The organism is Flavobacterium sp. CSZ, assembly GCF_015350725.1.
GTDB lineage: Bacteria > Bacteroidota > Bacteroidia > Flavobacteriales > Flavobacteriaceae > Flavobacterium.
In genome coordinates this window covers 346,030-403,700 of record NZ_JADKPQ010000002.1, presented here as the reverse complement: position 1 = coordinate 403,700, position 57,671 = coordinate 346,030, and the positions used below count along the sequence as shown (strand labels likewise).

At 33.8% G+C, this 57,671-nt stretch carries 52 protein-coding genes (1 of these 52 running past the window's edge); 32 read left to right on the top strand and 20 right to left on the bottom strand.

Translation table 11 applies throughout. The annotated features are described in order from the left end of the window. The first annotated feature begins 39 nt into the window (after nt 1-39). From IRZ78_RS03920 to IRZ78_RS03905, 4 genes are all read left to right on the top strand, one after another. Nucleotides 40-1,422, top strand: a complete 1,383-nt coding sequence (locus IRZ78_RS03920) for an ammonium transporter (protein WP_194615268.1) — start codon at nt 40-42, stop codon at nt 1,420-1,422. A 144-nt stretch (nt 1,423-1,566) separates the two neighbouring features. Continuing rightward, nucleotides 1,567-2,244 (top strand): tRNA (guanosine(46)-N7)-methyltransferase TrmB, encoded by a 678-nt coding sequence (trmB, locus tag IRZ78_RS03915; protein ID WP_026982683.1) that lies wholly within the window; start codon nt 1,567-1,569, stop codon nt 2,242-2,244. 42 nt (nt 2,245-2,286) lie between these two features. After that, nucleotides 2,287-2,922: a LysE family transporter gene (locus IRZ78_RS03910; RefSeq protein ID WP_194615267.1), complete on the top strand. Its 636-nt coding sequence runs from the start codon at nt 2,287-2,289 to the stop codon at nt 2,920-2,922. A gap of 167 nt (nt 2,923-3,089) precedes the next feature. Continuing rightward, a complete protein-coding gene (locus tag IRZ78_RS03905; RefSeq protein WP_194615266.1) occupies nt 3,090-3,419 on the top strand; it encodes an MGMT family protein in 330 nt (109 codons plus the stop codon). A 209-nt stretch (nt 3,420-3,628) separates the two neighbouring features. On the opposite strand, the gene IRZ78_RS03900 is transcribed toward IRZ78_RS03905, so the two are convergent. Both IRZ78_RS03900 and IRZ78_RS03895 read right to left on the bottom strand, forming a co-directional pair. Further along, the gene (locus IRZ78_RS03900) at nt 3,629-4,954 is read right to left on the bottom strand and encodes a HAMP domain-containing sensor histidine kinase (RefSeq protein ID WP_194615265.1); all 1,326 of its coding nucleotides are present in this window, start codon (nt 4,952-4,954) and stop codon (nt 3,629-3,631) included. Nucleotides 4,955-5,104: 150 nt separating this feature from the next. Next, nucleotides 5,105-6,448, bottom strand: a complete 1,344-nt coding sequence (locus tag IRZ78_RS03895) for a sigma-54 dependent transcriptional regulator (protein ID WP_194615264.1) — start codon at nt 6,446-6,448, stop codon at nt 5,105-5,107. 157 nt (nt 6,449-6,605) lie between these two features. On the opposite strand from IRZ78_RS03895, the gene IRZ78_RS03890 reads away from it, so the two are divergent. The 3 genes from IRZ78_RS03890 (at nt 6,606) to IRZ78_RS03880 (ending at nt 11,266) form a co-directional block, all read left to right on the top strand. Then, complete coding sequence (locus IRZ78_RS03890; protein ID WP_194615289.1) at nt 6,606-7,850, top strand: HlyD family efflux transporter periplasmic adaptor subunit; 1,245 nt, start codon at nt 6,606-6,608, stop codon at nt 7,848-7,850. 129 nt (nt 7,851-7,979) lie between these two features. Further along, nucleotides 7,980-8,687, top strand: coding sequence for an ABC transporter ATP-binding protein (locus IRZ78_RS03885; RefSeq protein ID WP_194615263.1), 708 nt, complete (start codon nt 7,980-7,982; stop codon nt 8,685-8,687). Nucleotides 8,688-8,836: 149 nt separating this feature from the next. Then, nucleotides 8,837-11,266, top strand: coding sequence for an ABC transporter permease (locus tag IRZ78_RS03880; RefSeq protein ID WP_194615262.1), 2,430 nt, complete (start codon nt 8,837-8,839; stop codon nt 11,264-11,266). Nucleotides 11,267-11,360: 94 nt separating this feature from the next. Here the strand turns inward: IRZ78_RS03880 and IRZ78_RS03875 are convergent, their stop codons facing one another. Then, a complete protein-coding gene (locus IRZ78_RS03875; RefSeq protein ID WP_194615261.1) occupies nt 11,361-12,980 on the bottom strand; it encodes a L,D-transpeptidase family protein in 1,620 nt (539 codons plus the stop codon). A gap of 410 nt (nt 12,981-13,390) precedes the next feature. On the opposite strand from IRZ78_RS03875, the gene IRZ78_RS03870 reads away from it, so the two are divergent. The 4 genes from IRZ78_RS03870 (at nt 13,391) to IRZ78_RS03855 (ending at nt 15,946) form a co-directional block, all read left to right on the top strand. Continuing rightward, entirely contained in the window at nt 13,391-14,521 is a 1,131-nt protein-coding gene (locus tag IRZ78_RS03870; protein ID WP_194615260.1) for an Mrp/NBP35 family ATP-binding protein, read from the top strand. Nucleotides 14,522-14,628: 107 nt separating this feature from the next. Then, on the top strand, nt 14,629-14,868 hold the full coding sequence (locus IRZ78_RS03865) for a NifU family protein (protein ID WP_055097397.1): 240 nt from the start codon (nt 14,629-14,631) through the stop codon (nt 14,866-14,868). Nucleotides 14,869-15,085: 217 nt separating this feature from the next. Further along, complete coding sequence (locus tag IRZ78_RS03860; protein WP_194615259.1) at nt 15,086-15,568, top strand: hypothetical protein; 483 nt, start codon at nt 15,086-15,088, stop codon at nt 15,566-15,568. Nucleotides 15,569-15,628: 60 nt separating this feature from the next. Then, nucleotides 15,629-15,946, top strand: coding sequence for a 2Fe-2S iron-sulfur cluster-binding protein (locus IRZ78_RS03855; RefSeq protein WP_026982672.1), 318 nt, complete (start codon nt 15,629-15,631; stop codon nt 15,944-15,946). A gap of 81 nt (nt 15,947-16,027) precedes the next feature. Here IRZ78_RS03855 and IRZ78_RS03850 read toward each other — a convergent pair whose 3' ends face one another. The 5 genes from IRZ78_RS03850 to IRZ78_RS03830 form a co-directional block, all read right to left on the bottom strand. Then, a complete protein-coding gene (locus tag IRZ78_RS03850; RefSeq protein ID WP_194615258.1) occupies nt 16,028-16,528 on the bottom strand; it encodes an SMI1/KNR4 family protein in 501 nt (166 codons plus the stop codon). A gap of 150 nt (nt 16,529-16,678) precedes the next feature. Further along, nucleotides 16,679-17,080 (bottom strand): immunity 22 family protein, encoded by a 402-nt coding sequence (locus tag IRZ78_RS03845; RefSeq protein WP_194615257.1) that lies wholly within the window; start codon nt 17,078-17,080, stop codon nt 16,679-16,681. 137 nt (nt 17,081-17,217) lie between these two features. Beyond that, nucleotides 17,218-18,207: an aspartate-semialdehyde dehydrogenase gene (locus IRZ78_RS03840; RefSeq protein ID WP_055097402.1), complete on the bottom strand. Its 990-nt coding sequence runs from the start codon at nt 18,205-18,207 to the stop codon at nt 17,218-17,220. A gap of 172 nt (nt 18,208-18,379) precedes the next feature. After that, the gene (gene mscL, locus IRZ78_RS03835) at nt 18,380-18,763 is read right to left on the bottom strand and encodes a large conductance mechanosensitive channel protein MscL (protein ID WP_065451524.1); all 384 of its coding nucleotides are present in this window, start codon (nt 18,761-18,763) and stop codon (nt 18,380-18,382) included. A 67-nt stretch (nt 18,764-18,830) separates the two neighbouring features. Beyond that, nucleotides 18,831-21,302 (bottom strand): bifunctional UDP-N-acetylmuramoyl-tripeptide:D-alanyl-D-alanine ligase/alanine racemase, encoded by a 2,472-nt coding sequence (locus IRZ78_RS03830; protein ID WP_194615256.1) that lies wholly within the window; start codon nt 21,300-21,302, stop codon nt 18,831-18,833. Nucleotides 21,303-21,666: 364 nt separating this feature from the next. Between IRZ78_RS03830 and IRZ78_RS03825 the strand changes: the two genes are divergently transcribed. Then, a complete protein-coding gene (locus tag IRZ78_RS03825; protein WP_228520354.1) occupies nt 21,667-22,272 on the top strand; it encodes a hypothetical protein in 606 nt (201 codons plus the stop codon). Here the strand turns inward: IRZ78_RS03825 and IRZ78_RS03820 are convergent. After that, nucleotides 22,267-23,004: a porin family protein gene (locus IRZ78_RS03820; RefSeq protein WP_347349811.1), complete on the bottom strand. Its 738-nt coding sequence runs from the start codon at nt 23,002-23,004 to the stop codon at nt 22,267-22,269. The two genes, IRZ78_RS03825 and IRZ78_RS03820, sit on opposite strands and share 6 nt — an antisense overlap. A 191-nt stretch (nt 23,005-23,195) precedes the next feature. Here IRZ78_RS03820 and IRZ78_RS03815 point away from each other — a divergent pair, with 191 nt between their 5' ends. The 4 genes from IRZ78_RS03815 to IRZ78_RS03800 all read left to right on the top strand — a co-directional run bounded on the left by IRZ78_RS03815 (nt 23,196) and on the right by IRZ78_RS03800 (nt 29,790). Beyond that, on the top strand, nt 23,196-23,549 hold the full coding sequence (locus IRZ78_RS03815; protein WP_194615255.1) for a hypothetical protein: 354 nt from the start codon (nt 23,196-23,198) through the stop codon (nt 23,547-23,549). Between the two features lie 163 nt (nt 23,550-23,712). Beyond that, nucleotides 23,713-25,920, top strand: coding sequence for a TonB-dependent receptor (locus tag IRZ78_RS03810; protein WP_194615254.1), 2,208 nt, complete (start codon nt 23,713-23,715; stop codon nt 25,918-25,920). 417 nt (nt 25,921-26,337) lie between these two features. Continuing rightward, nucleotides 26,338-28,446, top strand: a complete 2,109-nt coding sequence (locus tag IRZ78_RS03805; RefSeq protein WP_194615253.1) for a prolyl oligopeptidase family serine peptidase — start codon at nt 26,338-26,340, stop codon at nt 28,444-28,446. 348 nt (nt 28,447-28,794) lie between these two features. Then, nucleotides 28,795-29,790: a Gfo/Idh/MocA family oxidoreductase gene (locus IRZ78_RS03800; protein WP_194615252.1), complete on the top strand. Its 996-nt coding sequence runs from the start codon at nt 28,795-28,797 to the stop codon at nt 29,788-29,790. 375 nt (nt 29,791-30,165) lie between these two features. Here the strand turns inward: IRZ78_RS03800 and IRZ78_RS03795 are convergent, their stop codons facing one another. Both IRZ78_RS03795 and dnaE read right to left on the bottom strand, forming a co-directional pair. Then, nucleotides 30,166-31,095: an outer membrane beta-barrel protein gene (locus IRZ78_RS03795; protein WP_065451530.1), complete on the bottom strand. Its 930-nt coding sequence runs from the start codon at nt 31,093-31,095 to the stop codon at nt 30,166-30,168. Nucleotides 31,096-31,273: 178 nt separating this feature from the next. Continuing rightward, on the bottom strand, nt 31,274-35,815 hold the full coding sequence (gene dnaE / locus IRZ78_RS03790) for a DNA polymerase III subunit alpha (protein ID WP_194615251.1): 4,542 nt from the start codon (nt 35,813-35,815) through the stop codon (nt 31,274-31,276). A 235-nt stretch (nt 35,816-36,050) separates the two neighbouring features. On the opposite strand from dnaE, the gene IRZ78_RS03785 reads away from it, so the two are divergent. From IRZ78_RS03785 to leuB, 6 genes are all read left to right on the top strand, one after another. After that, complete coding sequence (locus tag IRZ78_RS03785; protein WP_194615250.1) at nt 36,051-37,424, top strand: PKD domain-containing protein; 1,374 nt, start codon at nt 36,051-36,053, stop codon at nt 37,422-37,424. A gap of 594 nt (nt 37,425-38,018) precedes the next feature. Then, a complete protein-coding gene (gene leuC / locus IRZ78_RS03780) occupies nt 38,019-39,413 on the top strand; it encodes a 3-isopropylmalate dehydratase large subunit (RefSeq protein ID WP_194615249.1) in 1,395 nt (464 codons plus the stop codon). A gap of 102 nt (nt 39,414-39,515) precedes the next feature. Continuing rightward, a complete protein-coding gene (leuD, locus tag IRZ78_RS03775) occupies nt 39,516-40,112 on the top strand; it encodes a 3-isopropylmalate dehydratase small subunit (protein WP_194615248.1) in 597 nt (198 codons plus the stop codon). A 135-nt stretch (nt 40,113-40,247) separates the two neighbouring features. Beyond that, the gene (locus tag IRZ78_RS03770) at nt 40,248-41,039 is read left to right on the top strand and encodes a methyltransferase domain-containing protein (protein ID WP_194615247.1); all 792 of its coding nucleotides are present in this window, start codon (nt 40,248-40,250) and stop codon (nt 41,037-41,039) included. A gap of 42 nt (nt 41,040-41,081) precedes the next feature. Next, the gene (locus IRZ78_RS03765; protein WP_194615246.1) at nt 41,082-42,605 is read left to right on the top strand and encodes an alpha-isopropylmalate synthase regulatory domain-containing protein; all 1,524 of its coding nucleotides are present in this window, start codon (nt 41,082-41,084) and stop codon (nt 42,603-42,605) included. Between the two features lie 116 nt (nt 42,606-42,721). Beyond that, nucleotides 42,722-43,783 (top strand): 3-isopropylmalate dehydrogenase, encoded by a 1,062-nt coding sequence (gene leuB / locus IRZ78_RS03760; RefSeq protein ID WP_194615245.1) that lies wholly within the window; start codon nt 42,722-42,724, stop codon nt 43,781-43,783. A gap of 113 nt (nt 43,784-43,896) precedes the next feature. Here the strand turns inward: leuB and IRZ78_RS03755 are convergent, their stop codons facing one another. After that, the gene (locus IRZ78_RS03755) at nt 43,897-44,256 is read right to left on the bottom strand and encodes an RNA-binding protein (RefSeq protein ID WP_026982652.1); all 360 of its coding nucleotides are present in this window, start codon (nt 44,254-44,256) and stop codon (nt 43,897-43,899) included. Between the two features lie 141 nt (nt 44,257-44,397). Then, a complete protein-coding gene (locus IRZ78_RS03750) occupies nt 44,398-44,880 on the bottom strand; it encodes a DUF6252 family protein (protein ID WP_194615244.1) in 483 nt (160 codons plus the stop codon). 199 nt (nt 44,881-45,079) lie between these two features. On the opposite strand from IRZ78_RS03750, the gene IRZ78_RS03745 reads away from it, so the two are divergent. The 3 genes from IRZ78_RS03745 to IRZ78_RS03735 all read left to right on the top strand — a co-directional run bounded on the left by IRZ78_RS03745 (nt 45,080) and on the right by IRZ78_RS03735 (nt 46,961). After that, nucleotides 45,080-45,646, top strand: a complete 567-nt coding sequence (locus IRZ78_RS03745; RefSeq protein WP_194615243.1) for a 30S ribosomal protein S16 — start codon at nt 45,080-45,082, stop codon at nt 45,644-45,646. Nucleotides 45,647-45,661: 15 nt separating this feature from the next. After that, nucleotides 45,662-46,186 carry a ribosome maturation factor RimM gene (gene rimM, locus IRZ78_RS03740; protein WP_194615242.1) on the top strand — a complete coding sequence of 175 codons (525 nt, stop codon included), beginning with the start codon at nt 45,662-45,664 and terminating at the stop codon, nt 46,184-46,186. 61 nt (nt 46,187-46,247) lie between these two features. Continuing rightward, complete coding sequence (locus tag IRZ78_RS03735) at nt 46,248-46,961, top strand: methyltransferase (RefSeq protein ID WP_194615241.1); 714 nt, start codon at nt 46,248-46,250, stop codon at nt 46,959-46,961. Here IRZ78_RS03735 and IRZ78_RS03730 read toward each other — a convergent pair. The 6 genes from IRZ78_RS03730 to IRZ78_RS03705 all read right to left on the bottom strand — a co-directional run bounded on the left by IRZ78_RS03730 (nt 46,958) and on the right by IRZ78_RS03705 (nt 53,623). Next, a complete protein-coding gene (locus tag IRZ78_RS03730; protein WP_194615240.1) occupies nt 46,958-48,250 on the bottom strand; it encodes an HlyD family efflux transporter periplasmic adaptor subunit in 1,293 nt (430 codons plus the stop codon). The two genes, IRZ78_RS03735 and IRZ78_RS03730, sit on opposite strands and share 4 nt — an antisense overlap. A gap of 2 nt (nt 48,251-48,252) precedes the next feature. Then, on the bottom strand, nt 48,253-50,445 hold the full coding sequence (locus tag IRZ78_RS03725; RefSeq protein ID WP_194615239.1) for a peptidase domain-containing ABC transporter: 2,193 nt from the start codon (nt 50,443-50,445) through the stop codon (nt 48,253-48,255). A gap of 276 nt (nt 50,446-50,721) precedes the next feature. Then, nucleotides 50,722-50,910 (bottom strand): hypothetical protein, encoded by a 189-nt coding sequence (locus tag IRZ78_RS03720; protein WP_194615238.1) that lies wholly within the window; start codon nt 50,908-50,910, stop codon nt 50,722-50,724. A gap of 621 nt (nt 50,911-51,531) precedes the next feature. Further along, nucleotides 51,532-51,744 (bottom strand): hypothetical protein, encoded by a 213-nt coding sequence (locus IRZ78_RS03715; protein ID WP_194615237.1) that lies wholly within the window; start codon nt 51,742-51,744, stop codon nt 51,532-51,534. Nucleotides 51,745-51,788: 44 nt separating this feature from the next. Next, nucleotides 51,789-51,968 (bottom strand): hypothetical protein, encoded by a 180-nt coding sequence (locus tag IRZ78_RS03710; RefSeq protein ID WP_194615236.1) that lies wholly within the window; start codon nt 51,966-51,968, stop codon nt 51,789-51,791. A 92-nt stretch (nt 51,969-52,060) separates the two neighbouring features. Beyond that, nucleotides 52,061-53,623 carry a vitamin K epoxide reductase family protein gene (locus IRZ78_RS03705; RefSeq protein ID WP_194615235.1) on the bottom strand — a complete coding sequence of 521 codons (1,563 nt, stop codon included), beginning with the start codon at nt 53,621-53,623 and terminating at the stop codon, nt 52,061-52,063. A 260-nt stretch (nt 53,624-53,883) separates the two neighbouring features. Between IRZ78_RS03705 and IRZ78_RS03700 the strand changes: the two genes are divergently transcribed. From IRZ78_RS03700 to IRZ78_RS03675, 6 genes are all read left to right on the top strand, one after another. After that, nucleotides 53,884-54,018, top strand: coding sequence for an rSAM-modified peptide (locus IRZ78_RS03700; protein WP_194615234.1), 135 nt, complete (start codon nt 53,884-53,886; stop codon nt 54,016-54,018). Nucleotides 54,019-54,184: 166 nt separating this feature from the next. After that, entirely contained in the window at nt 54,185-54,328 is a 144-nt protein-coding gene (locus IRZ78_RS03695) for an rSAM-modified peptide (RefSeq protein WP_194615233.1), read from the top strand. Between the two features lie 102 nt (nt 54,329-54,430). Beyond that, complete coding sequence (locus IRZ78_RS03690; protein WP_194615232.1) at nt 54,431-54,577, top strand: rSAM-modified peptide; 147 nt, start codon at nt 54,431-54,433, stop codon at nt 54,575-54,577. Nucleotides 54,578-54,668: 91 nt separating this feature from the next. Beyond that, complete coding sequence (locus IRZ78_RS03685; protein ID WP_194615231.1) at nt 54,669-54,815, top strand: rSAM-modified peptide; 147 nt, start codon at nt 54,669-54,671, stop codon at nt 54,813-54,815. A gap of 91 nt (nt 54,816-54,906) precedes the next feature. Then, a complete protein-coding gene (locus IRZ78_RS03680) occupies nt 54,907-55,035 on the top strand; it encodes an rSAM-modified peptide (protein WP_194615230.1) in 129 nt (42 codons plus the stop codon). Between the two features lie 125 nt (nt 55,036-55,160). After that, nucleotides 55,161-55,343: an rSAM-modified peptide gene (locus IRZ78_RS03675; protein ID WP_194615229.1), complete on the top strand. Its 183-nt coding sequence runs from the start codon at nt 55,161-55,163 to the stop codon at nt 55,341-55,343. A gap of 167 nt (nt 55,344-55,510) precedes the next feature. On the opposite strand, the gene IRZ78_RS03670 is transcribed toward IRZ78_RS03675, so the two are convergent. Then, nucleotides 55,511-57,262, bottom strand: a complete 1,752-nt coding sequence (locus IRZ78_RS03670) for a helix-turn-helix domain-containing protein (RefSeq protein WP_194615228.1) — start codon at nt 57,260-57,262, stop codon at nt 55,511-55,513. Nucleotides 57,263-57,430: 168 nt separating this feature from the next. Between IRZ78_RS03670 and IRZ78_RS03665 the strand changes: the two genes are divergently transcribed. Continuing rightward, a protein-coding gene (locus IRZ78_RS03665) for an acyl-CoA dehydrogenase family protein (RefSeq protein ID WP_194615227.1) crosses the window boundary here: on the top strand, nt 57,431-57,671 show its beginning. It continues 938 nt past the right edge of the window; 241 of the gene's 1,179 nt are visible here — the first part of the coding sequence; it begins with the start codon at nt 57,431-57,433; its stop codon lies beyond the right edge, outside the window.

Below are 57,671 nucleotides of genomic sequence, written 5' to 3'. Positions count from 1 at the left end.
GACCCCAAAAAAAATAGGGCTCAATAAAGTATTTGAAAAATGAAAATAGAAAAACGCTGGATCATTTCCTTTATTATTATAAGTATAGTTTGTATTACTGGCGCATTTTGGCCAACTGTTACTGAAAATAGTTACGTATTATCTGAATTTGGCACCACGGACAATATTGTTCCTGCCGATGTTGCCTGGATGTTGACCTCTTGTTGTCTGGTTTTGATCATGACGCCGGGATTATCTTTTTTCTACGGAGGAATGGTAGGCAGAAAAAATGTGATTTCGACCATGTTGCAAAGTTTTATTTGTTTGGGCGTTGTAACGCTTTTATGGGTTGTAGTGGGCTTTAGTCTTGCTTTTGGCGATCCTATAGGTTTTGGTTCGGGAGAACATTTTTATAGTTTCTTTGGTAATCCAACGACTTTTGCTTTTATGGATTATGTGGGCGTTTTGCCTCATAAACAATTGGCCAATACGATTCCGTTTATGTTGTTTGCTTTGTTTCAAATGAAATTTGCGATTATTGCTCCGGCCATTATTACGGGTTCGTTTGCAGAACGCGTTCGTTTTATATCGTATTTACTATTCATCAGTTTGTTTACCATTTTTATTTATGCGCCTTTGTGCCATTCGGTTTGGTATCCTACGGGTGTTTTAGGAAGTTATTTTGGTGTGAAAGATTTCGCCGGAGGAACAGTAGTGCATATGAGTTCAGGATTTGCTGCTTTGGCAGGGGTTCTGGTTTTAGGTAAAAGAAAAAATAGTGATCATATACCAACCAATATTCCGTTTGTATTATTAGGAACGGGAATGTTATGGTTTGGATGGTTTGGGTTCAACGCGGGTTCTGCTCTTGCTGCTAATGGAACTGCTGCAATGGCTTTTGCCACAACCACAACTTCATCTGCCGCTGCGATGTTAACCTGGGTTTTCTTTGACCGCATGAACGGAAGAAAAGTTTCGGCTCTTGGCGCTTGTATTGGGGCTGTTGTCGGTTTAGTTGCCATAACTCCTGCTGCAGGATTTGTTTCGGTTCCTGAAAGTATGTTTTTTGGCTTCATCACGGCTTTGGTTTCTAACTCGGTTGTAAATTGTCGTTTCTCAAAAAGGTTTGATGATACGCTTGACGTTTTTGCCTGTCATGGTGTTGGCGGAATTATGGGAATGATTCTAACCGCCATTTTTGCTCACGGCGAAGATGCAAGTTTACTTCACGGAGGCTGGAATGTTTTTGGTCACCATATGATGGCGTTGGTTTTGGTTTCGATCTTTACTTTCTTCGGTGCTTATTTCTTGTTTAAAGTAACCAACTTTATAATTCCATTACGTGTTTCTGAAGAAAACGAACATATTGGATTGGATTTATCGCAACACGACGAAACACTTGATCCTAAATTAAAACCTATTACTGAGGCGCATTACGGGTAATTTTTTTGCCTCTCCCGATAGCTATCGGGAGAGGCAAAAAAATTAGTGCCAATTCGTCCAATTCGTGGCTAAAAAACTTTAATACATATTTGCGCTATTTTCATTCGTTTATATTCCTTAATTTTGCTGAAAATTTTTGTAAAAGTGGGAAGTAAAAATAAACTAAAAAGATTCAGAGAAAACGAAACGTTTCAAAACGTTTTTCAACCAACCAGAGAAGAAGTTGTAGGCGATTTAATGCCTCTGAAAGGGAAATGGAACTCTGATTTCTTTAAAAATGATAATCCATTAGTTTTAGAATTAGGATGTGGAAAAGGAGAATATTCTGTTGGATTAGCAGAAAGATATCCTGACAAAAATTTTATCGGAATCGATATCAAAGGAGCGCGTTTCTGGAGAGGTGCAAAAACTGCTGTAGAAACCGGACTTCATAATGTTGCTTTTATTCGTACTCAAATCGAATTGATCGACCATATTTTTAACGAAAATGAAGTGGATGAAATCTGGATTACTTTTCCGGATCCGCAAATCAAGTACAAAAGAACAAAACACAGAATGACCAACTCTGAGTTTTTGAAATTGTATAAAAAAATCCTTAAAAAAGACGGTGTTGTCAACCTTAAAACCGATAGTGAATTCATGCACGGTTATACTCTTGGATTGCTTCACGGTGAGGGACATGAGGTTTTATACGCGAACCATAATGTTTATACAAACGAAGGAAGTCCTGAGGAAGTTACTGCTTTTCAGACTTTTTACGAGAAACAATATTTAGAAATTAACAAGGCAATTACGTATATTCGCTTTAAAATTAAAGACTAATTTAATTTTAAGAACGTTTTTACCAACCCATTAAATAACTGAATGGCATTACTTACCCCATTACTTTCAGGTTTTATTGCCGCTTTCATTGGGATTATTCCGCCAGGATTAATCAATATGACGGCCGCGAAAGTGAACATGAAAGAGGGAAAAAAGAACGCTTTATGGTTTGTTGCCGGCGCAGTTTTAGTGATCTTTTTTCAGGTTTCTTTAGCCGTTTTATTTGCGCAGGTAATCGACAATCGTCCTGATGTAGTAACATTATTGCGTGAGGTTGGATTTGCTATTTTTTCTATTCTTACGATTTACTTTTTGTTTATTGCAAAAGAGCCAAAAGCCAAGAAATCGAAGATTAAAAAGAGCAGCAAAAAAAGCCGTTTCTTTCTGGGAATGCTATTGTCTGGTTTGAACTTCTTCCCTATTCCATATTATGTTGTGGTGAGTGTTACGCTGGCTTCTTATCAACTTTTTGCATTCGAAAACAACATTATTTTTACTTTTGTATTCGGATCTGTTTTGGGTTCGTTTGCGGCTTTGTACAGCTACATTGGTTTCTTTGGAAGAATCGAAAAGAAAACCGATTACCTGATGCGAAACATGAATACGATTATAGGAAGCATCACAGGTCTAATTGCCCTTGCAACACTTTTTAATATTCTGAATTACTATTTCGGGTAAAAGTATTCTCAAAGATTAAAATTTAGGTTTTATAAAATTGAACCATTAAGAGATTAAGAAAATTAAGCACTACTTGTAAAACTTCACTTTCTTAATTATTTTTCAATAAAAGTTAAGCTTTGACTTTATGAACCTTAATATCTTAATGGTAAAAATAATTTAAACGTATGGCTGAAGATAATTTTTTTGAAAGGGTCTATGCGATCGCCAGACAAATTCCGTACGGGAAAGTAACTTCTTATGGCGCTATTGCGAAAGCATTGGGAACCGCTCGTTCTGCACGAATGGTAGGCTGGGCAATGAATGCCTGCCATAACATGGAAGACATTCCGGCTCACCGAGTTGTAAACCGAAAAGGTCTCTTAACCGGAAAACATCATTTTGATGGAACTAATTTAATGCAGCAACTACTGGAAAGCGAAGGAATTGAAGTCGTAAATAATCAAATTATAGATTTCGAGAAACACTTTTGGACGCCTGAGATTTCCAACATATAAGTGATATAAGTTCATTTAAAAGTATTGTCTTGATTTACTTTGTCATTTAATCGCGCTAAGTCGTAAAGCCGCTAAGTTCTATTTTTTAAGTTTTTCTTTGCAACTCTGCGACTTTGCGAGATTAATACAAACAGCTTCGCGAACTTTCCGAGATCTTTATGCATAATTGCTTAATATGAACTTATATCACTTATATGGTTCAAAAAAATCTAAATCAAACAAATCACAAAACTTGTTTTATCCTCATCGGTTTGGTAACTTAAGTAACCGCCGTGCGCTTCGATGATGTTTTTAGAAAGTGTTAAACCAATTCCGGCGCCATCTTTTCTGGTGGTGAAAAACGGTAGAAATACTTTTTCCCGAATCTCTTGGTCGATTCCTTTTCCGTTGTCTGAAATGGTGATAAAAAAGCGATTATTCTCCGTATAACTGGACAAGAACATTTTCTTTTCTGTCTTTTCTTTTAGGGCATAAACACTATTCGTAATGAGATTAATAATCACTTGTTCAATCTGACTTTTATCGATCAAAATAGATCTTGGGCTGCTAATTTCGTTGACCAATTCGATATTCTCCGCTTTCAAAATTGGCCCCATGATGCGCATGCAATCCTCTAAAAGTAAATTTATTGGGGTCATTTGTTTTGTTGGAGTCGGAAGCATGGCGAGTTTTCGGTAATTTTCGACAAATACCTGCAAATGGTCACTTCGATTGATAATCGTCGAAATACTGCTTTTGATATCGTCAAAATCATCTTCTTCGAGTTTTTCCTGATCGACAATCTGAAGTAAATTCTGCGAAAGCGCCCGAATTGGAGTTAAGGAATTCATCAATTCATGCGAGATGATTTTCATCAGATTAATCCAGGCTTCTTTTTCCTTTTTCTCAATAACGCGTTGAATACTATCCAATAAAATAATGAAATATTCTTTTTCGTACGTTTTTGTATAGGACGTTTGCAGCATAAAAGTCTGCAAATCCTGTTCTTCTATCTTAATCGAAATTGCCGATTTTAATTCTGAAAATTCTGTTTGCTCAATTTCATTGCAAAGTGATGGCAAATAATTTTTAAGGTATTTCCAATGACTTACTTTTGGCACTTTAAATAAACCGGAAAAACAATCGTTCATTAAAAAAACATTCCAGTCATCGTTTTCTTTTTCAAGAATTAAAGTCGCTGTATCTATATTATTCAAAATCGACTGATAAACCAATTCTTTTGAAGTCTGCTCTTGCTGCTGGTATTTTAAAGTATTATATAAAAGATATAAGTTATTAAATTTCTGCTCCTTATACTCTTCCGGAAAATTGGTCGAAAAATCTTTCTGCAAAATCGAAAGCAATATTTTATCATAAAACAAAGAATGTTTTTTGATATAAAAATACATCTCAAACAACAGTAAGATTATAAAAAACCCAATCAAAATTGCATTGTAATAAAGCGTTTTATTAATCAGGAAAACGCAAAAGAAAAAGGGAATCATAATAAAGAGAACCCTTATAAACAAAGCATTATAGAACTTCCAGTTTTTCATTATTTTAATTTTTTATTGGTATATGTAGCTGAAGATTTAACCGCAAGGTTCGCAAAGGTTTACGCAAAGTTCGCTAGAAACAGCTTTGTGAACTTAATAAAACCAATTACAAATAAACCCAAAAAATACCTTGCGTGCTTTGCGGTAAAATTAATTTTTCAAGTCATATTTCTCGATTCTTCTATACAACGCGGCTCTTGACAAACCCAGTTCTTCAGCTGTTTTACTGATGTTTCCGTTGTATTTGAAAAGCGCTTTTTCGATGGCACTTTTTTCCATTTCGGATAACGGATTCTCATCGTTTTCCTGAATTTCTTCGAAATCTAAAATATCGAGATTCATTACAGAAATGGTATTGTTATCGGCCAAAATCAAAGCGCGTTCTATTTTGTTTTCCAGTTCACGAATGTTTCCTTTCCACGGATATTTTTCTAAATAGGGTGCTACATTCTCTTCAAAATGCCAGTTTTCCTGATTGTATTTTTCGGCAATCTTATCCAGGATAAAATGCGCCATTGGTACAATATCATCTTTTCGTTCGCGTAACGAAGGCAAATGAATTTCCATTGTATTGATGCGATACAGCAAATCTTCGCGGAACGTTTTGTTTTTAACCTCAGCTTTTATATCACTGTTTGTGGCCGCAATTACTCGAACATTCAAAGGCCTTGCCTTACTTTCTCCTAAACGGGTAACGGTTTTGGTTTGCAAAACGTGTAATAGTTTCGATTGTAAATGCAACGGAATATTACCTATTTCATCCAGAAAAATAGTTCCGCCGGAAGCTATTTCAAATCTTCCTGCCGTATCGGTTTTAGCATCTGTAAAAGCGCCTTTTGCATAACCAAAAAGTTCACTTTCGAATAAATTATCACTCAAAGATCCTAAATCAACATGTACAAATGGCTGTGGTTTTCGTTCTGAATTCAGGTGAATAAACTCTGCAAAAACATATTTCCCGGTTCCGTTTTCGCCCAGAATCAAAACATTAGCATCTGTTCTGGCAACTCTTTCGGCAATAGAATAGGCCTGTTTTATTTTAAGCGAACTTCCAACAAAATAGTTTTTCGCGGGCTTTTCTTCTACCACTTTTTTGCTGTTCTGTCGGCTTTCGGCAACAGCCTTATCAATTATTTCCAGCAGTTTTTCGTTATTCCACGGTTTTAGAACATAATCAAAAGCACCAATTTTTATTCCTTCAACTGCAGTATCAATTTTACCAAAAGCGGTCATCAAAATCACGACAGTTTGTGGCGAAAGTGTTTTAATTTCTTTGAGCCAATGAATCCCTTCCCGCCCATCTTCGAAACCAATTCTATAATTCATGTCTAATAAAACCACATTTATTTCATTTTCACTTAAAATAGAGATGATTTTTTTTGGACTATTTTCTGTAAAAATGGTTTCAAAATGTTTTTTGAGAATCATTTTTGCCGAAAAAAGAATTTCTTCCTGATCGTCGACGATTAATATTTGGGCTTGTTTTTTTCGCATGATGTCTTTTTTTGTTCGATAACGAACGGTCAACTGTTCATTATCGAACACTTCTTTTTTAAATGGTTTTTAAAGCTTCTTTAAAATCAATACTTTACAAATAATAATTTTTATGGCACAGTATTTACCTATTGGTAATCAGCAAATTATTAAAGAAATGGACAAAGTAATTCCTCGTAAAAATAGAAAATTTAGATATCTGACAATAGCAATTGGAGTTTTTTTAGTTTTGGCAGCAATCGTCTTTTTTTCGTTTAACACTAAAAGAAGTTTAAATGTAAAAGCAGAAGAATTAAGTATCCAGAAAGTTGAAAAAGCTTTTTTTGAAGATTTTGTTGTTTTTCAGGCCAAGGTAGAACCTTTGAATGTGATGCTTGTAAATGTTACAGAAGGAGGATCTGTAAAAGAGATTTTTGTCGAAAATGGTGCTATGGTTACCAAAGGGCAATCGTTGGCACGTTTGTACAACCCAAATACCGAATTGAATTACCTGACTCAGGAAACAGCAATTATTGAACAAATCAACAATTTGAATACCGGAAAGCTAAACATTAGAAATCAGGAATTAAACCTAAATAAAGATTTGGTTTTAATCGAACACGATTATAATGATGCCAAACGATTATATGACATGAATGCCCGATTATATGAAAAAGAGGTAATCTCTAAAAATGACTGGAATACTTTTAAGGAAAGTTTACGTTTTCAGGAAGAACGAAAAAGAACGATTCAGCAAAGTATTCAAAAAGAAAAACAAACGAATCAAATTCAGATTTCGCAAATCAATCATTCAATTCAAACCATGGAAAAAAGTTTGGATATTTTAAGAAACAATAAAAAGAATTTCCTGATTATCGCTCCTGAGTCCGGTCGATTGACTTCGTTTCAACCCGTTTTAGGAAAAACATTTCAGGCTGGCGAAAGCATCGGAAAAATAGATTCTAAACAAGGTTATAAATTGACTGCCGATGTAGATGAATTTTATCTTGAAAAAATACGCGAAGGTTTGAAAGGTCAGGTAGAATTTAAAGGAAAAAACCTTGAAGTTTTAGTAACTAAAGTAATACCGGAAGTAAAAGGCGGACATTTTATAGTAGAACTGGCTTTCACCTCTAAAGATGTTATTGCATTACAAGACGGACTTAGTTTTGGCGTGAAGCTAATTTTATCAGAGAAAAATAAAACTCTTGTCATCCAGAAAGGAAGCTTTAATCAGGAAACCGCAGGAAAATGGATCTTTGTAGTAAAAGGAAATAAAGCGGTTAGAAGAAATATAAAACTAGGAAGAGAAAACCCTTCATATTATGAAGTACTGGAAGGTTTAAAAGAAGGAGAATCTGTGATTACCTCATCTTATACGGATTATAAAGATATCGAGGAATTATCGATTAGTTCTCAGTAACGGTTTTCAGGTTTCAGTCGCAGTCTCGGTCTCAGTTTACAATTCATAATTAATAATTAGTAAAGTTTCAATCATCAATCAAAATTCATCAATCAAAAAACAATCAATAACATCTAAAATTTCAAAACTATGATAACAATTCAAAATTTAACCAAAGTTTTTAGAACCGAAGAAGTAGAAACTTCAGCTTTAAGCGGCATTACTTTAGAAATTAAAAAAGGAGATTTCCTTACTATCATGGGGCCTTCTGGTTGCGGAAAATCGACTTTACTCAATATAATTGGACTTTTGGACAGTGCAGATGGCGGAAATTATAAGTTATTAGATCAGGAAATGGTGGGTTTAAAAGAGAAAGGAAGAGCTATTGTTCGTAAAGAAAATATTGGTTTTATTTTTCAAAACTTCAACCTTATAGATGAACTTTCAGTTTATGATAATATCGAATTGCCTTTGCTTTATAATAACGTAAAAGCCTCAGAAAGAAAACAAAAAATCGAAGCGATTGCTGAGAAACTGAATATTTCGCACCGATTAAAACATTATCCGCAACAACTTTCCGGAGGTCAACAACAAAGGGTTGCTGTTGCAAGAGCTTTGGTAAACGATCCTAAAATTATTCTGGCCGATGAGCCAACCGGTAATCTGGATAGTAAAAATGGTAATGAAGTAATGGAACTTTTAACGGATCTGCATGCTAAAGGTGCCACTATTTTGATGGTTACACACTCTGATTATGATGCTTCATTCTCGCAAAGAACGATTCATATGAAAGATGGTGTTATATTTTCTGAAAAATTAAATCAGAGAAATGTTGATGTTTTTATGGACGCTAAATAAATATAAAATGATCAAATTTATTGTAACCGCAATCTTAATCCTGGTGGGATTTGTTTGCAAAATATTGGCAATGATATAAAAATCTAACAGGTTTAAAAGCCTGTTAGGTTACATTAAAAAGCAACTGTAATAACTATAAAAAAACTATCATGATTTTTAACTGGTTTAAAATATTTATATATCATTTAAAGCAAAACAAACTGTTTTCGTTTTTAAATGTCATGGGATTAAGCATTGGAATTGCCGGTGTAATTTTTGCCATTTTATATTGGAACAACGAAAACGCCTACGATCAATGGAATCCCGAGAAAGAAAATGTGTATCAGGTTTTAAATAAAATTGGCTCAACTGGAGATACATGGTCTTCAAGCACGATACCATTTGGAAAAACCTGTAAGGAAACCATCCCCGAAATTGAACAAATCAGCTTCTTTTACTCCTGGTATAGTGATGGTTTGGTAAAATATAAAGGCCAAAAAATATTTGATAAAAAAATAACCGTAGCAGACAATGGTTTTTTTGATATTTTCCTTTTTCCAATTGTAAAAGGTGCCAAAACAAATATTCTAAAAGAAAACAACAGTGTTGCTATTTCTGAAGAAACAGCCAAACAAATTTTCAAAAGTGAAGATCCAATAGGTCAAACACTTAATTATAATAACAAAGATTATATTGTAAAATCAGTTTACAAAGTTATACGACCTTCTTCTGTTGAACCTAATTTTGTGTTTGGAGGAGTAGTGCGTGAAAGTGATGTGGATCAGTGGGGAAATTTTAGTTATGGTTTATTAATTAAAGCTAAAAAAGGGACTGATGTAAATACTCTTTTAAAGAAAATGCAAAACGTAAACTATGTCAATAGAACTCTAAAAGATGCAAAAGCAAATGGTCAGACTCCTGAACAATATGTAAAAGAAAATGGTGAAATAAGCGTTATTTTGGATCGATTAGACGAAGCTCGCCTACATAGCACAAAATCTTCACAAGGAAAAAATTTCCCTGAAGGAAAAGGGAATTTGCAATTGCTGTATATTATGGTTGGTTTGTCTATTTTGATTCTAACCTTATCTTTAGTAAACTACATCAATCTGGCAACAGCCTCTGCCATAAAACGTGCTAAGGAAGTTGGGGTTCGTAAAATTGTAGGCGCTACCAAAAAGCAAATTACACTTCAGTTTATATTTGAAACAGCCATAATTGTGACTTTGGCTATTCTTTTTGCCTTAGCAATAGTAGAACTTTCACTACCTTATTACAACAACTTTTTACAGAAATCCCTAACTATGAATGGCAGTGAATTTTATCTGCAGCTTATTTTTATATTTGGATTAGTGATCCTTCTTGCAGGTATATTTCCCGCCATTTATATCTCAAATTTTGAAACCTTAAAAGTTTTAAAAGGCAATTTCTCCAGAAGTAAAAGCGGAATCTGGATTCGAAATTCGATGTTGATTTTTCAGTTTGGTATTGCGGCATTTTTTATCATAGGCGCTTTAATTGTAAACTCACAGGTAAATTATATGATGAATAAAGACCTTGGTTTTAGCGGAAATCAGGTTATCAGGATTCCGTTTAATTATCAGGATTATGCTAAAAAAAATGAAAAGTATCATGTTACCAAACAAGAAATCCTAAAAATGTCGGGGGTTATAGACGCTTCTACTTTTGCAGGATCTTTTGGAAACAGTAGCAAATCAAGTTCAGGACTTACGTACAATGGTATTTTTGTACAACCCCGAAATATAGAGATGGATTTTGGTTTTCTTGATATGATGAAAATCAAGATTGTTAAAGGCCGTGATTTATCTCCACAATATGCCTCAGACACTGTAAGCAACTGGTTAATAAACGAAACGATGGTAAAAAAATTAGGGCTCAAAAATCCTATAAATACCATAATAAGTTCCGGTTGGGGAAATGAAAAAGGAAACTTAAAATTTAAAATAGTGGGTGTTGTTAAAGATTTTAATATAACTGGATTACAAGATGAAGTTCCACCAATGGTTTTTATTAATCTTAAAACATTAAAATGGAACAACTTTGACAATATTTATGTAAAAGTTTCTCCTGATAATTTGACCGAGACTTTAGCCAAACTAAAATCTTATTGGGAAAAAAATATCAATCAGGATTTTCCGTTTTCCTATGAGTTTGTAAATAAAGATTTTGCCAAAACCTATCAGGAACAAGTAAAACAAAAGAATTTATTTTTCATTTTAAACCTTGTTGTAATCATCATTGCCGTTTTTGGATTATTTGCTCTGGCTTCTTTTTCTATGGAGAGAAGATTAAAAGAAATTGCGATTAGAAAAACATTGGGTGCAGAAACTGATGCTTTGCTAAAAGAACTTTCAAAACAATATGTTGGTTTTTGCTTAATGGGATTTGTAATTGGTATTATACCCGCTTACATTTTGCTTCAAAAATGGCTCGAGGATTTTGCCTTTAGGGTCAATATTTCAGTTGCTCCTTTTAGTGTTGCGTTGATTTCTCTATTGGTATTAACTTTGATTATTGTTTTAACAAAAGCCTATCAGGTTACCAGAATAGATATCCTAAAATATTTAAAATACGAATAAGCTTGTAGACCATTTTTTTTTAAGAAACCCGCCAGATTTTAGCAATTTGGCGGGTTTCATTAAATATTAAAATATAAAACCTGAATAGATATATTTATTTTGCAGCTACAGAGTCCGAATACAATAATTTATCCAATTGAGGATCTCTGTCGTATACGTCAGGATAAAAGCCAATTTCTCCGTCATCGCTTACCCAGGCAGTAAAATAACCTATATATATAGGGATTTTAGTTTTAAGCTTGCAAGTCGTTTCCTTTTCGCCACTCATCGCCTGATCTATTTTATCAACAGGCCAGTCCGGATCATCTTTTAAGATTGCAAGAGCCAAACCTTTTGCTTCTTTTACATTGATGCATCCATGGCTAAAAATACGTTTTTCGAACTCAAATAAACTTTTGGCCGGCGTGTCATGCAAATAAATATCATTTGGGTTTGGAAACATAAATTTCACCAGTCCCAGAGAGTTTTTAGGCCCTGGTTTTTGTCTCACATTCCCTCCATTCCATTCCATATCATGATCGGCCAGATAGTTTTTATCTTCTGCCATTTTTAGCTTTAATTCGTTTTTAATAATACTCTGTGGCACATACCAATACGGACTAAAAACAATCCTGTCCATATTACCGCTAAAAATTACGGTTTCGGTCATTCTTGTTCCAACAAAAACATCAGACACTAATTCGTACTTACCATTTTTAACATAAACCAGTTTAAACGACGGAATATTAACCATTACATATTCACTTGCCTGTGCCAATTGCGTTGGTATCCATCGACAACGTTCCATGTTTAGCATTATCGTTTTGATGCGGTTACCAATAGGTTCATTCATTTGGTCGATATGTTCTTTGGTAAGGGCATAGTTGAGTTTAAGTCCGTATCTTTTTTTATATTTTAAAACGCCTGCCATCATCTCTTCGTCATAAACCTGACTTTTAGAATCTTGTGCCAAATCTCCTATCACAAACAAACGCTGTCTTATTTGTTTTACTGCAACACCACTATCAAACGGTTTCAGGTCTTTGTAATTAGCTGCATCGATATCAATATTTGTCCATAGATTATTTTTTTCAATGGTTCGATATTTTTTCAGCATTGACTTTAACTTATAATATTGGCCGTATAAAAGGTTTTCGTCTTTATTTAGTCTGTCCGGATCAACCATTAGCGAATCTAAAATCTTTACATACGAAATCGTTTTGGCAGGCAAAAACCAACCGATTTTCTTTAAAGTTGCAGGATCAACACCCGAATAAACATTACTGGCATAAAACACATACATATTCGATAATAAAAGTTCTGTATCGATTTGAGGTAAATCAGCAGTAACATTTTCATTAAAAACGTCATCTACCAAGTCCATATACGGCATAGTCGCCTTTATTCCCTGATCGTTTAACAGTTGAACTTTATGATACAATAGTGCTCCAAATTCGCTAACACTTTTATCATCGTACCAGATCAGATGATATTCTTTCTTTTTATAAAGATCCAGAACATCATTTTGGTATTTTTTTAATTTGGGATATTTTTTATAAAACTGATTAATTGATTCAGCATCAACAGTAACTTTTGAAACATATTTGCTGAATGCAAAAACATTTTCAAATTCCGTCTTTTTATTTTTCACGCTGGTCTCTTTGGCAGAAGATTCGAAAGGAGACATAAAAAAACTAGCGGCAGTAAGTACAATTAAAGAAGTAAAGTTTCGCATATTTCTTAGATTTAAATTAGAAAGGAAATCCTATTTAAAAAATACCGAAACCCCATAGTTTATCCAAAAACAAGTTTTCACATACTTTTCAAACGTTGAGAATCATAAATTTGGGTACTCAAATATAGCTAAGATTATTGATATTTTAGTCATTTTCATTTTAAAAATCTTACGTTTTTCACCTAAAAAAGAATTCTTAACACGCCATCTTAGATGAAATTTTCTTTTTAATTGTATTGTAAGAAATCAAATACAAAGCGTCAGAATCATTTTGACTAATCTCTATATCAATAAATACAATTTAAAAGGGTTTGAATCCGAACATAATCTGTTATCTTTGTAGTCTGAAATCAGTTTAAATAAACACAATTCATAAATTGGTTTCTTTCAATAGAAAACAGTAGATTAAAATGAAATTAGATAGAAAAGAAATTCTTAAAGCTCTAGAGACAATCACTATAGCGGGAGAAGGAAAAAATATGGTTGAAAGTGGTGCTGTTACCAATGTCATTACTTTTGGTGATGAAGTTGTGGTAGATTTACTTTTACACACACCTGCAATGCACATTAAAAAAAGAGCCGAAGATGATATCAAAAAAACAATTCTTGAATTGGTATCTCCTGAAGCAAAAATCAAAGTAAACATTAAGGTTGAAGCAAAGGAAAATCCTAACGAAATAAAAGGAAAGGCTATTCCGGGAATCAAAAATATTATTGCCGTTGCTTCTGGTAAAGGTGGTGTTGGAAAATCAACTGTTACTGCAAACCTTGCTGTAACGCTTGCTAAAATGGGTTTTAATGTTGGAATTCTTGACGCAGATATTTACGGGCCATCGATGCCAATTATGTTTGATGTTGAAAACGAAAAACCAATTTCGATTAACGTTGACGGAAAATCAAAAATGAAACCTGTTGAAAGTTATGATATCAAAATACTTTCTATCGGTTTCTTTACAGCTCCAAGTCAGGCCGTAATCTGGAGAGGTCCAATGGCTGCAAAAGCGCTGAACCAAATGATTTTTGATGCAGATTGGGGCGATTTAGATTTTATGTTAATCGACTTACCTCCGGGAACGGGAGATATTCATCTTTCGATCATGCAATCATTACCAATTACTGGTGCCGTTGTAGTAAGTACTCCTCAGGCTGTGGCTCTTGCCGATGCTAAAAAAGGAGTTGCTATGTTTATGCAGGACAACATCAATGTTCCTGTTTTGGGAATTATCGAAAATATGGCATACTTTACACCTGAAGAATTGCCTGATAATAAATATTATATTTTTGGACAAGAAGGGGCAAAAAACCTTGCCGAAGATTTAGATGTTCCGTTTTTAGGCGAAGTGCCAATTGTACAATCTATTCGTGAAGCCGGAGATTTTGGTCGTCCTGCAGCAATGCAAACAGCATCAGTTATAGAAACTGTTTTTGAAGAAATCACCAGAAACGTGGTACAGGAAGTAGTAAACAGAAATGATACTTTACCTGCAACAGAAGCCATTAAAATTACAACTATGGCAGGTTGTTCAGCAGTTAAAAAATAAATTAGATAATGAGATAATGAGGCAATTAGATAATGCTCTTGAGATAATTTAAAATTTTCTTTAAGCATTATCTAATTCTCGAATTCTCTAATTGACACATTAATATTATGACAACAGAAGAATTAACAAACAACGTATTATTAGCTCTAGACGAAATCAGGCCTTTTTTAAATTCTGACGGAGGAGACATTACGCTAATTTCGATAGATGATGACAAACATGTCAAAGTTCGTCTTGAAGGAGCATGTATTAGCTGTAGTGTAAACCAAATGACGCTAAAAGCAGGAGTTGAAACAACAATAAAAAAATATGCTCCACAAATAGAAACTGTGGTAAATATAATGTAATAAAAAACCGTATTTTCTTCCACTTTTTTGATTTAAAAAATTAACAAGAATAATACCCCTTTGAGTGTTTTGCTTTGTGAATTGATAAAAAAACATAGCCCAGAGAGTCGTTTATTGCGGATTCAGCAAAAAATAACGTAAAGATTTAAGAGTTTTTGTTAAGGAATTGTTACATATTTAACTTAAATTTGTCACATAACCCCAAAATCTTAAATTTATGAAGAATTATTACGCTCTATTTTTATTATTATTTTTTGTTTCTGTGAATTATGCACAGCAAACTACTCAAACACTAATTGTTGACAAAGCCTGGCTGAACGAATCAGAAGAATGGTCAGACTTTAAATACTCAGGTCAGATTATATTTTCGACTAACGCAAGTGACGAGGAAGGCAGCCTAAGAATTGGCAATTATGATTTCTTATATGATTTCTGTAATGGCAAGGCTAAATTTGCAAACAAAGCAACTTACAGTGCAGCACAGTTTGCACATCCTAGAAAAGTATCTGTAACAACAGACAAACAAGGAGTAATGAATTCTACTTACGAAGGCACTCTGATCTTTCAATCAGATAAAGATTATTATTCTGTAATTGCTTTTGTTACTATACTAGAAAAAAATGGAAACATCCTTGGCGTGAAAATGCGCCCTAAAGAAGGAAGCAAAAAAGAATACGCATTTAGTTTAAAAAATAGTTAACGTAATTAAGGATTTTTTCACGTTATAAAATCCTAACCAGTAAAATTCCAAATAATTAAAATGGATGTATTAATAAAGATTAAAGATCGAGAAGGAGTTATACACGAGTTACAAGCTCCAACTGATATGGCAATGAATATAATGGAGTTGTGCAAAGCATACGAACTACCTGTTGAAGGAACCTGCGGCGGAATGGCCATGTGTGCTTCTTGCCAGTGTTATGTTCTTAATGATGTTGCATTACCTGAAATGGGAGATGAAGAAGAAGCCATGCTGTCGGAAGCATTTTACGTTAAATCAAATAGCCGTTTGGGTTGTCAGATTCCAATTACTACCGAGTTAGAAGGATTAGAATTAGAATTAGCTCCTGAATACTAAAAAAATAAATTACAATTTTTTGAAAATTCCAAATTCCAACTAGCAATTGCTCTTGGGGATTTGGAATTTTTTATTTAAAACCTATGCAAGTTCACCTGGTTCAAAAGGCTCAAATTCTCTTTCAGGAAATGCTTCGGTCAATATTCCTGACGAACACAACCAGGCTATCGTTTCTTCGAGTGTATTGCCTGTTTTATAAATCATTTCGCTATGTCTTGGCAAAACGAAATATTCTCCTTTATAAAGAATAACTTCATCTCCGTCATACGTATCTCCAATTCTAATTGAATGTAAAACTTCGTCTTTCGTCAAAACATCCTTTCCTTCATCCCAAAACCAATATTCAGTGATGCGGTTTTTCCATTCATCCATCGTTAGTACAATGGTTTCAGGAAGATAGATACGCACGTAGGTTCCGCCAAGAATTCCGCTTCCGTAATTCAAAACATACTCTTTGTAATCTTCATCAAAAGCAATATTTAAAGTCTTTTCGCAAGCCAGAATATCTTCGTTTTCAGCAAGAAATAAGTCGGTTTTATGGGTTTTGTAATTCGGGATTACTTTATAATTGTCGAAGTTCATTTTATTTGTATTTATAATAGCTAAGATACGTTTTTCATCAATCTTTATCTTTTATTTTAACACATAGAAACATATATTTTGAAAATGTATAAAAGTCGTTTCACTGTAAATAAAACACATAACATAATTATAAAACGATGTCGATGTGACTCAAATATTGTATTCAATTTCTCCTATATATAATAAATCAAATTTAGAATTCATTATAGAAACTGGGTTTTTGATTTGATTTTTCGAAATAAATACAAGGGTATTTATCTCTTCTAAATTTTGATTTAAGTTCATCAATCTTTCTTTTGCCTCAACAATCCATTGCTTAGCATAAGAATATTTTAAAAATTTTTCTTCAAAAGAAATCGCTTCATTTTCAAATCCGCTTTCGATAAAATCATGATCTAAAAAATGCTCGTCCTGAGATTTTGCAAACTCAGATATGTATTTCTCTTCGTAATCATCATCTTCATAATATGCCTCATCTTCACCCACAAAATCAAAATATTCTTCTTCTAATTTGAATTTACCCAACCAAAAATGACTAATCTCTGTTCTCATAGTTTTTCTAATTTACGATTGAAACAAAAGTATTGCTTCTTAATTACAATCTTTAAAACTTACTGAATAAAAAAAACCGCAATTACATTGCTGCAATCGCGGTCTTTCCTTTATAACAATTTTCTTTAATCTCTAGCTTATACCAAACCTGCCTGAATTAAATACTCAGCAATTTGAATCGTGTTTGTTGCAGCACCTTTTCTCAAGTTATCAGCAACAATCCACATGTTTAATGTATTTGGCTGGCTTTCGTCACGACGAATTCTACCTACAAAAACATCATTTTTACCTTCGGCGTATAATGGCATTGGGTATGTAAATGTGTCTAAATTATCCTGTACCACTACTCCATCTGTATGGTGTAAAATTTCGCGAACTTCGTTTACATCAAAATCATTTGTAAACTCAACGTTTACCGCTTCACTATGTCCACCCACAACTGGTACACGAACTGCAGTTGCAGTAACTCTGATCGTATTATCACCAAGAATTTTTTGAGTCTCACGAACTAATTTCATTTCTTCTTTAGTGTATCCGTTTTCTTCGAAACTATCGCAATGTGGAATTGCATTTCTGTGAATTGGATATTTATAAGCCATTTCTCCCTGAATTCCTGCGTACTCGTTTTCTAACTGTCTTACCGCTTTTACACCCGTTCCGGTGATCGATTGATAAGTAGATACAATGATTCTTTTGATGTTGTATTTTCTGTGTAACGGAGCCAAAGTCAATACCATTTGAATAGTAGAGCAGTTTGGATTTGCAATAATTTTATCTTCTTTGGTTAAAGTATCAGCATTGATTTCCGGAACGATTAATTTTTTTGTCGGATCCATTCTCCATGCAGATGAGTTATCAATAACCGTTGTTCCAGCAGCAGCAAATTTTGGCGCCCACTCTAATGAAGTATCTCCTCCAGCAGAGAAAACAGCAATATCAGCTTTTAAATCAACAGCGGTTTGTAATCCTACAACTTTATATTTTTGACCTTTATATTCAATTTCTTTTCCTATTGACTTCTCAGAGGCAACAGGAATTAATTCTGTAACAGGAAAATTTCTTTCTGCTAAAACTTTAAGCATTATTTCGCCAACCATACCAGTGGCACCTACAACGGCTATTCTCATTTTTATATTTTTAGTATGAATTAATCTAATTTACTATGCAAAAGTATACATAATAAAAATCAAAACAAGGTGATTCACAAAAAATAACAAAATGTTACAAAACAAACAAAAGCGAAAAAACCGCCTAAATCAAGAAGCGGTTAAGTTAGACTTAGTGTAGCGGTATATTATATTATTGTTTGTTTTTTAACAAATCTCTAATCTGAATAAGCAATTCTTCCTGTGTTGGTCCTGCTGGTGCAGCCGGTGGCGGAACTTCTTTCTTTTTTGCGTGGTTTATTCCTTTAATAATTAAGAATAAAACAAAAGCAACAATTAGAAAGTTAATTACTGCCGAAAGAAACAAACCGTATTTCACACCTCCAAAAGCCGTTAGCTCTTCTATAGTAGACAAATGCGCTGCATCTAATGCCGGTTTTAGTATTAAGGGCGTAATTACATTTTCAATTAATGAGCTCACAATTTTGCCAAAAGCAGCTCCAATTATAACACCGACAGCCAAATCGACTACGTTGCCTTTCATTGCAAATTCCTTAAATTCTGAAAACATCCCCATAATTGTTCTTTTAGTTTATAAATTAATTCATATCGAAAATACGGAATTTTCTGCAAAGTTTCAAAATCTATCTAAAAAATACTCTTTTTACGCGTTGCGAAATGCTTGTCATGATCTCATACGGAATGGTTTTTAGCGCCGCCCCCATTTCCATAACTGTTGGACTTTCGCCAAAAATAATAACCGAATCTCCTTCTTTACAATCGATATGACTTACATCGACCATTAGCATATCCATACAAACATTACCTACAATAGATGCTTTTTGATTTTTAATAACAACATAACCAACCTGGTTTCCCCATAAACGAGAAATCCCGTCAGCATAACCTATTGGTATTGTGGCAATTTTAGTTTCTTTTTCGGCCATAAAACGACGACCGTAACCTACGCTATCGCCGGCAGGAATGGTACGAACCTGAGAGATAATCGATTTTAATGTTCCAACATTTTCCAGATATTTTTGCTCAGCGGGATCGTTTGAAACACCGTACAAACCAATTCCTAAACGCACCATATTGTATTGTGCGCTCGGGAAATTGCTGATTCCGGATGTGTTTAGAATATGGCGAATTGGATTTATATCTAATTCTGAAATTAATCTCGACGATAGTTTTTCAAATAAATTAATCTGAGAAATCACAAAATCATAATGTTGCAATTCATCACTTGTGGCCAAATGAGACAACACACTTTTTACTTTTACGGTCGAATTTCCTTTTAAGGTCTGAATTAATTCGTCGAGTGTATTTTCTTCAAAACCCAAACGATGCATTCCTGTATCTAATTTGATATGAATAGGAAAATCTTTTAAATTCTTTTCGCGGGCAATTTTCAAAAAGGCTTTCAAACCTTTTACACTATAAATTTCAGGCTCAAGATTGTACTGAATAATCGAAGGAAAACTGGTCGATTCAGGATTCAAAACCATAATAGGCAGTTTTATTCCGCCATTTTTAAGTGAGATTCCTTCATCGGCGAAAGCCACACCTAAATAATCAACTTTATGATGTTCAAGTAATTTGGCGATTTCCAATCCTCCGTTGCCATAACCAAAAGCTTTTACCATTACCATTAACTTTACGTTATTGGCTAATTTTGATTTAAAATAATTCAGGTTATAACTTATAGAATTCAGATTTATTTCGAGAACTGTTTCATGCGTTTTCTCTTCCAGCAGCGACACAATTTCTTCGAACTTAAATGATCTGGCACCTTTTACTAAAATAGTTTCATTTTCGAAATTCAGGTTTTCGATCTGAGCAATAAATTCGGCTGTGTTCTGAAAAGTAATCACATTAGAAAATTTAGACTTAAAATCCGAAATTGTAGTTCCAATTCCTATTACTCTATTAATTTTATTATCTGCCACTAACTGCCCTACTTTAGTATACAATTCTTCGTTAGAAAATCCGCTCTGAACAATATCAGATAATATAATCGTTTTTGAAGCATTCTTTTTCTTTTGGCTTTCTAAAAAATCAAGGGCAATAGTAAGCGACTCAAAATCTGAGCTGTAACTATCATCAATTATACTGCAATTATTGATTCCGTTTTTAACTTCCAGACGCATATGCACAGGATACAAACGCTCAAATCTATTTTGAATCGTCTCTGAATCGTATTTTAAATACAATAAAACTACCAAACAGGAAATGGCATTTTCTACAGAAGCTGTATCACTAAACGGAATTTCTAAGCTGAAAACTTCTTCTTTATATTGGTACTTAATATGTGTTGAATCGCTTTTATTTTCTTTTTTCAGAATAAACACATCTGCAGAAATATCTGTAAAACTCCACGAAAAAAGAGTTCTTGGGTGCATCATATATTCGGCCACAAACTGGGACAAACAAGAATCTACAATTTCGCTCTTTTGATAGATTATTATCGGACAGTCTTTAAATAAAATTAATTTTTCGTCAATCTTTTGTACTAAATTCAAAAAACCCTCGTCGTGTGCACTTCCTATATTTGTAAGCACGCCAATTGTGGGTTTGATAATTTTCTCCAGATTAACCATTTCGTTAACCGTAGAAATTCCGGCTTCGAAAATCCCTAAATTATGTTTTTCATTGATCGCTATTACAGACAACGGAACTCCTACCTGAGAATTGTAGCTTTTTGGGCTTCTGATAATATTAAAATCAGGGCTTAGCAGAAAATTAAGCCATTCTTTTACTATCGTTTTACCGTTACTTCCGGTTAATCCGATAATAGGAAAATCGAAAAGATTACGATAATATGCGGCAAATTCCTGTAGCGCTTTCAGGGTATTTTTAACGACTATAAAATTAGCTTTTCCGGCACAATTTTCTGGAATATACTGCACTACAAAGTTTTGAACACCTTGTGTAATTAGCTCCTTAATATATAAATGAGCATCATTATTAACACCTGATAAGGCAATAAACAAAGTTTCAGATCCGTTTTGTAAGGAACGGCTATCGATTGAAATATGATTAATAAATATATCAGTTTCTGAGCCAATCCATTCGGCATTAAGAACCGGGACAAGGCTTTTTAAGTTTATGTTCATTGAAAATTCTTTTTATCAAATTTAAAAAAAGGTTTGCCATGAATTGCACCAATTTCACTAATTCTTTGTGGTATTTTTTTTGCCACTGATTTAAAAAAGGTTTGCCACGAATTACACCAATTTTCACTAATTCTTTGTGGTTGTTTTTTTGCCACTGATTAAAAGATTCTCACAGATTAATGAAGCTTTGCTAAGAATTATAATAAAAAAAAATCGTGCTATTTCGTGAAATTGCTTTGCCTGTTCGCTGTCGCTCGGGTCTTGACAAAAAATTACAGCAAATTAAAAACCTTAAAAGTTTGTGAAATTCATCGCAAAAAACATTATTTCTTTATATTTGTTTAACGTCACTAAATACAACGTTTTGAAAAAAATCCTTCCTTTATTTTCGTATATATTACATCCGATTTTTATCTCGATGTATGCCACCTTATTTTACCTTTTTTGCAAAAATGACGCTTTTACCAATCAGGAAAAATATTATGTTCTATTTCAGATTCTGATCATTACGATTTTAGTACCGGTATTGTTTTTCTTATTATTGCGCTCAACGGGGCATGTAAAATCAGTCATGGTTCATGAAACTTCACAGCGCAAAATTCCGCTTGTCCTGCAGTGTTTTTTATATATTTTATTGGTAAAAAGAAGCATTGTGATCACGCGTTACCCGGAGTTGCATTTCTTTTTTCTGGGTGCTTTGTTTAGTACAATTTTGGCTTTAGTTTTTTCTATGTTTAAAATAAAAGCGAGTTTGCATATGATGGCTATTAGCGGATTTACAATTTTTGCTATCGGATTAAATATGCATCTGCAGATGCAAAATCCGTATTGGGCTGCTTTTTTAATTTTAATGACGGGGGTTGTAGCCTCTTCTCGTTTAGAAATGGAAGCACATTCGCCCAACGAATTATTGATTGGAACATGTATAGGAATCGTTCCGCAGTTGCTGTTTTTATATTTGTGGTTATAAAATGTAGAAAATCAGGCCAATATTCATGGCTTTCATTTCGATACTTTCTCCGGAAACAGTTTTTACAGATTTATCAAACAAACTATTCAATCCATAATAGCAATACACGTTCCAGGTATTATAACCCGCTGAAATGTAAACGCCGTATTGAAATTGATTGACATCTTTATTATTAGAGATTTTATAAGTTGTTTCTCCGTCTTTCAAAATCGATTTATCAGAGAAAACATAACTCATTTTTAATCCGCTGTAAATCCTCCAGAATTTATAACTTTCATAGGTTGAACTTCTCCATCTAAACTCAATTGGCACATCAACTGAATACTGCTTATATCTGTTCGAAACAAATTCGCCATAGCCATTTACTCCATAAATTTGCGCTCCTTCCTGACTTTTTGAAATCGTCAGGTTCTGAAAAAAATTCTGGTAACTTAAACCTAAACCTGCTGCAATTGCTATAGTTCTTGTTTTATTAATAGGCATATCACGCAAAAAACCCGCAGAAAGTCCTGCCGAAAACTTATCCTGTTTTAAACCGGACGGTGCCTGAACCAAAAGATTATAAGTAACCGAAAAATAAAACTGATCTTCACGATATAAGGAATCGATTTTTACGATGGGTGTTATCTCTGGCTTGACGTCGTCTTGCGCAAAAGAATTGAAAAACGATATTAAAAACAAACAACTAAAAAGTAATCGCATATCGTATTTTGGTTTTAAAGAGTTTTTCAAGTAAACGTTTTTTAGAGTAGATTTATTTTACTTACAAATATAATATAATGCTAGTTCAGGATGCAATTAGATCGCAATTATTCTCTTTTTGATGAAGAATAAAATCATTCGTTGCACTTTTTTCATCAAATCACGAACAGAATTCAAAAAATAAATCGATTTTACTTTGATCTTTTATACCTTTGTCACGAATGAAAAGAAAGCAGCTCATATTAAGTGTTTCTTTGGCTCTGACAGTATTGTTCTCAATATTGTTTCAGTCGATACACAGTTATGAGCATATTGTAAAGCAACTTTCAGAGAAACAGTGTCATCATAACTATAATGACCCAAATGGCGAAATAACGCATCAGCATCATGATTACGATGTTTGTTTTGTGTGCCATTTTGTTTTTGGAAGTTATATTGTACCTGAACAATTTGCTTTTGAATTTCATACTTTCAATTACGAAATCCCTTATTTTTTCTCTCTTTCAGAAAAAATATTTTCACTTTCAGAAAATCCGTATTTATTACGCGGTCCGCCCTCTGCTCTAGTCTCTTAGTTTCGAAATAGTCGAAATAAAATCAAATTCTTTTTTAAATCTAATTCAAAAAAAATTAGTCGATTTCCCCATTCTGAAATGTTCAGGATCGGCAAATTTTACTATTCTTTTTAGTTTTTTGTTTTTAAAAGATACATTCCAATTAACTATAGCATCATTTTCAATGAAAAAAATAATATTAACCCTTATTTTAGGGTTTTCGGGCATTCTTTCTGCTCAAAATTCGGTTTCAGGAACGGTAACTAATCTTGAAAACCAACCATTATCAAACGTGTCTGTTTATGCGCCGGAATTGCACAAAGGAACGACGACGGATCAAAACGGGAAATATGAATTTAAGAATCTTCCAAACGGAAGTTTCCGACTTACTTTTACTATTGTTGGATTCACTGCTCAAAGTAAATCAATCTCTAAATTATTAAAAGAAAACACTATCGATATAACGCTTACAGAATCTATTTTTGAAATGGATGAAGTGGTGGTTTCAACACCTTTCAACAAATTGCAATCGCAAAACGTAATGAAAGTAGAACATGAAAGCATTAAAACTTTGCAGCAAAAGGGAACTTCGACTTTAATAGAAGGTTTAGCAACAATTCCCGGAGTTTCTCAGATTTCTACGGGAACATCTATTGGGAAACCGGTAATTCGCGGATTGAGCGGAAATCGCGTTTTAGTTTATTCCCAAGGTGTTCGTATCGAAAACCAACAATTTGGAGACGAACATGGTTTAGGTTTAAACGATGCCGGAATCGAAAGTGTCGAAGTGATCAAAGGACCAGCATCTTTATTATATGGTTCTGATGCTTTGGGAGGTGTTTTGTATTTTAATCCTGAAAAATTTGCTGATGCAAATACATTCAAGGCCAATTTTAGTCAAAAGTACTTCACAAATACACAAGGAAGCAATTCTTCTATTGGATTAAAAACATCTACTGATAACTGGAAGTTTTTGGTTCGCGGAAGTTTCAACACACATTCTGATTACAAAATTGCCGATGGTGAACGCGTAACCAACACTCGTTATAACGAAACGGATTTTAAAACCGGAATTGGCTACAGTAACTCTAGTTTTTCAAGCGTTTTAAGATACAATTACAACAAACTGGATCTTGGAATGCCGGATAATGGAATCGGAGAACAATCTACCAGCAAAAATACAGAGTTTCCGAGACAAGGAATCTTCAATCATTTGTTGAGTTTAAACAACGTGATCTTTTTTGAGAATTCTAAATTAGATGTTGATTTAGGCTATATTGCCAATGACCGTAGTGAGTTTGAAGACAGTAACGAAGCATCGCTTCATATGAAACTGAACACTTTTAACTACAATGCCAAATACCATTTTCCTAAATTAGGTAAAATTGAAACGATTTTGGGCATTCAGGGAATGCACCAAACAAACAAGAATTCAGGAGAAGAATACCTGATTCCGGACGCTACTACGAATGATTTTGGTGTTTTTGGAACGGCAAACTACGAATGGGACAATAGTGTTATACAAGCAGGATTACGTTTTGATAACCGAAACATTACTTCTATAGCACACGGAACCGAAGGCGAAGAAGGTTACTTTTTACCTCTGGACCGATCGTTTGACAGTTTTAATGCTTCTTTAGGATATAAAACAAAATTGGCAGAACCTTTGACACTTCGACTGAATGTGGCAACAGGATTTAGAGCTCCAAATTTAGCAGAATTAACTTCAAACGGGGTTCATGAAGGAACTAACCGATACGAAATTGGAAATGCTGATTTGAAAACAGAACAAAACGTTCAGACTGATTTGAATTTAGAATACAAAAACACGCATTTTGAGTTTTTTATTAACGGATTTTACAATCACGTAAACAATTACATCTTCACTTCGCCAACCGGAGAAGTTCGTGATGACAATGATGTTTTTGCTTATGTTCAGGACAATGCAAAATTATATGGTGGTGAAGTTGGTTTACATTTTCACCCTCATCCATTAGATTGGTTGCATTTTGAAACGAGTTTTGAAACCGTAACGGGTAAAAAAGCAAACAACGATTATTTGCCTTTGATTCCTGCAAACAACTGGAACAATACTTTAAGAACTGAATTTAAAATTAATAACTGGTTCGAAGAAGGATATGCATCTTTGAACGTTTCATCAACTTTTGCTCAAAAAAATGTGAGTGGTTTTGAAACAGCTTCAGACGGATATACGCTGGTAAATTTAGGTTTTGGCGGAACAGTAAAACTAGGCAAACACGCATTTGATGTGAACCTGAACGGAAACAATTTATTCGATAAAAAATATATTGCTCACTTGTCAAGATTAAAAACAGACGGAATTCCAAATATTGGAAGAAACATCGTTTTGGGAGTTAACTTCAACATTTAATTTTTTTAAATTAAACCATGTAAGTATGATGCCTGTTTATTTTGTTTTTGGTTGAACATGTATTTCTTACGTGGTTTATTTAATTAAGCTTTGCGTTATTTACAATTTTACCACAAGGCACGCAAAGTTTTTATATATGCTTGATCTTTTAAAAACACAAAGCCCGCAAAGCTTTGTATTGATTTCTCATTTTAACCTAAAAACAAATTAATTTTTATCGCAAAGAACGCAAGGTTTCTTATACATGCTTGATCTTGTAAAAACACAAAGTTCACAAAGCTTTGTATTGATTCTGCCTTTGCGAACTTTGTGTTTTATAAACATACCGCGAGATAAAATCTTAGCGCACTTTGCGGTTAATTATCCTCTTGATCTAACAAAAAACGCTATTTTTGTGACAACTGTTAAACATAAACTATGAAAAAAACATTTCTTATAATGGCAATCACAACTGCAGGAATTTCATTTGCACAAAATAAAATTCAATATCCTGAAACCAAAAAAGGCGAAACAGTTGACGTCTATTTTGATACAAAAGTAAACGATCCTTATCGTTGGCTTGAAGATGACAAATCAGCTGAAACTGGTGCCTGGGTAAAAGCTCAAAATGAGGTTACTTATGGCTATTTAGATAAAATTCCGTTTCGTGAAGAACTTAAAAAACGAATGGAAAAACTTTGGAATTATGAGAAAATCAGCGCTCCATTTGTAGAAGGAAAATTTACTTATTATTCAAAAAATAACGGACTTCAGAATCAATCGGTTATTTACAGAAAAGGGAAAGACGGTAAAGAAGAAGTTTTCTTAGATCCGAATACTTTTTCTAAAGACGGAACAACTTCTCTTGGCGGTTTAAATTTTTCTAAAGACGGAAATAAAGCTGCTTACGCTATTTCTGAAGGCGGAAGTGACTGGAGAAAAGTAATCATTATCGATGCTTTGTCTAAAAAAGCTATCGAAGATACTTTGGTAGACGTAAAATTTAGTGGTGTTGCATGGCACGGAAACGAAGGGTTTTATTACTCTAGTTATGACAAACCAAAAGGAAGTGAATTATCTGCAAAAACAGATCAGCATAAATTGTATTACCACAAGCTTGGAACTTCTCAAAAAGAAGACAAAGTTATTTTTGGTGCAGATCAAAAAAGAAGATATGTAGGTGGTTATGTTACTGAAGATAACAAATATTTGGTAATCTCTGCTGCTAATTCTACTTACGGAAACGAATTATACATCAAAGACTTAACAAAAGCCAATAGTCCGATTGTAACGATTGTAGACAATTTTAACAGCAGCAATCAGATTATCGAGAATGAAGGAACTAAATTGTTTATCGAAACCGACTTAAATGCGCCAAATACACGTGTTGTTACTGTTGATGTAAGCAATCCAAAACCTGAAAACTGGAAAGATTTTATCAAAGAAACTCAAAATATTCTATCACCTTCAACTGGCGGTGGATTTTTCTTCGCTAATTACACGAAAGATGCTGTTTCATTTGTACAACAATATGATTATAACGGAAAATTAGTTCGCGAAATCAAACTTCCTGCCATAGGAACTGCAGGTGGTTTTGGAGGTAAAAAAGACGAAAAAACGTTGTATTACAGCTTTACTAATTACACAACTCCAGGAACAATTTATTCATTAGAGCCAAAATCTGGTAAATCTGAAGTATATCAAAAACCTGTAGTGGATTTTAAAAGTGAAGATTACGAATCTAAGCAAGTATTCTATACTTCAAAAGACGGAACAAAAATCCCGATGATTATCACTTATAAAAAAGGAACAAAATTAGACGGTAAAAACCCAACTATCCTTTACGGTTATGGTGGATTCAACATTAGTTTAACACCAAGTTTCAGCATTGCAAATGCCGTTTGGTTAGAAAACGGAGGAGTTTATGCTGTTGCCAATTTAAGAGGTGGTGGTGAATATGGTAAAAAATGGCACGATGCCGGAACTAAATTGCAAAAGCAAAATGTATTTGATGATTTTATTGCTGCAGGTGAGTATTTAATTGCCCAGAAATATACTTCATCAGATTTCTTAGCGATTCGCGGAGGTTCTAATGGAGGTTTATTAGTTGGAGCAACAATGACACAACGTCCTGATTTAATGAAAGTGGCGTTGCCGGCAGTTGGTGTAATGGATATGTTACGTTACCATACTTTTACCGCTGGTGCAGGTTGGGCTTACGATTACGGAACATCTCAGGATAACAAAGAAATGTTCGAATACCTTAAAGGATATTCTCCTGTACAAAATGTAAAAAAAGGTGTTCAATATCCTGCAACTATGGTTACAACTGGAGATCACGATGACCGTGTAGTTCCTGCACATAGTTTTAAATTTGCTGCTGAATTGCAGGAAAAACAAACAGGTCCTAATCCGGTTTTAATTCGTATTGATGTAAAAGCGGGTCACGGAGCAGGAAAATCTGTTGCAGCTACGATTCAGGAAAATGTAGACATTCAGGCGTTCACGCTTTACAATATGGGTTTTAAAGCTTTACCTAAAAAATAAAACTTTAATCTTTTAATTTTATTAGCCACGAATTCACGAATTATTTTTGTGAGTTCGTGGCTTTTTTTTATTTAAAAATTTTGCTTAATCTTTACTCTCGCAGATCTTGCAGATTTAGCAGATTCTGTGTGTGAAAAATCTCCTAAATCTGCCAAATCTGCGAGATAATAATTCGTGAATTCGTGGCTTTTTTTTAAGCTTGCTTTAATATTTGTTTCACGCAGATTTAAAAGATCTGTGTGCATATGCTTAGATCTTTTAAATCTGCGTGAAAAAATAATTCGTGAAAATTGGGTTAATACGTAGCAAACCTTTTTTAAATTTGAATTAACTAAAAAAAACAGAAAAATGAAAATTGTAAAATGGGGAATTATAGGTTGTGGTAATGTAACCGAAGTAAAAAGTGGTCCGGCATTTCAGAAAGCGCCTAACTCGGCATTGGTTGCTGTAATGCGAAGAGATGCAGCTCTTGCAGAAGATTATGCCAAACGTCATAATGTTCCCAAATGGTATTCGAACGCTGCTGATTTAATAAATGATCCTGAAGTTGATGCTGTTTATATCGCTACTCCTCCATCCTCTCATAAAGAATATACTATTTTGTGCGCCAAAGCCGGAAAACCGGTTTATGTAGAAAAACCAATGGCTTTGACATTTGAAGAATGCAACGAAATGATCAGCGTTTGTAAAGAACATAACGTTCCTTTATTTGTTGCGTATTACAGAAGAAGTTTACCTCGATTTTTAAAAATAAAAGAACTAATTGATCAAAATAAAATAGGAACGGTCCGACATGTAAATTGCGTTTTATATCATCCGTTTGAAGAAAGATACGATGACGAAATCAATTTACCATGGACCGTTTTGCCACACATTTCCGGTGGCGGCATCTTTGTTGATTTGGCTTGTCATACTTTAGATTTTCTGGATTTTGTTTTGGGACCAATTCAATCCGTTCGCGGGCATGCCAGTTCTCAGCTTAAAGCATATCCGGCCGAAGATTCGGTTTCGATGTCTTTTTTATTCGAAAATGGAATTCACGGAACAGGTTTATGGAATTTTGCCAGCTTTGAGCGTTATGACAATACTGATATTGTAGGTGATAAAGGTAAAATCTCTTTCTCTACATTTGGAAATGATCCAATACATATTCAATATGCAAATGGTAAAAAAGAAAGTGTTACCATCGAAAACCCATTACATATTCAGCAGCCTCTTGTTGAAACTGTAGTGGCTGAAATTCTGGGTAATGAAGGCATCAATCCATCAAGAGGAACTTCGGCCGCAAGAACAACCTGGGTTATTGATGAAGTTTTGAAAGAGTTTAGGAGTTCGAATTCTTAATTCAACATAATCTTGTCATTTCAACCGAAGGGAGAAATCACACCAGAAACTCCGCGAAGAATGCCTCCAATCTTTGTCGATTAACTTGTGTGATTTCTCCCTTCGGTAGAAATTGACAAACTATACGAAAATATTGTTATAAAAACGAGAGCCCCGATAGAAGTGGAAATCCTTTTATGCCGGTCCCGATAGCTATCGGGAGCCACAAAAGATTACTTCACTTAATTTTTATTTTATTTCGGAGTTCAGAGAACTTCGTTTGAAACGAATAGCGGGATTAAAATTGAATTCATTTACAAATTGAAATGACAAAAATAAAAAAAGAGGATATTCGTTTAGAATATCCTCTTTTTTATACCATATAATTTCTTGAAACTATAGGCTATATTTAAGTCCTAAAGTCAAACCCAAACCTGAAATTCCAACGTAAGAACTTAACTCATCCATTGGTTTTGTTTTATCAACACCATTCGGATTTGTTAAAGCATTATTAGAATTAACGTCTAATCTATCTCTGTAATTTGTATGTATTTGAGAAGTGCTTCTAGAAGCTAGAGCATCATTTCCATTAACATTAAACTCTGTAGTTTCTTTAGTTTTTCCGTGTACAGTAAAGTTGCGATATTCCAATTCACCAAAAACCGAAATATTTTTTCCTAATTTATAAGATGTTCCTAAAGCAGCAACAAACCCAACTGTCGGATTAGGCTTTACTTTATCAACACTATGAACATTTCCAAAAGCAACCGGAGCTCCTGTAGTTGGATTAAAAGCAATTGGAGCATATGCATCAGAAGTGATTTCTAAATCCCCATGAATAGGAACTAAAACACCTACTTTAGTATATGGCTCAAAACCTTTGTGCTCTCCTAAAAATAAAACCAATGCAGGCGCTAAATCAAAAGCAGTAATCTGACCTACTGATTTAAAAGCATATACACCAGCTGGCGTAATAGGCACATCTGATCTGGTTTGTGCCATTGTTTTATCTTTACTAGTATAGTAATTAACTCCCAACTCAACTCCTAAACGAGCATTAAATCTATATCCAGCTGTTATTCCTGTTCTAAAACCTTCACCAAAAGAACCTGTAACACTTTCTTCAGAAACTAATTTTCCTCCTACAAAAGTTCTATCCAATGGAAGATTCCCTCCTACAGTTGGAAATTCAGTTGCAGCAGTTTGAATAAAATAAGATCCACCTAATTTAAAATACCAACTTTCTGGTTTATCTGCTTTTTCTGTTTGCGCCATTGTGGCCATAGAGCAAACTAATAATCCTAGTAAAAATAGGTTCTTTTTCATAATTCTGATTTTAATTAATTTATACAAACATAGATTATTTTAACATATTCTTATAGTTTGCGTTGTTAGACTTGGCACGAAAACGTTGTAATTTTAAGCAATATTACTAAAAAAGTATTATGCATGCATATTTTTAACTTAAAAAAAATGCATTCCCTCAAATTTTAACTGTTAAAATTTAGTTTAGCTTAAAATTTACCTGCATTTTCTCTAATTCTATCAATAACTCAGTAGAAATCTTAACTTTTACTCTTCGACTAGGCATGGCAAGCTTGGTTACGACTTTTATTTCTTCTACCTCATTTACTTCCTGAATCTTCGTTTCCTCTAATTGTACCTCTGCATCTTCGGCGTTTTCGTCTACAAAAACAGCATCTTCAGTTTCCTCAAAATCTGTTGGAGTTTCTACTTCGACCAAACGCTTTATCTTTTCTAACTCCATAATTTCAAAAGTCACAGAATTATCGCCTTTATTTGCACTAAATAATTGACTTAAATTATGAATAAATTCAGCGTGCAAATCTTTTATATTCAATAACAAAATCAGCTTTTTAGCAAAAGCTTCCAGAATATCCTGCAATTGTCTAATTTCAACAAATTGCATTCTTGGATCTGATTTTTTACCCGTATCATGATTGACCCAACCGTCTTTTATTAATATTTTAATGAAAGCAAAATTGTTCTGAATCAGGAAATGGCGGAATTTTAAGTATTCTTCACCAAAAATCTTAAACTCATAACTCTCATCATATCCTTCTAAATTAAATACCGCCCAGCCTTTTCCGTTTTTTGCCACACGGTGCTGCACATTATTAATGATTCCGGCAAAATTTAGATTTTTACCTACATATTCATTCATGCTTTTCAGGGACTCTAATCGGGAATTACAGAAGTATTTCATCTCGAATCTGAAATCATCCAAAGGATGTCCTGAAATATAAATCCCGACTACTTCCTTCTCTTTTGCCAATTTTTCCATCGTACTCCAGTCTTCACATGGCGGCACAACAGGCTCATCAATCTGAACTTCACTGGTTTCGCCAAACAAACTTACCTGCGATGAATTTTCGTTTTCCTGAAATTTAGATCCGTAACGAATTGCTTTTTCATAAAAAGTAATTCCGTCTCCATCATCATGAAAATATTGCGCTCTTGTTGTTCCTTCAAACGAATCAAAACCACCTGCCAAAGCCAGGTTTTCGATTGCTTTTTTATTGGCTGCACGTAAATCGATACGTTTAGCTAAATCAAAAATCGATTTGTATTTACCGTCTTTTCTACTTTCTACAATGGTTGCCACAGCTCCGGAACCTACTCCTTTAATAGCACCCATCCCAAAACGTACTGCATATTCATCGTTTACAGTAAACTTATAGAAGGACTCATTTACATCTGGTCCTAAAACCTGTAATCCCATTCGCTTGCATTCTTCCATAAAAAATGATACTTGTTTGATATCATTCATATTATTCGAAAGTACCGCCGCCATGTATTCTGCCGGATAGTGCGCTTTTAAATATGCTGTTTGATACGCAATCCAGGCATAACAAGTCGAGTGCGATTTGTTGAAGGCATAACTCGCAAAGGCTTCCCAGTCTTTCCAGATTTTCTCTAAAACTTTTGCATCGTGACCTTTTTTTGCCGCTTGCTCAACGAACTTAGGCTTCATTTTATCCAGTACATCTTTTTGTTTCTTACCCATCGCTTTACGCAAAACGTCGGCCTCACCTTTTGTAAAGTCAGCCAGCGATTGTGACAAAAGCATTACCTGCTCCTGATAAACGGTAATTCCGTAAGTCTCTCCTAAATATTCCTCACAGGCATCTAAATCGTATTTGATTTCCTCTTCGCCATTTTTTCTTCGAACAAAAGATGGAATATACTCCAAAGGTCCCGGACGATACAAGGCATTCATGGCAATTAAATCTCCAAAAACCGTTGGTTTCAGATCTTTCATGTATTTCTGCATTCCGGGTGACTCGTATTGGAAAATTCCAACTGTTTCTCCCCTCTGGAAAAGTGCATAAGTCTCAACATCATCAATTGGGAATGTATCCGGATCCAGATCAATTCCATTTCTGTATTTTACCAGTTTAACGGTATCTTTTATTAAGGTAAGAGTCTTCAGACCCAGGAAGTCCATCTTAAGCAGTCCTGCACTTTCTGCAACCGAGTTATCAAACTGGGTTACATATAAATCAGAATCTTTTGCTGTAGTAACAGGAACGAAATTCGTAATATCCGATGGCGTAATGATTACTCCACAGGCGTGAATTCCGGTATTTCGCATCGATCCTTCCAGGATTTTTGCCTGCTGAATGGTTTCACCAGCCAAATCATCTTCGTTGGCAATGGCGATTAATTCTTTTACATTGTCAAATTCATCAGAACGAAGGGCTTTTTTAACCTCATCCTCGTTTTCAGAAATAAAACGCGCCAAATTCCATTTAGATGGCATCATTGCCGGAATCAGTTTTGCAATTCTATCGGCTTCAAACAAAGGTAAATCCAGTACACGAGCTGTATCACGAATCGCTGATTTGGTTGCCATTTTACCATAAGTAATAATTTGCGCAACCTGATTTTTACCGTATTTATTGATTACATATTCCATTACACGACCACGACCCTCGTCATCAAAGTCAATATCAATATCGGGCATGGATACACGATCCGGATTCAGGAAACGCTCAAAAAGCAAATCGTACTTAATAGGGTCAATATTGGTAATTCCTAAACAATACGCAACGGCAGAACCCGCTGCAGATCCACGACCTGGCCCTACCGAAACGTCCATATTTCTGGCTTCGGCAATGAAATCCTGTACAATCAAAAAGTAACCCGGATATCCTGAGTTGGAAATGGTCAATAACTCAAAATCCAAACGTTCCTGAATCGATTCCGTAATTTCACCATATCGTTTTTTCGCACCTACCATTGTCAGGTGACGCAGGTATTTATTTTCACCTCGAACTCCGCCATCAGCTTCGTCTTCAGGAACTACAAACTCCTGAGGAATGTCAAATTTAGGAAGCAAAACGTCGCGATAAAGTGAATAAATCTCGACCTTATCGACAATTTCCTGAATGTTGATAATCGCGTCCGGCAAATCAGCGAAGAGTTTTTTCATCTCTTCCTGCGACTTATAATAATATTCCTGATTAGGCAATCCGTAACGATATCCTCGACCACGACCAATTGGCGTGGCTTGTTTTTCACCATCTTTTACACACAACAAAATATCGTGAGCATTGGCATCTTCTTTATTTAAATAATAAGTATTATTAGTCGCAATTAATTTAACATTGTGCTTTTGCGAAAACTCAATCAGGGTTTTATTCACACGATTTTCATCTTCCTGATTGTGGCGCATTACTTCTAAATAAAAGTCATCGCCAAATTGTTCTTTCCACCAAATCAAAGCTTCTTCGGCCTGATTTTCACCAACGTTCAGGATTTTACTCTGGATCTCTCCGTATAAATTCCCGGATAAAACCATGATATCTTCTTTGTATTGTTCGACAATTTTTCGATCAATTCTCGGAACATAATAAAATCCGTCAGTAAAAGCAATCGACGACATTTTGGCCAGATTGTGATACCCTTTTTTGTTTTTTGCTAATAATACAATCTGATTTCCATTGTCTTTTTTGCTTTTATCAAGGTGATTGTCGCAGACATTAAATTCACAACCTACGATTGGTTTGATCTCGGTTTCTGTTGGTTCTTCACCAGCTTCTACCAAAGCTTTATTTTTTCCGGATGCTGCTTTGTTGTGGTTCATAACAGCGCTTACAAAATGGAAAGCTCCCATCATGTTTCCGGTATCGGTCATCGCAACGGCCGGCATTCCGTTTTTAGCTGTAGCCGCTACAATATTCCCAATTCCTATAGTCGATTGTAAAACCGAAAATTGGGTATGATTGTGTAAATGCGCATATTTTGCTTCTTTAAAATCTTCTCTGTCAGAATGTGAAACAGTAGGTTCTTTTCCAACCGATTCTAAAGCTTTTAGCTGCTCTCTAATTTTATCAGAAGCTGCTTTTAAGTTGATATGTTTTAAACCAATTAAAGGAAATTCCTGTGGATTTCTACTTTGAAATTCCTTGAAGTAATCCTTCGGAACATCCAGTTCTTCTTTGGTAAAAACTTCTCTTCTAATTAACTCTAAGAAACAACGCGTAGTTGCCTCAACGTCGGCAGTTGCGTTGTGAGCTTCCGCGAAAGGTTTATTAAAAAGATATTCGTGTAATTCTGTTAAGGTTGGTAATTTAAACCTTCCTCCACGACCTCCGGGAAGTTTTAGTAATGAAGCCGTAACCTCGGTACAAGTATCCAAAACCGGCATTGAACTCATAGGAGAATCTACGCCCTTTCTATGAAACTCAGCTCCCATAATATTAACGTCGAAACCTAAATTCTGACCAACGATAAATTTAGTTTTGCTTAAAGCGATATTGAATTTCTCCAAAACTTCAGCCAAAGTAATTCCATCGGCTTCAGCCAATTCAGTCGAAATTCCGTGAATACGTTCTGCATCATACGGAATATTAAATCCGTCAGGTTTTACCAGGTAATCCTGATGTTCGATCAATTGTCCCATTTCGTCATGTAACTGCCACGCGATCTGAATACAGCGAGGCCAGTTATCAGAATCGGTTATAGGAGCATCCCAGCGTTTTGGTAATCCGGTTGTTTCGGTATCGAATATTAAATACATAGGTTTTGTAAAAAAGCAAATTAAAAAATTCCAAATTCCAAAATTTTTACATCATAAATCACTGATTCAAAGACCAATAGAAATCTACGAAATAAATATGGAGGAAGTTCAAATTTACGCTTTTTTTCTGCTTTGAGAAATAAAGAATCACAAAACATGGTTGTAAAAAAAATGACAGTTTTTCTTGTTAAAAAAGATATCTTTGGCAGTCAAAATCAAAAACAAATTTAATTTTATGAAAAAAATCTACTTTTTTACATTTATTTTACTAAATCTCCTTAATTCTTGCAGTAGTGATAGCTCAGATGACAATCAACTTGTAGCATCATTTACTTTATCAGCAACAAAAGTTAGCATAGGTGATGACATCAAAATAACAAACACATCCACATCTAAAGCAGGAATTGCCTCCTACTCTTTCAATTTTGGAAACAATATAATTTCTACCGAAAAAGAACCTAAACTTTATTATCCTCGACATGGAGAATATAATGTTACTTTAACTATTAAAGATGTAAATGGCAACGTTGCCAGTACTTCTGTTAAAGTAATGGTAGAAGAAGAAAATTCTTTTTTAGTTGAAAACCAAAATCCTGGAGGTTCTGACACCTATCCTATTGAAATAGGTATTCATGACAATAAAATATTCTATACAGAAGCTATTAGATCAGTATTAACTTCAAGTCCTCATTATTACAGACACTTAGAATACGATGAAGCGACTAAAACTTTCACTTTAAAAGTTATCGCTGAAAAGGTTGTTAATTCAGGAAACGCAAAAACCACTTTTCTAAACAATGGTAATAAAATTGTAACAATGGTTGAGTCTCTTAATTACATTGCATCCAGAGAAGTAGAATTAAACACTGATTGGAGTTTAATAAAACAAGACAGTTACAACAAAGTAACCTATGGCTCATTACAAAATAATGATCAACACTATTTTTATGGATCTTATAACAGTAATCCATCAATAGAAATCAGAAATAGTAATGGTCAGTTTGTTAGTAGAAAAACATATGAAAACGTCATTAAAAATGCTTTTATTGGAAGCTTAATTAAAACAGGAAATACATATGTTGCTTTTGGAGGCAAATATGAATCCTCACCAACAGATGCATTTACAAATTACAAACCAATATTATTATTTCTTAATGAAAATCTTGAAGTAACAAGCCAAAAAACATTTGAAACTGGCTATTTAAAGGATCTTGGACAAAGCTGGAGCAACTTAGCCGGCTCTTTTATAGCAAGAAAATTATCTAATGGAAACTTAGCATTATACAGTCATAGTGAATTAAGAATCACAACAGCGCAAGGTGAAGACATAAATATTCTTACTTTTAGCGACAGCAGAAGTTCTATACAAGGCCTAATAGAAGTTGAGAATGGCTTTATTGCATCAAGCTCCTATAAGCTAGAAAAATATGACAACAGTGGTAAATTAATCAAATCTATTACATATAGCGGATCCGGTAATGCCGGTTTTGTAAAAAAAGGAGATTTAATTTATTTTGCCGCTGCATACGGATCATCTTATCAAAACTATTCAGTAAACAAAGCAGTACTTGGAGCAATAGATTCTAATCTAAACTTTAAGAAAATATAAATTATACTTTATTTTATAATTCAAGAGGATAAGATAATCTAAACAATTATTTTATCCTCTTTTTTATGTTCTTAAATAAAAAGAACTTCATAAGAAATTCCCATATTAAGTCATTTCCTATTTCAAAAATATAAAATATTATAAAAATACACCTCTTGGATGTCGTAGTATTTTGGTAGATTTTAGAAGATTAAAAAACTTCAAAAAATGGCATTTAAAGCCATTAGAACACGCAAAAACAAAGATTCAAAAAACAAACCAAACCTAACAATTATTACTATTTTAATTCATTTTGTTACATTTTTTTCAATTAAAACATACATTCTGTAATGATTTTGAGATAAATTTGCCAACTATTAAAATTAAAGCAATCAAATCAAAATTAACCAAAAAAGAAAAAGCAAAACCAATTTATATTCATTCTACAATCAAATCCAATAACAAAAAAGCGAATACTAATTTGTATTTCAGTTTGGGTATCGTATATAATGAAATATTGAAATTGACGACCTTATATCTTTTTCTAATTTTGTTTTCCTATTATAATGAGCAGGAAATTGCTGTGATTAGAAATTACAATTAAAAAAAATAAAAATGAGTAAGACATTATTTGACAAAGTATGGGATTCACATGTAGTGCGCAAAATTGAAGATGGACCAGATGTGTTTTTTATTGACCGTCATTTCATTCATGAGGTTACGAGTCCTGTTGCTTTTTTAGGATTAAAAGCCAGAGGCGTAAAGGTTTTATACCCGGAACGTACTTTTGCAACTGCAGATCACAATACACCAACCATAAACCAACATTTACCAGTTGAAGATGCTTTATCTGCCAATCAGCTTAAAGCTCTTGAAGATAATGCTGCCGAATACGGAATTTCGCACTGGGGATTAGGTCACATTAAAAACGGAATTGTACACGTAGTTGGTCCTGAAAACGGAATTACTTTGCCAGGTGCTACTATTGTTTGTGGAGATTCTCACACGTCTACTCACGGTGCTTTTGGAGCTATCGCTTTTGGTATCGGAACTTCTGAGGTGGAAATGGTTTTGTCTACTCAATGTATCATGCAGCCTAAACCAAAGAAAATGCGTATTAACGTAAATGGTCAGTTAAGCAAAGGTGTTGGTCCAAAAGACGTTGCACTTTATATTATTGCTCAATTGACTACTTCCGGAGGAACAGGTTATTTTGTTGAATACGCCGGAGATGTTTTCGAAAACATGACTATGGAAGGCCGTATGACGGTTTGTAACCTAAGTATCGAAATGGGTGCTCGTGGTGGTATGATCGCTCCTGACCAAACTACTTTTGATTTCCTTGAAGGTAGATTATACGCTCCAAAAGGCGAAGCATGGACTAAAGCTGTAGAATACTGGAAAACTTTAAAAACGGATGCTGATGCTGTTTTTGATGCCGAATTAAACATCAAAGCTTCAGATATTGAACCAATGATTACTTACGGTACTAACCCCGGAATGGGAATTGGTATCTCAAAACATATTCCGAACGCCAACCAGGTTGAAGGTGGTGAGGAAACTTATAAAAAATCTTTAGCCTACATGGGCTTTCAGGAAGATGACGTTATGATTGGAAAACCAATTGATTATGTTTTCTTAGGAAGCTGTACAAACGGTCGTATTGAAGATTTTAGGGCTTTCGCCGAAATTGTAAAAGGAAGAAAAAAAGCAGATAATGTTACCGCTTGGTTAGTTCCGGGTTCTCATGTTGTTGAAGCTCAGATTAAAGAAGAAGGTATTTTAGATATTTTGACCGAAGCTGGTTTTGTATTACGTCAGCCGGGATGTTCAGCATGTTTGGCCATGAACGATGACAAAGTTCCTGCTGGAAAATATGCAGTGAGTACTTCAAACAGAAACTTTGAAGGACGCCAGGGTCCTGGTTCAAGAACATTATTAGCGAGTCCAATTATGGCTGCCGCTGCTGCTGTTACCGGAAAACTAACAGACCCAAGGGAGTTATTTTAATTCCGCTGTAAGCTTTAAGCAAAAAACACAATACATAATACACACTGTAGGAAAAAGCCTAAAACTTAAAGCCTACAGCCTAAAGCAAAAGAAAAAGAAAAAATGGCATACGATAAATTTAACATACTTACCAGCAGTGCAGTGCCGCTGCCAATTGAGAACGTAGATACAGATCAAATCATCCCGGCTCGTTTCCTGAAAGCTACAAAGCGCGAAGGTTTTGGAGACAATCTTTTTAGAGACTGGAGATATAACGGAGATGATTCTCCAAAAGCTGATTTCGTTTTAAACGATTCAACTTATAGCGGAAAAATCCTTGTTGGAGGAAAAAACTTCGGTTCAGGATCTTCAAGAGAACACGCTGCGTGGGCAGTTTACGATTACGGTTTTAGAGCTGTAGTTTCAAGTTTCTTTGCAGATATCTTCAAAGGAAACTGTTTGAATATTGGTGTTTTACCGGTTCAGGTAAGCCCTGAATTTGCTGATACAATCTTCAAAGCAATCGAAACTGATCCTAATACACAATTAGAAATCAACTTACCAAACCAAACGATTACTTTATTGGCAACAGGTCAATCAGAATCTTTTGCGATTAACGGATACAAAAAGAACAATATGATTAATGGCTTTGATGACATTGATTATTTGCAAAATATTAAAGAAGATATTGTGGCTTTCGCCGATAAACTTCCTTACTAAAAAGAAATCTCATTCAGTCTATTAGACCCGACAGGTTTCAAAGCTTGTCGGGTCTTTCTAAATGAAATCGACTGAAAGAATATTTCAGAAATAATCCGACAAAGAAATAAGTTTAAAAAAATAATCCTGTTGTAAATGAAAGGAAATAAACATATTGAAAGAGACGGACAAAATGCAACAAAAATATTCGACAACAGAAGTTTAGCTAAAGATTATCGAAATCTGATTGAGATTTTAAAACCCGGAATAACCATTTTGGATATTGGCTGCGGAACAGGCTCCATTTCTAAGGACATCGCAAATGATATTGGCTCTAACGGAAAAGTTATTGGAATTGATAATACGGAAAATTTTATAAAAAGCGGTAAGGAATCTTATCAGTCAGTTTCTAATTTAGAATTAATTGCTGTTGATTTATTTGATTACAACCCAGATATAAAATTTGACCTTATTGTTTCAGCCAGAACATTGCAATGGTTAAGCAATCCGAAAGAAGCTTTAATAAAAATGAAATCATTATTGAAGCCAAATGGTCAAATATCAATTCTGGATTATGATCACACCAATTTAATCTGGAATCCGTCGCCACCGGAAAGCATGCAGGAGTTTTATAAAACTTTTTTGAAATGGCGGGCAGATGCCGGAATGAATAATAAGATAGGCGAAGATTTACCTCAATTATTACAAGAAGCAGGTTTTCATTCTATCGAGAAAATAAATTCAGATGAAGCTTATCATCAGGAAGATTCTGATTTTAAATCGAAAGTTGGAATTTGGTCCAAAGTTGCCGGTTCCAGTCAGATGGTCGAAGAAGGTTATTTAGAGGATGAATTAAGATTGAAGGCAATCGAAGAATACAATAACTGGATCGAAAATTCAGCAATTTCGATGACGATGAAGCTAAACGAAGTAAGAGGAAAAATATAAAAATAACTATAATTCACTTTTAAAGAAATATAGAAAATCAATATGGAAAAAAGAAAAATTGAAATAATGGATACGACACTTCGTGATGGTGAACAAACCTCTGGAGTATCTTTTTCTGCTGCAGAAAAACTAACCATTGCACAATTGTTGTTGGAGGAATTAAATATTGATAGAATCGAAATTGCTTCGGCTCGTGTCAGCGAAGGAGAATTTCAAGCTGTAAAAGGCATTACATCCTGGGCTGCCGAGAAAGGATATAGTAATCGTATCGAAGTTCTTTCTTTTGTAGATGGAGGTGTTTCGATCGAATGGATGAAAAAAGCAGGTGCCAAAGTGCAAAATTTACTGACCAAAGGTTCAATGAATCACCTGACACATCAATTAAAAAAAACACCTGAACAGCACTTTTCTGAAATTGCCGAGATCATTGCTCTAGCAAAAGAAAACAATATTGAGACAAACGTTTATCTGGAGGACTGGAGCAACGGAATGAGAAATTCACCGGAATACGTTTTTCAGTTTCTGGATTTTTTATCTACTCAACCCGTTAAAAGAATTTTACTTCCCGATACTTTAGGTGTATTAATTCCGTCTTTGACTTTTGAATTCATCTCAAAAATCAGAGCAAGATATCCGCAGATTCATTTTGATTTTCATGCCCATAACGATTACGATTTAAGTATTGCTAATGTTATGGAAGCAGTAAAAGCTGGCATAAACGGACTTCACGTTACCGTAAACGGAATGGGAGAACGTGCCGGAAATGCTCCGCTGGAAAGCACTGTTGCTGTAATAAATGATTATTTACCAGAAGTTAGCATCAACATCAAGGAAACTTCTTTGTACACGGTAAGTAAGCTTGTAGAAACTTTTACAGGATATAGAATTCCTGCTAACAAACCAATTGTTGGTGATAACGTTTTTACACAAACTGCTGGAATCCACGCTGACGGAGATAATAAAAACAATTTATATTTTAATGATTTACTTCCGGAACGTTTCGGGAGAAAACGAAAATACGCTTTAGGAAAAACTTCCGGAAAAGCCAATATCGAAAAAAATCTTCAGGAATTAGGTTTAAAATTAAATCAGGAAGATTTGAAATTGGTAACTCAACGTATCATAGAACTAGGCGATAAAAAAGAAACCGTTACCAAGGAAGATTTGCCATACATCATTTCAGATGTTCTGGACAGTCATACTTACGAAGATAAAATTACCATTGAATCTTATGTACTAATGCATTCAAAAGGAATGCGCCCATCGACAACTTTGCTTTTAAAAATTGACGATGAAATCATCGAAGAAAGCGCTCAGGGTGACGGTCAGTTTGATGCTTTTATGAATGCGTTATCCAAAATTTACAAAAGCAAAAAACTAACACTTCCTAAATTGATTGATTACGCTGTGAGAATCCCACCAGGAAGTAGTTCTGACGCTTTATGCGAAACAATCATCACCTGGGTAAATAACGGAAAAGAATTTAAAACCCGAGGATTAGATTCAGATCAAACAGTTGCAGCGATTATTGCAACTCAAAAAATGCTGAATGTAATTACGAATTAAAGGTGCAAAGGTTCAGAGCTACAGAGGAACAAAGGTTTTCTCTTTGTAATTCTAAACCTTTGTCACTTTGAACCTTTGTCACTTTGAACCTTAAAAATTAACATAACTTATAAAATATGAAATTTAACATAGCCCTTTTAGCAGGAGACGGAATTGGTCCTGAGGTTATAAATGAAGCTGTAAAAGTATCTGATGCTATTGCAAAAAAATTCAATCACGAAATAACATGGACACCAGCTCTTACCGGTGCTGCAGCAATTGATGCAGTTGGAGTTCCTTATCCTGATGAAACGCATGAAGTTTGCATGAAAGCTGATGCTGTTTTATTTGGAGCAATTGGTCACCCAAAATACGATAACGATCCTAGCGCACCAGTTCGCCCGGAGCAAGGATTATTGTTGATGCGTAAAAAATTAGGCTTGTTTGCTAATGTGCGTCCTACTTTTACCTTTCCTTCTTTGATTGACAATTCTCCTCTAAAAAGAGAAAGAATCGAAGGAACTGATTTGGTTTTCTTAAGAGAATTAACCGGAGGAATTTACTTTGGAGAAAAAGGAAGAAGAGACGACGGAGAAACTGCTTTTGATAATTGTGTTTATACACGTGCAGAAGTACAACGTTTGGCTAAAAAAGGTTTTGAATTAGCCATGACACGTAGCAAAAAATTATGTTGCGTTGATAAAGCAAACGTATTAGAAACATCTCGTTTATGGAGAGAAACCGTTCAGGCAATGGAAAAAGACTATCCAGAAGTTACCGTTTCTTACGAATTTGTTGATGCAGTTGCGATGCGTTTAGTGCAATGGCCAAATTCTTATGATGTATTGATTACTGAAAACTTGTTTGGAGACATCTTAACTGATGAAGCTTCTGTCATTTCAGGTTCAATGGGATTAATGCCATCTGCTTCTGTTGGAGAACATACTTCACTATACGAACCAATTCACGGATCTTATCCTCAGGCAACAGGATTGAATATCGCAAATCCGTTAGCGACTATTTTATCTGCAGCAATGATGTTCGAAGATGCTTTTGGACTAAAAGACGAAGCCGAAGCCATCAGAGCGGTTGTAAACAAATCATTAGAAAAAGCAATTGTTACTGAAGATCTGGCTGTAAAAGGTTCTAAAGCATACAAAACCAGCGAAGTTGGAGACTGGCTTGTGGCGAATTTATAGTTGTTTTGTTTCAGGTTTCAAGTTTCACGTTGTTATTGAAACTTGAAACAATTTTTAAACAAAAAAAAGGGATCAACTTTCATTGATCCCTTTTATATATTTAGAAAAAAATATTAATATCCTCCTCTGTTACCACCACGGTCATTTCCACCACGGCTGTTTCCTCCACCATAACCACCGCGTGAATCTCCACCACGACTGTTATTGTTGAAGCTTCTTCTTTCGCCTTCTGGTTTCGGTTCAGATTTATTAACCACAATTGCACGACCTTGAACAGTAGCTCCGTTCAATTCATCAATTGCTTTTTGAGCTTCTGCATCGTTTGGCATCTCTACGAAACCAAAACCTTTGCTTCTTCCTGTAAATTTATCAGTAATGATTTTAACTGAATCTACTGCTCCGTAAGCCTCGAAAGACTCTCTTAAATCTGCTTCCTCAATACTGAATGGAAGGCTTCCAACAAAAATGTTCATATGTACTTATTTATAATAATGTAGCAAATGTAGTCTTATTTTTCTGTAATCTACTATATATTAGTTTATTTATGTTTTTATTTTGATTTAAAAAAATAGAAATCAATAAAACCAAACAATTGCAAATGAAAAACTTAATTTTTAGTAGTTTATCTTCGACATGTAAGGAATTTTATAAAAAACACCTTCGGTAAAATGGATCTCAGGTTTTTCTCCATCTCCCGCATTCTCATTTACTGCCGTAAACCGAAATGTACCTGAAATAGTGCTGTTTTTAACATCAAATTCTGTAATCACAATCTGGCCATTACCCAGATTTGTACCTGTAGTCAATTTAGGCACTGTACTGGCAAAAACATCAGAATAGGAAGCCGTAACTTGATCATTAACACCCAAAATATAAGTTTGAGGAATTGGAGATGGCATTCTCAGAATTACTTTTTCAGCTCCTAAACCTCCTTCGATAACTAAAGTTGTGTTTAATTCGGTATAAGCTGTATAATTTTGAGCTCTCCAGAAAACGTTATCTTTTAATCCCTGAAAAGCAGGAGTATTAAATTTCACATCTTCAGTACAAGATGCAAACACAAAAACACTAAATAACAAGTAGATATATTTTTTCATAAAGTCATGAATTTGAGGCAAAAGTACCTTATTTGAGTCGAAAAATGAAAATTTAAACCCTGAAACGGCTTAAAAAAAACAGCAAAAATCCGCATCAAATATATTTAATAAAGTTTGAAACCAATAATTCATAAAAAAATTATATCTTTGCGCCCTTAATTAACAGAGGTCGAGTACCTCAAAATTTAATCATAAGATTATGTCAGTAAAAATTAGATTACAAAGACACGGTAAAAAAGGAAAACCTTTTTACTGGGTTGTAGCTGCAGATGCACGCTCAAAAAGAGATGGTAAATACTTAGAGAAAATCGGTACTTACAATCCAAACACTAACCCAGCAACTATCGACTTAAACCTTGATAGTGCAGTTAAATGGTTACACAATGGTGCACAACCAACTGATACTGCAAGAGCAATTCTTTCTTACAAAGGTGCTTTATTGAAACACCACCTTGATGGAGGTATTCGTAAAGGTGCTTTAACTCAAGAGCAAGCTGATGCTAAATTATCTGCTTGGTTAGATGCTAAAGCTGGAAAAGTTGATGCTAAAAAAGAAGGTTTAACAAAAGCGCAAGCTGATGCTAAAGCTAAAGCTTTTAAAGCAGAACAAGAAGTTAACGCTAAACGTTTAGCTGCTGCAGCTCAAGCTGAAGCTGATGCTATCGCTGCTGCAACTCCTGCAGTTGAAGAAGAAGTTGCTGAAGTTGAAGCATCTACTGAAGAAGCTCCTGCTGCTGAAGAAAATAACGAAACAACTGAAGCATAATTATATTTAGCGAGAATGCGTAAAGAAGATTGTTTTTATTTAGGTAAAATCGCTAAAAAATTTAGTTTCAAAGGTGAAGTTCTGGCTTATTTAGACACGGACGAACCTGAGTTATACGAAAATCTGGAATCAGTGTTTATTGAATGCAATAAACACCTGGTTCCTTTTTTTATTGAAAAAAGTTCATTGCACAAAAACGATTTTCTAAGAATTCGTTTTGAAGATATGAATACCGAAGAAGATGCAGATGCCATTATGGGCAATGCTATTTATCTTCCTTTAAATATGTTACCAAAACTTAGTGGTAACAAATTTTATTTCCACGAAGTTATCGGTTTTGAAATCGAAGACCAACGCCTGGGTATTTTTGGCAAAATCGTTGCCGTAAATGATTCTACCGCACAACCTCTTTTTGAAGTTTTAAATGGCGAAGTAGAAATGCTGATTCCAATGATCGATCATTTCCTTGTAAAAATTGATCGTGAAAACAAAAAAGTTATCATGAACCTTCCGGAAGGATTGGTGGAGATGTACTTGTAAAAAGTCCTCAGTTTTCAGTTGCTTACTTTTCTTAGATATCTTTATTTTAAATTTTTCAGCAATGTCTAAATTCACTTTCAAGCAATTTTCTGTAGAACAAGATAAAACTGCCATGAAAATCGGCACAGACGGTGTTTTATTAGGATCTTGGGCTCCAATTCATCATAATCCTTTTAGTGTACTAGATATTGGTGCAGGAACTGGTATTATTGCTTTGATGCTTGCTCAGCGAACTCATGCAGAACAAATTGATGCTCTTGAAATTGACGAAGATGCATACGAACAGGCAGTTGATAATTTTGAAAATTCTCCCTGGGGTGATCGCTTATTTTGTTTTCATGCAGGTTTAGATGAATTTATCGAAGAACCGGAAGACGAATATGATCTGATTGTTTCAAATCCGCCTTTTTATGCCGACGATTATAAAACCGAAAATGAACAACGGGATTTAGCACGCTTTCAGGATGCAATGCCTTTTGAAGAACTGGTTGAAGCTGCCGATTTGCTTTTATCCGAAAACGGAATATTTGCAATAATTCTTCCTTATAAAGAAGAAGCAAAATTTATCGCTTTAGCAAAAGTATCAGAATTATATCCCACCAAAATTACGCGAGTAAAAGGAACACCAACCTCAAGCGTAAAGCGTAGTTTATTGGCTTTTAGCCGAAATGAAACTGACGAAATCGAAATCGACGAATTAACAATCGAAATCGAGAGGCATGTTTATACTTCGGAATATATCGAATTGACGAAAGAGTTTTACCTGAAGTTTTAAACCTGTTCGAAAATACTTTTGAACTGATACAAAATTCTCTCGATTAGTCGCAGATCCTCAGTTACAATTTCGGCACTTCCTTTCATTTCCTGCTGAAAAACGATTTGTTTTTTATAAGAAGTCTGCAGTCCGTTTGGAAGAGCGACATCCAGTAATAAATTTCCATCTTTGTCCGGAACCAGAGAAATATTCTGGATCTTTCCTTTTAGCACACCAAATTCCCTGTCCGGAAAATTCGCTAAACGAATATTTACCGTTTGCCCCACTTTTATCTTTCCGGAATTTAAAGCCGGCGCTTTAACCTTCCCAACAAAACCATTTTTTGTATCCGGAATAATAGAAAACACATTATCACCAACATTTATGGTTTGATTTTCTGTCCAAACCTGCAAAAATGTAACCACTCCGCTAACAGACGATTTTAAAGCATAAGCCAATTCCCAATCTTTTATTACTTTTTTAAGCTGATAAAATGATTGCGCCATATTCCTACCCAGTGTAACTTCTTCCTTAGTGCCGCTTATTTGCGAATTCTGACTTAATTTTGAATTATCAATCAAAGAGGACTTCAACTGAGAAATAGACGTTAAAAGCCCTTTATAATTCTTCTGTGCCTGAAGATAACCTAACTTTTTAGCCTCCATTTCCTGAGCCGAAATAATTCCTTTATTGAAGAGGGTTTCAAAACGGGCAACTTCGTTTTTCTGAAGCTGTAATTCACTTTCGTTAATTACCTTTTGCTGTTGCAGAATTTCTAATCTTTCTTTGATCTGAACTTTCTCTGAAACCTGTGCTCTGTTTTCGACCTGAAAAGGCTGCAAATCTTTATTTAATTCTTCTGCCTGATAATCTTTTTGAAAAACAGCAAAAGCACTTTCGATTTCCCCTAATTGTGCATTTTTTAGCAAAGCAAAAGGAAAAGCTTTTTGGGGGTTGTTGATATTATACTCATCAACTATTTTTTTCAATAAAAAAACATCTTTGTAATTGGCTGTGTTTTCGATAATCGCGAGTGTACTGTTTTTTGAAACTAGCGATTTATTTTTTACCAAAATAGCCTCGATACGTCCTGAAGATTTCGAAACTATTTTCTCTGGCGGAATATTGGTCGTAATAACAATTTCGGTATTTACAACATCCGGGTATTTGATAAACCAGGACACAAAAAATAGCATAAAAATAATTACAAATATCAATACGGTCCCCCAACGTATCATCCAGTGGGGTACTCTGGTAAGGATGTCCTGAACTTCCTCACTTCTTAATTCGAATGTAGTATCTTCTGCCATTATTAATTTCCTAATTGTAATTGATTTTTAACCAGTTCAAAATAATTTCCTTTTTGTTCTACCAAAGCAGAATGATTGCCAATCTCTATAATTTTTCCTTTATCCAAAACCACGATTTGATCTGCATTCATCACTGTACTCAGTCGGTGTGCAATAACAACAACCGTTTTATCTTTAAAGAAAATATCCAGTTTTCGCATAATTTCTTTCTCATTATTAGCATCTAAGGCGGATGTTGCTTCATCAAAAAACAATATTTCAGGATTTTTATAAACTGCCCTTGCTATTTGCATACGCTGTTTCTGTCCTGTACTCATTCCGGTTCCTTCGGCTCCAATTTTAGTATTATAACCAAGAGGTAAACCGCTGATATATTCTTTTATATTGGCCACATCTGCTGCATAAACCAAGCGCTCTTTATCGACTTTATCGACACCAAAAGCAATATTATTGGCGATAGTGTCACTAAAAATAAAACCTTCCTGCATTACTGCGCCAATATTGGATCGCCATGCTTTTTGCGAAATATTTTTAAACTGTGTATTGCCTATAGTAATTTCTCCTTTTTCAGGTTCATAAAATTTAAGAAGCAGTTTCATTAAGGTTGTTTTTCCGCTTCCGCTAACGCCTACTATTGCGGTTACTTTATTAGCAGGAATTTTTAGCGTTAAATCATCTAAAACCGGGATATCTGATCCCAGATAACGGTACGAAAGATTCTTTATCTCGATATCAGAGTCAAATGGCACATCACTTGTCTGATGAACTTCTTGTTGCGTTTCATCTTCTTTCTCGTGAATTTCAGACAATCTGGCCAATGAAATTTTAGCATCCTGAAGTTCTCTCACAAATTCTATAAGCTGTGTAATAGGACCATTTAAACTTCCTACAATCGAACTTATCGCCAGCATCATCCCCAACGTTATAGAACCATCAATTACCAGTTTTGCAGAAAGAAATATGATGAAAATATTTTTTAGCTCATTGATGACAGACGAACCAATGGTTTGTGTTTGTTCTAAAACCAATCCTTTTATCGAAACCCTGAAAAGTCTGGCCTGAATATACTCCCAACCCCAGCGTTTTTGTTTTTCGGCATTATGCAGTTTAATTTCCTGCATTCCGTTAATAAGTTCCATTACTTTGTTTTGCTCGTTCGAAACCTCGGCAAAACGTTTGTAATCGAGAACTTCTCTTCGTTTTAAAAACAAAGTGATCCATCCAAAGTAGAGAATACTTCCAACAAAAAACACAAAGAATATCTGAAGGTTAAAATAAGCCAACACTCCTCCGAGCACGAACATATTAATTACAGAAAACAAAACATTTAATGATGACGTGGTAAGAATTTTTTCGATTCTTCGATGATCATTAATACGCTGCATAATATCTCCGGTCATTCGCACATCAAAAAACGAAATAGGGAGATTCATTAATTTAATAAAGAAATCTGATATAAGCGAAATATTGATACGGGTAGAAAGATGCAATAATATCCAACTCCTGATAAGCTCTAATCCTGTCTTTCCTGCAAAAAGAAATAATTGCGCAAAAAGAATCAAATAAATAAAATGTATGTTTTGATTTTGTATCCCTACATCGACAATACTTTGGGTTAAAAACGGGAAAATTAGCTGCAGCATACTGCTGGCCAATAATCCTATACTCAATTGGGTCAAAAAAGATTTGTATCGCAACACATATTGCGACAACAGTCTAAAACCTAAACCTTTATTTTCTTCTTTATCAAATTCAGACTGAAAAAACTTTGGAGCGGCTTCCATCAATAAAGCAACGCCTTCCTGAGTAAATTCATCTGCATTGTTGCCTATCCAGAATTTAATAAAATCCTGCTTGTTATATTCGATTAAACCAAAAGCCGGATCTGAGATATAATAGACTCCTCTTTTGATTTTATAAAGCACAACATAATGGTTTTTATTCCAATGCAAAATACAAGGCAATGGAGCCTCTTGCAATCTTTCCAGATTTAATTTTACACCTAAAGTCCTAAAACCAATTTTCTCTGCGGCATCGCTTAAAAAAAGCAAATTACTACCTTCACGAGTTGTTTCGCTAATGTCCCTCAACTCCTGAATGTTGATTGTTTTTCCGTAATGTTTAGCTACTATCTTTAAACATGTTGGTCCGCAATCCTTATAATCGGCCTGCTTATAATTGGTGAATTTTTTCAACTTATATTCATTTATTTCAGAGCAATTTAAGATTAAATTTCTTTATTTAACAAAAATATGATATTTACTATTAAATTAATTATTTCTCTTTTTTTCAAACATTTTAAACAACTTATTTTAAAGTGATTACATTTAAAACAAGTTGTTTCTATTTAATCTCTAAATCAATTTATTCGATCATTCTCTATCATTCAAAGTACCGTTACGATCTGTATAAAAGAAACCGCCAAAATAAAATCATGAGGCGGTTCCTTTTTATTTAAAACTAAAAAAAAATTAGTGGTCCAATAAACAACTTTCTTCAATAACTGACGAGCAAACCTCACCTTCTCCCGGATGTATAATACCGGCAAAAGTGCCATCAGGACAATAACAAGCCTCAATTCCCGGGCCTGCTCCATTAATACTTTTCTTTTCAGTAGCACTTAAAACTTCAACCCCAATTAAATCTTTCAATTTTTCCATAATTTGTTTTTTGATTTTGTTAGTACTCCAATCATTTTAAGACAGTTGAAGCCTCTGTCTCTTAAAAAACTATCATAATATTTTATTACCATTATATTCTATGAAAAAAAAACAGAGAAGATAGATATCTTCTCTGTTAGGGTATTTAAAAACCATATTTATTAGAAATACAATTTCTGTAGGAGATGGCACTGGTTAACCCTAACCAAATAAAAATCAACTCAGTGACCAATTTTCCTAAAGAATCCCAACACCAATCATCAATGTGGGGAAATTGCTCAATGTTCCACGATCGAGCGCCTACAAATTAAAAAAAACATGACTAAATTCTAAAAAAGGCTATACTGTATTTCTCTTAAAACGGTTAAAAATCAACAACAAAGGCGACTTGTTTCGCATATACCTGCTGATGTATTTACAGGACAATTTCCGCCTACTGGTATTAAAACGCACCCAGCTTCGATCGCGTGAACCCAACATTCAGGAATTCCACCTTTTATTGTTTTCTGCTCACTCTTGCTTATATGCTGTGCGCTTTCTAAATTCAAAATATTCTTTAACATTATAAAATATTGATGTTGAAACTCCAATTATATTTTATTGTAACGACTCAGTCAACTACTAACACGGAGCCATTAATATAGAACATTGATTATTTCCTATATATGCTGGTCTTAAGTTACGCGGATAAGCTAAACATTGTGCCTGCGTAGCATAAAACACAACAAACTCTCCACACTCACCATCTGGTGGAATACTTCCTCCATTGATACTTTTTTGCTCATTTTCGCTTAGAGAATAAGCTCCTTCAAGGTTTAAAATATTTTTTATCATAACTATGTTTTTTGTTTCTGTTTAGTACTTAAATGATACTGTAATTAGCAAGCCTTTGTTCCGTCAGGCACACAATCCCAGTAATAAGGTACAGTTCCAAATTCATTACATCTTTTTGCGAACGAACCTAGATTGCAAACCGGAGCATTACCCCCAGCTATCATTTTTTGTTCATTTTCGCTTAATTCTACTGCGCCTTCAAGATTCAAAATGTTTTTTAACATGATACTTAGGTTTTAATGTTTTCCGTTTACTACTTCAATCATTTATTGACATTTGAAGCTTCTGTCTATTACTTAAGGTTGTTTAAGGAACATTAAGCTATTTTCTTTTCAAGAACTTCACTATTAGACTCCTCAGCAAAATCATTTAAGAAATATTTTAATTCGCTTAATTCATATTCACTTGGAAATACTCTGTCATTTACAATTTTAATTGGTGTATAATTAAAATTATTTTTAGAACACCATTCATATTGCTTTTGTATTTCCTGGTTGATCATGATGCTCACAGAGTCAACATGCCATTTTTTAAGCCATTTTTTCAGTCCAATTTTTTTAATATGCCAATCTGATATTGCTTCAACCGTTTTTCCGGGAGTTGCTCTATTTATAGCCAAAAGTCTTTCTACAACTGGCTTATATGGATTTTCGGCATTTTCAGGGTTAATATTGAATAGCACATTTAAAAATATCTTATCCGGAAATCTTAATACTAAATCAAATGCTTCCTGAAATGTTTTATGACAATGATCGCAGCTTGGGCTTATAACAATCGAAAGTTTTACTGCTGCATTTCGGTTTCCAAAATTCAATCCTCTTAAGTCTTCAAAACCATTTGTTTGAGGTACTTTTTTAGACAAGAAATTTAATAACGAATAATTTCTTTTGAATTTTTTCATCTCTTTTAGAGAATTTTCATTACCCAGAATGTTTTTTATAATTGTTTTTAAAACTGACCAAATTGGGACAAGAAGGACAACAGAAAATACAAAAGGAAAAATTTCCTCGAAACTAAAACTTAATGTAAACAAATCTGACGCAAACCATATCGCACTTTGTACAAAAATTATAGCCGAAACAGTCAGGCACATTACACACCATTTTTGAATTTCAAACTTTTGAATCCAAATAGAGGAAACAATTACCGGAATTGCCAATAAGCTTAAAAAACCAATAAAAACTGCTGATTCAAGTGGCTTAACTAAAACAGCGATTAAACTTGAAGCAAAGAAAATAAGTGGCAGATCTGAAAAACCAATCCATTTATTATTTCCTTCCTTATTATTAATGACAGAATTACAAGAAGAGTTTGAACTAAGGTTACAAAATCTTGAAATGATACCGTTTTTAAAACCTAATTTTTCCTGAACTATAAAAACACTTACTGCAAACCCCAGAATTGATGTTACTAAAAAAACAATACTAAACAAATTATAGGTATTGTAGAAAAAAGATAATCCAACTAAAAGCAAAAGTGGCAAAGTAAATTTTAACCAGCTGAATTCAACTTTTAGATTTTCTCTGGCAATAACATTATTCGGTTCTATTGCAACGATCACTCCATTCCAATCTAAAAGGAATTTCTCGTAAGGCATTTTTAAACTTCCTTTTTTTATCGTATTGATACGAACAAAGTTTTTAGCTTTTTCTACCAGTATAAGTTCTTCTTTAAAATAGGCCAAAAAATTAGATGGCAAATCAACTATTTGTTCTTTCGAAACTCTTACCGCAGCATTCTCTACAGATAGCAAATCCAGAGAATCTGTTATAGCAAATAAACTAGGATAATTTGGATGAGAAAGAAACAAATCTTTAAACTCATTTTTAATTTCCGAGTATCTATTTATTTGTAGAAATTTTTGGACAAGTTTTAACATCTTTTCGAATCTTTAAAATCATAATTACAGTACAAATATTGCTATTTTTATTCATAAAAAACTCTTCAAGGCATACATTTTATCAATTATACTACATACAATTTATAAATTATAGCAGTCTGAATGAATCATTCAAATTGCTGAATAACAATAACTTACACTGATTATATTTCAACCAAAAGCCTCAAAACTCGAATCTCGACTAAGCGTTTTCCTTTTTGTCTAGTTTTGATAAATCATAAACCCTAATACTCAACGACATGACAAATCAAGCACTAAAATTGATAGATTTTCAAACAGAAAAATTATCTAAAAATCAACAAAAAACTATTCATGGAGGAGATGATTATATCGATCCATCCAAAGGAGACGGAAAGGGAAATACAAGATTGTAAAAATATTTTAGCTACAAAATTCAAATCTTAAAACGAAAATTTTTTCCTACAAAAAAGACACAGGATTTTAGCAAAGAATTAAAAAAGTATCACCTAAAATAACAATAAGTTCTTCTCTTTTTAAGAGAGATTTTCTCCCAATAATTTAATCATTAAATATAAAAAAATGGCAAATCTAAAATTAAATATTATCGATTTCGAGACCGAAAAATTATCTAAAAAACAACAAAAAACTGTTTCAGGCGGTGACGATCCGATTGATCCATCTAAAGGAGATGGAAAAGGAAATACCGTAGAATGTATTAAATAATAAACTCTAATACATCAATAAAATTTTGGATACAAAACCATCCAAAAAACTTTATATCAACTACAGCTATCCATAAAAAAAATTAACTCAAAAAACTTAAAAATGAAAAATATGAAATTAAATATCAGCGATTTCCAAACAGAAAAATTATCTAAAAATCAACAAAAAACTGTTTCAGGAGGTGATATTGATCCATCTAAAGGAGAAGGAAAAGGAAATACAGTAGAATGTATAAATAATAAACTCTAATTCATCAATAAGATTTTGGATATAAAACAATCCAAAAAACTTTATATCAACTATAACTATCCATAAAAAAATTAACTCAAAAAACTTAAAAATGAAAAATACAAAATTAAATATCAGCGATTTCCAAACAGAAAAATTATCTAAAAATCAACAAAAAACTGTTTCAGGAGGTGATATTGATCCATCTAAAGGAGAAGGAAAAGGAAATACAGTAGAATGTATAAATAATAAACTCTAATTCATCAATAAGATTTTGGATATAAAACAATCCAAAAAACTTTATATCAACTATAACTATCCATAAAAAAATTAACTCAAAAAACTTAAAAATGAAAAATACAAAATTAAATATCAGCGATTTCCAAACAGAAAAATTATCTAAAAATCAACAAAAAACTGTTTCAGGAGGCGACGGTTACATTGATCCATCAAAAGGAGATGGAAAGGGCGCAATGTAGTAGTAACTAAATAAATATCAAAATCCAAGATCTCAATCTAAGATCATCATAACAAAATAGTTCAAAAAAAATTGTACCAACTGCAATTTTTCATATCAATAATTTAATTAATAAACAAACTAATTATGAAAACTCAAAAATTAAACATCAGTGATTTTCAAACAGAAAAATTATCTAAAAAACAACAAAAAACTGTTCACGGAGGCGACGAGTCTATTGATCCTTCTAAAGGAGATGGAAAGGGAAACACAACCCAAACTCAATATATTGACCCTTCAAAAGGAGACGGAAAAGGAAATACACTTTAGTAAAACTTTAGAAAATTAAATTGAAACTCTTACTTTAAAGATTTTAAAAAATAATAATTCTCAAAAACCAATAAATAGCTTTACTAAGCATACAATTCTGCCAATACATCAAATAAGGATGTAAAAGCAACTATCATAGAATTAGTCAAAATATTATCTATGACTTATTAAATATTATTCGCAAATTGAGCTGGAGATACTCCAGTTCTTTTGCGAAATGATTTGGCAAATGAAACTGCATTTTTAAATCCAACACTTTCTGCAATGGCCTGGGTCGAATATTTGCGATACATATGATTGGTAATCATTTCGTTGATTACATAATTAATCTTAAGTTCGTTCGAATATTCTCCAAAAGATTTACCAAAACGTTTATTTACTACATAAGATAAATAGGTTGTATTTGTTTTTATTTTCTTTGCTACATATGGCAAAGTAAAATCGGCATTGAGGTATTCATGTTTGCTTTCGAGAGCGAGTAATTTTTCGACAATTTTATTTTCTTTCGCTTCATCGATACTCAAATTGGCATTTTCTTTCTTGAGTAAAATCTCTTCCTGCTCGAAAACTTCTTCTACTTCTTGTTGTTCAGGAGTATTTGCTTTCTTTTCCAAATTAGCTTTAAACTCCTCGATTAAGTCATTCATCTTTTTATGGGCCTTATTTTTATCTCTTATGTTTTTAATTAATAAAAAAACGATAGTGACAAATAAAATAACATAAAAAACTTTCAATGCTTTATTGAGAAAAACATCATATTTATATTTTTCCTGAATGGTAACCATTTCATTGGTCAAATCTCCAACACCAAGTTTATAATTTACTTCCAGGATTTCGTCATTTAATTTTGACTCTGACTTTTCGTAATTATCCAAATAAATTTTCGAATGTTTGTAAGCAAGCTCAGGTTCTTTAAGAATGTTATAAATTTTGGCCTGATAATAATTTGACTTAAGATAATCTACCTGATTCGTTTTAGTATGATTCGCTATAGAATCTGATTTTTTAAAAAAGACTAAAGCCTTATCGTATTTTTTTGTTGTGTAATAAAGATCTCCTAAATTATAATTTGCTGTACATAATATTTCTGGCATATTATTTTGATGCGCTAAAAAAACAATATCGTAGTAGGTTTTTTCAGCATTGGCATAATCTTTTTGCCAACTATATATATTGCCTAAACTTAATTTGGCCACAATTTTATTATCAGGAAAATTCTGAGAATAACTAACTGTTTTTTTGTAAAAATATTCGGCAGAATCCAGCAAGATCTTTTTCTTGGCATCTTTCATATAATAAACTTCATATGAACCGGCCAAAATAAGATTGATATTGCTTTTATTATTTAAAAATTGCTCTTTGGTGTAAACTCTTTCATTTTTATCGACAAAATCATTAAGTTCTCTTAAGTCTTTGATAGCCAAACGATAATTACCCACAGCTACATTTATGGAGGCAATATTATTTTTAAATTTTACAATTTGAATAATATCTCCAATTTCTATAGAAAGCTTAATACCTTGCTGATAACTCTCTATTGCTCCACTAAAATTTCCTCTTTTCCATTCTGATAAACCATTATAATTGTATAAAATGGATCGCAGTTGTTTTTTATCCCGGTCATCAGGCATTTTGTTTAAGAACTTTAATGCAAGCTGATATTTTTCTTTAGATTTTGCTGAATTTCCTTTTAACTGAATTAAATAAGACAACGCTCCATTTGCAAAAGCCAAATGTTTATTGTTGTTAGATTTCACCATTTGATTAGCAAATACAATAGCACTATCTACATTGGCATTTGCAGTTAGCCTAATTTTATTTTGCAATACTAAGTACTCTTGTTCTGTCAAAGCCTTTTTCTGTTGAGAAACTGCCGTATTCAGAACAAAAAAAAGTAAAAAAGAGATGATCAGCCTCATTAAATTTGTTTTTTGGAATCTCAAAAATAGCTTATAAATTTTCAATAAACTAAAATTAATTAAGGTTTATACTAATTTTCTTCTTTAAGTCTTGTAAAAATATAACAATTTAACATTGTTTTGTTATATTTTTATTACGTAAATTTGTTTTTGTAAAAACTATCACAAATGAAACCAGATTTATTTCAAGCTCCCGATTACTATAACCTAGACGATTTACTAACAGACGAACATAAATTAGTTCGCGAATCAGCTCGTGCATGGGTCAAAAGAGAAGTTTCTCCTATTATAGAAGAATATGCTCAAAAAGCGGAATTTCCTAAACAGATTATTAAAGGACTTGGAGAAATTGGTGGTTTTGGGCCTTATATTCCAGTTGAATACGGCGGCGCAGGATTAGACCAAATTT

Coding starts and splice junctions, on each gene's coding strand:
- IRZ78_RS03920 (WP_194615268.1), top strand. CDS start 40: ATGAAAATAGAAAAACGCTGGATCATTTCCTTTATTATTATAAGTATA.
- IRZ78_RS03910 (WP_194615267.1), top strand. CDS start 2,287: ATGGCATTACTTACCCCATTACTTTCAGGTTTTATTGCCGCTTTCATT.
- IRZ78_RS03905 (WP_194615266.1), top strand. CDS start 3,090: ATGGCTGAAGATAATTTTTTTGAAAGGGTCTATGCGATCGCCAGACAA.
- IRZ78_RS03900 (WP_194615265.1), bottom strand. CDS start 4,954: ATGAAAAACTGGAAGTTCTATAATGCTTTGTTTATAAGGGTTCTCTTT.
- IRZ78_RS03895 (WP_194615264.1), bottom strand. CDS start 6,448: ATGCGAAAAAAACAAGCCCAAATATTAATCGTCGACGATCAGGAAGAA.
- IRZ78_RS03890 (WP_194615289.1), top strand. CDS start 6,606: ATGGACAAAGTAATTCCTCGTAAAAATAGAAAATTTAGATATCTGACA.
- IRZ78_RS03885 (WP_194615263.1), top strand. CDS start 7,980: ATGATAACAATTCAAAATTTAACCAAAGTTTTTAGAACCGAAGAAGTA.
- IRZ78_RS03880 (WP_194615262.1), top strand. CDS start 8,837: ATGATTTTTAACTGGTTTAAAATATTTATATATCATTTAAAGCAAAAC.
- IRZ78_RS03875 (WP_194615261.1), bottom strand. CDS start 12,980: ATGCGAAACTTTACTTCTTTAATTGTACTTACTGCCGCTAGTTTTTTT.
- IRZ78_RS03870 (WP_194615260.1), top strand. CDS start 13,391: ATGAAATTAGATAGAAAAGAAATTCTTAAAGCTCTAGAGACAATCACT.
- IRZ78_RS03865 (WP_055097397.1), top strand. CDS start 14,629: ATGACAACAGAAGAATTAACAAACAACGTATTATTAGCTCTAGACGAA.
- IRZ78_RS03860 (WP_194615259.1), top strand. CDS start 15,086: ATGAAGAATTATTACGCTCTATTTTTATTATTATTTTTTGTTTCTGTG.
- IRZ78_RS03855 (WP_026982672.1), top strand. CDS start 15,629: ATGGATGTATTAATAAAGATTAAAGATCGAGAAGGAGTTATACACGAG.
- IRZ78_RS03850 (WP_194615258.1), bottom strand. CDS start 16,528: ATGAACTTCGACAATTATAAAGTAATCCCGAATTACAAAACCCATAAA.
- IRZ78_RS03845 (WP_194615257.1), bottom strand. CDS start 17,080: ATGAGAACAGAGATTAGTCATTTTTGGTTGGGTAAATTCAAATTAGAA.
- IRZ78_RS03840 (WP_055097402.1), bottom strand. CDS start 18,207: ATGAGAATAGCCGTTGTAGGTGCCACTGGTATGGTTGGCGAAATAATG.
- mscL (WP_065451524.1), bottom strand. CDS start 18,763: ATGGGGATGTTTTCAGAATTTAAGGAATTTGCAATGAAAGGCAACGTA.
- IRZ78_RS03830 (WP_194615256.1), bottom strand. CDS start 21,302: ATGAACATAAACTTAAAAAGCCTTGTCCCGGTTCTTAATGCCGAATGG.
- IRZ78_RS03815 (WP_194615255.1), top strand. CDS start 23,196: ATGAAAAGAAAGCAGCTCATATTAAGTGTTTCTTTGGCTCTGACAGTA.
- IRZ78_RS03810 (WP_194615254.1), top strand. CDS start 23,713: ATGAAAAAAATAATATTAACCCTTATTTTAGGGTTTTCGGGCATTCTT.
- IRZ78_RS03805 (WP_194615253.1), top strand. CDS start 26,338: ATGAAAAAAACATTTCTTATAATGGCAATCACAACTGCAGGAATTTCA.
- IRZ78_RS03800 (WP_194615252.1), top strand. CDS start 28,795: ATGAAAATTGTAAAATGGGGAATTATAGGTTGTGGTAATGTAACCGAA.
- IRZ78_RS03795 (WP_065451530.1), bottom strand. CDS start 31,095: ATGAAAAAGAACCTATTTTTACTAGGATTATTAGTTTGCTCTATGGCC.
- dnaE (WP_194615251.1), bottom strand. CDS start 35,815: ATGTATTTAATATTCGATACCGAAACAACCGGATTACCAAAACGCTGG.
- IRZ78_RS03785 (WP_194615250.1), top strand. CDS start 36,051: ATGAAAAAAATCTACTTTTTTACATTTATTTTACTAAATCTCCTTAAT.
- leuC (WP_194615249.1), top strand. CDS start 38,019: ATGAGTAAGACATTATTTGACAAAGTATGGGATTCACATGTAGTGCGC.
- leuD (WP_194615248.1), top strand. CDS start 39,516: ATGGCATACGATAAATTTAACATACTTACCAGCAGTGCAGTGCCGCTG.
- IRZ78_RS03770 (WP_194615247.1), top strand. CDS start 40,248: ATGAAAGGAAATAAACATATTGAAAGAGACGGACAAAATGCAACAAAA.
- IRZ78_RS03765 (WP_194615246.1), top strand. CDS start 41,082: ATGGAAAAAAGAAAAATTGAAATAATGGATACGACACTTCGTGATGGT.
- leuB (WP_194615245.1), top strand. CDS start 42,722: ATGAAATTTAACATAGCCCTTTTAGCAGGAGACGGAATTGGTCCTGAG.
- IRZ78_RS03755 (WP_026982652.1), bottom strand. CDS start 44,256: ATGAACATTTTTGTTGGAAGCCTTCCATTCAGTATTGAGGAAGCAGAT.
- IRZ78_RS03750 (WP_194615244.1), bottom strand. CDS start 44,880: ATGAAAAAATATATCTACTTGTTATTTAGTGTTTTTGTGTTTGCATCT.
- IRZ78_RS03745 (WP_194615243.1), top strand. CDS start 45,080: ATGTCAGTAAAAATTAGATTACAAAGACACGGTAAAAAAGGAAAACCT.
- rimM (WP_194615242.1), top strand. CDS start 45,662: ATGCGTAAAGAAGATTGTTTTTATTTAGGTAAAATCGCTAAAAAATTT.
- IRZ78_RS03735 (WP_194615241.1), top strand. CDS start 46,248: ATGTCTAAATTCACTTTCAAGCAATTTTCTGTAGAACAAGATAAAACT.
- IRZ78_RS03730 (WP_194615240.1), bottom strand. CDS start 48,250: ATGGCAGAAGATACTACATTCGAATTAAGAAGTGAGGAAGTTCAGGAC.
- IRZ78_RS03720 (WP_194615238.1), bottom strand. CDS start 50,910: ATGGAAAAATTGAAAGATTTAATTGGGGTTGAAGTTTTAAGTGCTACT.
- IRZ78_RS03715 (WP_194615237.1), bottom strand. CDS start 51,744: ATGATAAAAAATATTTTAAACCTTGAAGGAGCTTATTCTCTAAGCGAA.
- IRZ78_RS03710 (WP_194615236.1), bottom strand. CDS start 51,968: ATGTTAAAAAACATTTTGAATCTTGAAGGCGCAGTAGAATTAAGCGAA.
- IRZ78_RS03705 (WP_194615235.1), bottom strand. CDS start 53,623: ATGTTAAAACTTGTCCAAAAATTTCTACAAATAAATAGATACTCGGAA.
- IRZ78_RS03700 (WP_194615234.1), top strand. CDS start 53,884: ATGACAAATCAAGCACTAAAATTGATAGATTTTCAAACAGAAAAATTA.
- IRZ78_RS03695 (WP_194615233.1), top strand. CDS start 54,185: ATGGCAAATCTAAAATTAAATATTATCGATTTCGAGACCGAAAAATTA.
- IRZ78_RS03690 (WP_194615232.1), top strand. CDS start 54,431: ATGAAAAATATGAAATTAAATATCAGCGATTTCCAAACAGAAAAATTA.
- IRZ78_RS03685 (WP_194615231.1), top strand. CDS start 54,669: ATGAAAAATACAAAATTAAATATCAGCGATTTCCAAACAGAAAAATTA.
- IRZ78_RS03680 (WP_194615230.1), top strand. CDS start 54,907: ATGAAAAATACAAAATTAAATATCAGCGATTTCCAAACAGAAAAATTA.
- IRZ78_RS03675 (WP_194615229.1), top strand. CDS start 55,161: ATGAAAACTCAAAAATTAAACATCAGTGATTTTCAAACAGAAAAATTA.
- IRZ78_RS03670 (WP_194615228.1), bottom strand. CDS start 57,262: ATGAGGCTGATCATCTCTTTTTTACTTTTTTTTGTTCTGAATACGGCA.